Annotated in this window: 55 protein-coding genes and 2 tRNA genes (1 of these 57 running past the window's edge); 10 read left to right on the top strand and 47 right to left on the bottom strand. The window is 67.5% G+C overall.

Annotated elements, in window-relative coordinates:
- From LC039_RS01125 to LC039_RS01100, 6 genes are all read right to left on the bottom strand, one after another.
- A protein-coding gene (locus tag LC039_RS01125) for a glutamate-5-semialdehyde dehydrogenase (protein ID WP_226621223.1) crosses the window boundary here: on the bottom strand, positions 1-591 show its 5' end (the start). It extends 675 nt beyond the left edge of the window; 591 of the gene's 1266 nt are visible here — the first part of the coding sequence; its start codon is at positions 589-591; its stop codon lies beyond the left edge, outside the window.
- 220 nt (positions 592-811) lie between these two features.
- Positions 812-1918 (bottom strand): glutamate 5-kinase, encoded by a 1107-nt coding sequence (gene proB / locus LC039_RS01120; RefSeq protein WP_226621222.1) that lies wholly within the window; start codon positions 1916-1918, stop codon positions 812-814.
- Positions 1906-2937 (bottom strand): GTPase ObgE, encoded by a 1032-nt coding sequence (gene obgE, locus LC039_RS01115; protein WP_226621221.1) that lies wholly within the window; start codon positions 2935-2937, stop codon positions 1906-1908. Before obgE ends, proB begins: the two co-directional genes overlap by 13 nt.
- 256 nt (positions 2938-3193) lie before the next feature.
- Positions 3194-3270 (bottom strand) — tRNA-Asp (locus LC039_RS01110).
- 33 nt (positions 3271-3303) lie between these two features.
- A tRNA-Asp gene (locus LC039_RS01105) sits at positions 3304-3380 on the bottom strand.
- A gap of 227 nt (positions 3381-3607) precedes the next feature.
- The gene (locus tag LC039_RS01100) at positions 3608-3868 is read right to left on the bottom strand and encodes a hypothetical protein (protein ID WP_226621220.1); all 261 of its coding nucleotides are present in this window, start codon (positions 3866-3868) and stop codon (positions 3608-3610) included.
- A gap of 434 nt (positions 3869-4302) precedes the next feature.
- Between LC039_RS01100 and LC039_RS26955 the strand changes: the two genes are divergently transcribed.
- The 5 genes from LC039_RS26955 to tpiA all read left to right on the top strand — a co-directional run bounded on the left by LC039_RS26955 (position 4303) and on the right by tpiA (position 8897).
- On the top strand, positions 4303-5229 hold the full coding sequence (locus LC039_RS26955; RefSeq protein WP_226621219.1) for a LytTR family DNA-binding domain-containing protein: 927 nt from the start codon (positions 4303-4305) through the stop codon (positions 5227-5229).
- Positions 5230-5333: 104 nt separating this feature from the next.
- Positions 5334-5690, top strand: coding sequence for an SUF system Fe-S cluster assembly protein (locus tag LC039_RS01090; RefSeq protein ID WP_226621218.1), 357 nt, complete (start codon positions 5334-5336; stop codon positions 5688-5690).
- A gap of 156 nt (positions 5691-5846) precedes the next feature.
- The gene (locus LC039_RS01085) at positions 5847-7508 is read left to right on the top strand and encodes a mechanosensitive ion channel family protein (protein ID WP_226621217.1); all 1662 of its coding nucleotides are present in this window, start codon (positions 5847-5849) and stop codon (positions 7506-7508) included.
- A gap of 135 nt (positions 7509-7643) precedes the next feature.
- Positions 7644-8039: a HesB/IscA family protein gene (locus tag LC039_RS01080; RefSeq protein ID WP_226621216.1), complete on the top strand. Its 396-nt coding sequence runs from the start codon at positions 7644-7646 to the stop codon at positions 8037-8039.
- 117 nt (positions 8040-8156) lie between these two features.
- Complete coding sequence (gene tpiA / locus LC039_RS01075; protein WP_226621215.1) at positions 8157-8897, top strand: triose-phosphate isomerase; 741 nt, start codon at positions 8157-8159, stop codon at positions 8895-8897.
- Positions 8898-9067: 170 nt separating this feature from the next.
- On the opposite strand, the gene LC039_RS01070 is transcribed toward tpiA, so the two are convergent.
- The 5 genes from LC039_RS01070 to LC039_RS01050 all read right to left on the bottom strand — a co-directional run bounded on the left by LC039_RS01070 (position 9068) and on the right by LC039_RS01050 (position 15536).
- Positions 9068-10444 carry a TRAP transporter large permease gene (locus LC039_RS01070; protein WP_226621214.1) on the bottom strand — a complete coding sequence of 459 codons (1377 nt, stop codon included), beginning with the start codon at positions 10442-10444 and terminating at the stop codon, positions 9068-9070.
- A 5-nt stretch (positions 10445-10449) separates the two neighbouring features.
- Positions 10450-11139, bottom strand: coding sequence for a TRAP transporter small permease (locus LC039_RS01065; RefSeq protein ID WP_226621213.1), 690 nt, complete (start codon positions 11137-11139; stop codon positions 10450-10452).
- Between the two features lie 105 nt (positions 11140-11244).
- A complete protein-coding gene (locus LC039_RS01060; protein ID WP_226621212.1) occupies positions 11245-12249 on the bottom strand; it encodes a TRAP transporter substrate-binding protein in 1005 nt (334 codons plus the stop codon).
- A gap of 291 nt (positions 12250-12540) precedes the next feature.
- A complete protein-coding gene (locus LC039_RS01055) occupies positions 12541-13764 on the bottom strand; it encodes a sigma-54-dependent transcriptional regulator (protein WP_226621211.1) in 1224 nt (407 codons plus the stop codon).
- Positions 13761-15536, bottom strand: coding sequence for an ATP-binding protein (locus LC039_RS01050; protein ID WP_226621210.1), 1776 nt, complete (start codon positions 15534-15536; stop codon positions 13761-13763). Before LC039_RS01050 ends, LC039_RS01055 begins: the two co-directional genes overlap by 4 nt.
- A 78-nt stretch (positions 15537-15614) precedes the next feature.
- On the opposite strand from LC039_RS01050, the gene LC039_RS01045 reads away from it, so the two are divergent.
- Positions 15615-16790 carry a cytochrome P450 gene (locus tag LC039_RS01045; protein ID WP_226621209.1) on the top strand — a complete coding sequence of 392 codons (1176 nt, stop codon included), beginning with the start codon at positions 15615-15617 and terminating at the stop codon, positions 16788-16790.
- A 233-nt stretch (positions 16791-17023) separates the two neighbouring features.
- On the opposite strand, the gene LC039_RS01040 is transcribed toward LC039_RS01045, so the two are convergent.
- From LC039_RS01040 to LC039_RS00875, 34 genes are all read right to left on the bottom strand, one after another.
- Entirely contained in the window at positions 17024-18691 is a 1668-nt protein-coding gene (locus tag LC039_RS01040) for a ribonuclease J (protein WP_226621208.1), read from the bottom strand.
- Positions 18688-19470: a type III pantothenate kinase gene (locus LC039_RS01035; RefSeq protein WP_226621207.1), complete on the bottom strand. Its 783-nt coding sequence runs from the start codon at positions 19468-19470 to the stop codon at positions 18688-18690. The genes LC039_RS01040 and LC039_RS01035 overlap by 4 nt, the downstream gene beginning before the upstream one ends.
- Before the next feature lie 10 nt (positions 19471-19480).
- Positions 19481-20224, bottom strand: a complete 744-nt coding sequence (locus tag LC039_RS01030; RefSeq protein ID WP_226621206.1) for a biotin--[acetyl-CoA-carboxylase] ligase — start codon at positions 20222-20224, stop codon at positions 19481-19483.
- 116 nt (positions 20225-20340) lie between these two features.
- Entirely contained in the window at positions 20341-21783 is a 1443-nt protein-coding gene (gene nuoN, locus LC039_RS01025) for an NADH-quinone oxidoreductase subunit NuoN (protein ID WP_226621205.1), read from the bottom strand.
- Positions 21784-21794: 11 nt separating this feature from the next.
- A complete protein-coding gene (locus LC039_RS01020) occupies positions 21795-23345 on the bottom strand; it encodes an NADH-quinone oxidoreductase subunit M (protein ID WP_226621204.1) in 1551 nt (516 codons plus the stop codon).
- The gene (gene nuoL / locus LC039_RS01015) at positions 23345-25507 is read right to left on the bottom strand and encodes an NADH-quinone oxidoreductase subunit L (RefSeq protein WP_226621203.1); all 2163 of its coding nucleotides are present in this window, start codon (positions 25505-25507) and stop codon (positions 23345-23347) included. The genes LC039_RS01020 and nuoL overlap by 1 nt, the downstream gene beginning before the upstream one ends.
- Positions 25508-25513: 6 nt before the next feature.
- The gene (gene nuoK / locus LC039_RS01010) at positions 25514-25819 is read right to left on the bottom strand and encodes an NADH-quinone oxidoreductase subunit NuoK (protein WP_066100814.1); all 306 of its coding nucleotides are present in this window, start codon (positions 25817-25819) and stop codon (positions 25514-25516) included.
- A 122-nt stretch (positions 25820-25941) separates the two neighbouring features.
- Positions 25942-26550, bottom strand: a complete 609-nt coding sequence (locus LC039_RS01005; RefSeq protein ID WP_226621202.1) for an NADH-quinone oxidoreductase subunit J — start codon at positions 26548-26550, stop codon at positions 25942-25944.
- Complete coding sequence (locus LC039_RS01000; RefSeq protein ID WP_226621201.1) at positions 26547-26954, bottom strand: carboxymuconolactone decarboxylase family protein; 408 nt, start codon at positions 26952-26954, stop codon at positions 26547-26549. Before LC039_RS01000 ends, LC039_RS01005 begins: the two co-directional genes overlap by 4 nt.
- A 110-nt stretch (positions 26955-27064) precedes the next feature.
- Entirely contained in the window at positions 27065-27559 is a 495-nt protein-coding gene (nuoI, locus tag LC039_RS00995) for an NADH-quinone oxidoreductase subunit NuoI (RefSeq protein ID WP_226621200.1), read from the bottom strand.
- A 6-nt stretch (positions 27560-27565) separates the two neighbouring features.
- Positions 27566-28603, bottom strand: a complete 1038-nt coding sequence (gene nuoH, locus LC039_RS00990; protein WP_226621199.1) for an NADH-quinone oxidoreductase subunit NuoH — start codon at positions 28601-28603, stop codon at positions 27566-27568.
- A gap of 10 nt (positions 28604-28613) precedes the next feature.
- Positions 28614-29006, bottom strand: coding sequence for a hypothetical protein (locus LC039_RS00985; protein ID WP_226621198.1), 393 nt, complete (start codon positions 29004-29006; stop codon positions 28614-28616).
- A 3-nt stretch (positions 29007-29009) separates the two neighbouring features.
- The gene (gene nuoG, locus LC039_RS00980; RefSeq protein WP_226621197.1) at positions 29010-30998 is read right to left on the bottom strand and encodes an NADH-quinone oxidoreductase subunit NuoG; all 1989 of its coding nucleotides are present in this window, start codon (positions 30996-30998) and stop codon (positions 29010-29012) included.
- An 85-nt stretch (positions 30999-31083) separates the two neighbouring features.
- Positions 31084-31497, bottom strand: a complete 414-nt coding sequence (locus LC039_RS00975) for a DUF5333 domain-containing protein (protein WP_226621196.1) — start codon at positions 31495-31497, stop codon at positions 31084-31086.
- Positions 31498-31625: 128 nt separating this feature from the next.
- Positions 31626-31973, bottom strand: a complete 348-nt coding sequence (locus LC039_RS00970; RefSeq protein ID WP_226621195.1) for a hypothetical protein — start codon at positions 31971-31973, stop codon at positions 31626-31628.
- Positions 31974-31975: 2 nt separating this feature from the next.
- Entirely contained in the window at positions 31976-32380 is a 405-nt protein-coding gene (locus tag LC039_RS00965; RefSeq protein ID WP_226621194.1) for a DUF5333 family protein, read from the bottom strand.
- A 41-nt stretch (positions 32381-32421) separates the two neighbouring features.
- Entirely contained in the window at positions 32422-33717 is a 1296-nt protein-coding gene (gene nuoF / locus LC039_RS00960) for an NADH-quinone oxidoreductase subunit NuoF (protein ID WP_226621193.1), read from the bottom strand.
- Positions 33718-33720: 3 nt separating this feature from the next.
- The gene (locus LC039_RS00955; protein WP_226621192.1) at positions 33721-33939 is read right to left on the bottom strand and encodes a DUF5337 domain-containing protein; all 219 of its coding nucleotides are present in this window, start codon (positions 33937-33939) and stop codon (positions 33721-33723) included.
- 67 nt (positions 33940-34006) lie between these two features.
- Complete coding sequence (locus LC039_RS00950) at positions 34007-34702, bottom strand: endonuclease (protein WP_226621191.1); 696 nt, start codon at positions 34700-34702, stop codon at positions 34007-34009.
- A gap of 26 nt (positions 34703-34728) precedes the next feature.
- Entirely contained in the window at positions 34729-35889 is a 1161-nt protein-coding gene (locus tag LC039_RS00945; protein ID WP_226621190.1) for an NADH-quinone oxidoreductase subunit E, read from the bottom strand.
- A gap of 90 nt (positions 35890-35979) precedes the next feature.
- A complete protein-coding gene (locus LC039_RS00940; RefSeq protein WP_226621189.1) occupies positions 35980-36321 on the bottom strand; it encodes a hypothetical protein in 342 nt (113 codons plus the stop codon).
- A complete protein-coding gene (locus tag LC039_RS00935; protein ID WP_226621188.1) occupies positions 36318-37538 on the bottom strand; it encodes an NADH-quinone oxidoreductase subunit D in 1221 nt (406 codons plus the stop codon). The genes LC039_RS00940 and LC039_RS00935 overlap by 4 nt, the downstream gene beginning before the upstream one ends.
- Positions 37538-38149 carry an NADH-quinone oxidoreductase subunit C gene (locus tag LC039_RS00930; RefSeq protein ID WP_226621187.1) on the bottom strand — a complete coding sequence of 204 codons (612 nt, stop codon included), beginning with the start codon at positions 38147-38149 and terminating at the stop codon, positions 37538-37540. Before LC039_RS00930 ends, LC039_RS00935 begins: the two co-directional genes overlap by 1 nt.
- Positions 38150-38168: 19 nt before the next feature.
- Positions 38169-38702 carry a NuoB/complex I 20 kDa subunit family protein gene (locus LC039_RS00925; protein WP_176476694.1) on the bottom strand — a complete coding sequence of 178 codons (534 nt, stop codon included), beginning with the start codon at positions 38700-38702 and terminating at the stop codon, positions 38169-38171.
- Complete coding sequence (locus tag LC039_RS00920; RefSeq protein WP_092426464.1) at positions 38693-39058, bottom strand: NADH-quinone oxidoreductase subunit A; 366 nt, start codon at positions 39056-39058, stop codon at positions 38693-38695. Before LC039_RS00920 ends, LC039_RS00925 begins: the two co-directional genes overlap by 10 nt.
- Before the next feature lie 234 nt (positions 39059-39292).
- Positions 39293-39673, bottom strand: a complete 381-nt coding sequence (locus tag LC039_RS00915) for a hypothetical protein (protein WP_226621186.1) — start codon at positions 39671-39673, stop codon at positions 39293-39295.
- Between the two features lie 10 nt (positions 39674-39683).
- Positions 39684-40475: a crotonase/enoyl-CoA hydratase family protein gene (locus tag LC039_RS00910; protein WP_226621185.1), complete on the bottom strand. Its 792-nt coding sequence runs from the start codon at positions 40473-40475 to the stop codon at positions 39684-39686.
- A 28-nt stretch (positions 40476-40503) separates the two neighbouring features.
- Positions 40504-41358: a hydroxymethylglutaryl-CoA lyase gene (locus LC039_RS00905; protein ID WP_226621184.1), complete on the bottom strand. Its 855-nt coding sequence runs from the start codon at positions 41356-41358 to the stop codon at positions 40504-40506.
- A gap of 75 nt (positions 41359-41433) precedes the next feature.
- Entirely contained in the window at positions 41434-42096 is a 663-nt protein-coding gene (locus LC039_RS00900) for a glutathione S-transferase family protein (RefSeq protein ID WP_226621183.1), read from the bottom strand.
- Positions 42093-44033 carry an acetyl/propionyl/methylcrotonyl-CoA carboxylase subunit alpha gene (locus LC039_RS00895; RefSeq protein ID WP_226621182.1) on the bottom strand — a complete coding sequence of 647 codons (1941 nt, stop codon included), beginning with the start codon at positions 44031-44033 and terminating at the stop codon, positions 42093-42095. Before LC039_RS00895 ends, LC039_RS00900 begins: the two co-directional genes overlap by 4 nt.
- A gap of 201 nt (positions 44034-44234) precedes the next feature.
- On the bottom strand, positions 44235-45839 hold the full coding sequence (locus LC039_RS00890; RefSeq protein ID WP_226621181.1) for a carboxyl transferase domain-containing protein: 1605 nt from the start codon (positions 45837-45839) through the stop codon (positions 44235-44237).
- The gene (locus LC039_RS00885; protein WP_226621769.1) at positions 45836-47401 is read right to left on the bottom strand and encodes an AMP-binding protein; all 1566 of its coding nucleotides are present in this window, start codon (positions 47399-47401) and stop codon (positions 45836-45838) included. The genes LC039_RS00890 and LC039_RS00885 overlap by 4 nt, the downstream gene beginning before the upstream one ends.
- Positions 47402-47406: 5 nt before the next feature.
- Positions 47407-47712: a hypothetical protein gene (locus LC039_RS00880; RefSeq protein WP_226621180.1), complete on the bottom strand. Its 306-nt coding sequence runs from the start codon at positions 47710-47712 to the stop codon at positions 47407-47409.
- Positions 47713-47714: 2 nt separating this feature from the next.
- The gene (locus LC039_RS00875) at positions 47715-48878 is read right to left on the bottom strand and encodes an isovaleryl-CoA dehydrogenase (protein WP_226621179.1); all 1164 of its coding nucleotides are present in this window, start codon (positions 48876-48878) and stop codon (positions 47715-47717) included.
- 161 nt (positions 48879-49039) lie between these two features.
- Between LC039_RS00875 and LC039_RS00870 the strand changes: the two genes are divergently transcribed.
- Positions 49040-49522 (top strand): pyridoxamine 5'-phosphate oxidase family protein, encoded by a 483-nt coding sequence (locus tag LC039_RS00870; RefSeq protein ID WP_226621178.1) that lies wholly within the window; start codon positions 49040-49042, stop codon positions 49520-49522.
- A gap of 14 nt (positions 49523-49536) precedes the next feature.
- Positions 49537-50004, top strand: a complete 468-nt coding sequence (locus tag LC039_RS00865; RefSeq protein ID WP_226621177.1) for a CreA family protein — start codon at positions 49537-49539, stop codon at positions 50002-50004.
- Between the two features lie 21 nt (positions 50005-50025).
- Here LC039_RS00865 and LC039_RS00860 read toward each other — a convergent pair whose 3' ends face one another.
- Both LC039_RS00860 and dksA read right to left on the bottom strand, forming a co-directional pair.
- A complete protein-coding gene (locus LC039_RS00860) occupies positions 50026-51195 on the bottom strand; it encodes an FAD-dependent monooxygenase (RefSeq protein WP_226621176.1) in 1170 nt (389 codons plus the stop codon).
- Positions 51196-51303: 108 nt separating this feature from the next.
- Positions 51304-51726 carry an RNA polymerase-binding protein DksA gene (gene dksA, locus LC039_RS00855; protein WP_226621175.1) on the bottom strand — a complete coding sequence of 141 codons (423 nt, stop codon included), beginning with the start codon at positions 51724-51726 and terminating at the stop codon, positions 51304-51306.
- Between the two features lie 261 nt (positions 51727-51987).
- On the opposite strand from dksA, the gene LC039_RS00850 reads away from it, so the two are divergent.
- Both LC039_RS00850 and LC039_RS00845 read left to right on the top strand, forming a co-directional pair.
- Positions 51988-52827: an AAA family ATPase gene (locus LC039_RS00850; RefSeq protein ID WP_226621768.1), complete on the top strand. Its 840-nt coding sequence runs from the start codon at positions 51988-51990 to the stop codon at positions 52825-52827.
- Positions 52828-53098: 271 nt separating this feature from the next.
- Positions 53099-54562, top strand: a complete 1464-nt coding sequence (locus tag LC039_RS00845; RefSeq protein WP_226621174.1) for a DEAD/DEAH box helicase — start codon at positions 53099-53101, stop codon at positions 54560-54562.
- The last annotated feature ends 274 nt before the right edge of the window (positions 54563-54836 follow it).

The following is a 54836-nucleotide window of genomic DNA, read 5'->3' as shown; positions in this document are numbered from 1 at the left end:
CAGCAGCTCCTGCACCGCGGCGCGCTCGCGCGTCGGCACCAGCTGGATCGCATCTTCCGGCAGTCCGGCCTTGCGCAACCCGTCGACGAGGCAGGCGTGGATCGCCGAGGAGCTGTGGAAGCTCTCCGACCCGCCGCGCAGGATCACCGCATTGCCCGACTTGAGGCAGAGCGCCCCGGCATCGGCGGTGACGTTCGGGCGGGATTCGTAGATCACCCCGATGACGCCGAGCGGCGTGCGCACGCGCTTGATCTGCAGCCCGCTGGGACGGTCCCACTCGGTGATCACCTCGCCCACGGGATCGCGCTGCGCGGCAATCGCCCGCAGCCCGTCGACCACGCCCTGAAGACGTTCCTCGGTCAGCAGCAGGCGGTCCATCATCGCGTCCGACAACCCCTTGTCGCGGCCGAACTGCATGTCCTTTTCATTGGCGGCGAGGATCTCGGCGCGGCGGGCCCAGACGGCGTCCGCCGCGGCCTCCAGCGCCTCGGTCTTGCGCTCTGGCGGGGTAAAGGCGAGCTCCGCGGCGGCGGCCTTGGCACGTTTGCCGAGGTCGATCATGGTCGCGTGGATGTCTGTCAGGTCTTTCATCGCTCTTTACCCTAGGTTTGGGGTTTGGAGCCCCCTTATAGCGCCGCGGCATTGAGGGATACAGAGCCGATTGCGCGCCGCCCCGGCGGATCGCAGGGATGGCCGGTGGCAGGCCATGCGTATTTTCAAAGAGAAGGAGCGGCGGGCTGGTCTGCGCCCGTCTTCTCTTTCCAAATACACCTTCTTCGCCCGCCGCCAGCGCGGCGCCGGGCAGGCCCGTTCAGAGCGCCATGTCGTCGCGGTGGATCAGCACGGCACGACCGGGATAGCCCAGCACCTGCTCGATCTCCGAGCTGTGGTGGCCGATGATCGCCTGCGCCTCTTCGGCGGTGTAGCGGGTCAGCCCCTGCCCCAGAGCGCGCCCCTCGGCGTCGCGGATCATCACCGGATCCCCGCGGCCGAATGCGCCCTCGGCCCGCGTCACGCCGACCGGCAGCAGCGAGCGCCCCTGCGCCAGCGCGGCGGCGGCGCCGGCATCGACGGTGAGCACGCCGCAGGGTTTCATCGCAAGGATCCAGCCCTTGCGTGCCGCGTGCGGGTCCATCTGCGGGGTAAACCAGGTGGCGTTCGCCCCCTCTTCCAGCGCGGTGAGCGGGTTCAGCACCGAGCCCTCGGTGATCGCCATGGCACAGCCCGCGCCGGTGGCGGTCTTGGCGGCCATGAGCTTGGTCTTCATCCCGCCCTTCGACAGGCCCGAGCCGGCGTCGCCGGCCATGGCTTCGATCTCGGGGGTGATCTGGTGGATGACGTCGTAGCGCCGCGCCTTCGGATCCTGCGCCGGGTTGGCGGTGTAGAACCCGTCGACGTCCGACAGCAGGATCAACTGGTCGGCGCCGACGGTGACGGCGACCTGCGCCGCCAGCCGGTCGTTGTCGCCGTAGCGGATCTCGTCGGTGGCGACGGTGTCGTTCTCGTTGACGATGGGCACCGCGCCGAAGCCGAGCAGCGTCTCCATCGTGGCGCGGGAGTTGAGATAGCGGCGGCGCGAGGCGGAATCCTCGAGCGTCACCAGTACCTGCGCGGTGGTGATGCCGTGCGGGACGAGCGCCTCTTCCCAGGCGCGGGCGAGGCGGATCTGCCCGACCGCGGCGGCGGCCTGGCTCTGCTCGAGCGGCAGGGCGACGGGCGGCAGCTTGAGGATGCCGCGCCCCAGGGCGATCGAGCCCGAAGAGACCAGCACCACATCGGCGCCGCGCGCCTTCACCCGGGCCACGTCGGCGGCCATGGAGGTCAGCCAGTCCTGGCGCAGCGCACCGGTCTGCTTGTCGACCAGCAGGGCCGAGCCGATCTTTACAACGAGGCGGCGAGCCTCGCTCAGGGTTGCCATGGGGTGTCTTCCTCGGGCGCCTCGCGCAGGCGGTTCTCGTCGATATAGCCGCGCAGTTCGCGCAGCACCTCGGTCACGCCCTCGCCGGCCGCGCCGGACATGAGCATCACCTTGCCGCCGGTCTTCGCCTCGAGCTCTTCCTTCAGGAAGGCGCGCTCCTCGTCGTCCAGCGCGTCGATCTTGTTGAGCACGGTGACCCGGGGCTTGTCGGCGAGACCCTCGCCGTAGGCCTCGATCTCGGTGATGATCGTCTCCCAGTCCTCGAGCAGCGTGCCCGAGGTGCCGTCGACGAGGTGCAGCAGCACGGCGCAGCGCTCGACGTGGCCGAGGAAGAGATCGCCAAGGCCGCGGCCTTCATGCGCGCCCTCGATCAGGCCGGGGATGTCGGCGACGACGAATTCCTTGCCGTCCACGCCGACGACGCCGAGGTTCGGGTGCAGCGTGGTGAACGGGTAGTCGGCGATCTTCGGGCGGGCATTGGAGGTCGCGGCGAGGAAGGTCGACTTGCCGGCATTCGGCAGGCCCAGCAGGCCCACATCTGCAATGAGTTTCAGCCGCAGCCAGATGGTGCGCTCGATGCCCGGCTGGCCGGGGTTGGCACGGCGCGGCGCCTGGTTGGTCGAGGTCTTGAAGTGCAGGTTGCCCCAGCCGCCGTTGCCGCCCTTGGCGAGCAGCACGCGCTGGCCGAGCTCGGTGAGGTCGGCGATCACCGTTTCCTCATCCTCGTCGAGGATCTCGGTGCCCACCGGCACCCGCAGCACGATGTCGTCGCCGTCGGCGCCGGTGCGCTGGCGGCCCATGCCCGGCACGCCGTTGCCGGCGAAGAAATGCTGCTGGTAGCGGAAGTCGATGAGCGTGTTGAGCCCGTCGACCGCCTCGGCCCAGACATCGCCGCCCCGGCCGCCATCGCCGCCGTCGGGCCCACCGTATTCGATGAACTTCTCGCGGCGGAAGGAGGTGCAGCCTTTGCCGCCCTGGCCGGATCGGATGTAGACCTTGCAAAGATCGAGGAATTTCATGGTCGGGCTTTCCGGCTGGATGACGTCGCGGCGCGAGTTCAATGCGGTTGCGGCGCGGTTTAGCGCGACTCGACGCGCGGCTCAAGTTGCGGGCCGGGCGTCCTTGGGGCGCTGCCCCCGCCGCGCTCCGCGCGGCTCCCCCGGGATATTTCGATCCAGACGAAGGACCTGCAGCCCCTCCTCCGAAATGCGGCTCCCCAAAAGCAGAAACGCCGCGCGGCCCGGAGGCTGCGAGGCGTCTGCGTTCCGAAGAAAGTGGCGCGGTTGACGGGGCTCGAACCCGCGACCCCCGGCGTGACAGGCCGGTACTCTAACCAACTGAGCTACAACCGCGCTTTTCTGCCGGTCATCAATCCTAGGTAGCGGTGGCGCGGTTGACGGGGCTCGAACCCGCGACCCCCGGCGTGACAGGCCGGTACTCTAACCATCTGAGCTACAACCGCTCGCTACCGTCTGGACTGTGTCCCGAACGTGGGGCGCTTTTAGGCGGGGGGCCGGACCCCGTCAAGCGCTTTCCTAGGGGCAGTTGCGGATTTTTCTTCGGGCCCTCGAAAAACCTGTCCCGCGGCGCCTCCGCGCAGGCCGCGGCGCGACATATTCCAGGTTTTTCCCTTATGGATCAATAATCTGCGCGTATCCTCGGCGAAGACGCCCGATCCGCGACCGCAACCTATTTTGTCGCCGCGTCCCGTGCCATGCGCTCAAGCTCCGCAGAAATAAGGATCATCCGCGACACCTGTCCGCGACTTTCGCTGCGCGCCAGTTCATAGGCGCAATGCTCGAGCAGCGCCGCCGACAACCGCAGCAGTTCCGAGACCGAGTCAGCCCCGCGCAGTTCCTGCGCCCGCGCGATGACATCCTCGAACACCGGCACATCGACCAGCGCCCCGCCAGCCGGCGTCTGCTCATTTTCAGTGTAGAGTCGTCCCACGTCCCCGCACTCCTAGCTCCCAGTTTAATCCCGTGCCGCGCGCGGAAGAGCCCATCGGCCCGCGCCCGACACTGTCCCCTTTGACTTTCCGCCCGGCCCGGTCTTCGGACCCGGTGTTGCACGGCGCAGCGAAAGTTCCGCCTTCGGCCGCCATGGCGGCGCGCATCCCCATGCGCGGACATCCGGGCCGCGCCGCAAGGGCCCGACCTGACGCCAATCCGCATCAGGCTAACACAGGTGGCGCCCCAAAAAAGCCTTTATTTTCCCGATCGAGACCGCTGCGTCCCCTGCGCCACATGCAGCAACGAGGCGCCCTGCAACGCCGGTGCGCAAGACAATGACGAGGCCGAGATACGCCGCCGCGGGCTTGCGGAGACCTCGGAATTGGACGAGAAAGTGCAATTGATTGCAGATAGATACACAAGCGACACCACGTGAAGGCACTACTGGCTCAGGATCTCGGGCTGATCGACACCACGGGGAGGCAGCTGCCGCTCAGTATCGAGGACTACATTTCAATGCTCTGCCAGGCCCAGACCTGGCGATATCTATCGCTTGTGCTGGTGGTTCTGGTCGCGTCCGACCCGCTGGGGCTGTCCGACCGGCTCCCATTGGCGGCCTACCTGCTGGCCTGGGCCTTCGGCGTCGGCTGCTATTTCGGCAGCCAGATCCTGTTGATGCTAGGAGTGGCATCGCTGCGCCGCCTGTTGCCGCGCGGCCCGGTCTACTGGCCGCTCCTGTCGCTGCTGGCGCTAGGCCCGACCCTGCTGCTGCTGGAGCATGCGCTGAGCTTCGCGCTCGGCGCCCCGCTGGGCGCCCTGATCATGCGCCGAATGCTCTACCTGCTGGTCAGCATCGTCATGTTCGAGACGATCTTCATGCGGTTCGTCCGCGCCGCGCCGCCCGCCACCGGCGCCGAGGACCCCGCGCCGGGCGCCGGGCAAGGCGCCGCTGCGGACGCCGATAACGACGGCCCCGAGCACGTCGTTGCTGCGGCGGCCGAACCCGACGGCGACGAACCCGAGGTCGACATGCCCGCATCCCGCGTACTGTTGATCGGGGCGCAGCCGGTGCCGCTCGACGAGCTGAACTACCTCGAGGCGCGGCAGCATCACGTGCATGCCAGCCTGACCGCCGGCACGCTCACCCTGCGCACCCGGCTGGCGGATGTGCTGGCCCAGACCCGGCCCGAGGACGGCGTGCAGACGCATCGCTCCTGGTGGGTGGCGCGCCGCGCCGTGCGCGGGCTCGAGGAGGAAGGCGGCAAGCCGGTGCTGCGGCTGCTCGGCGGCGCCGGGGTGCCCGTGGCGCGGGCGCGCATTCCGGAGATCGAGCGCTGGATCGCCACCCATATCGCCTGACCCTTGCAGTGCCGGCTTTCCCCGCCTCCTGAGCGGCGCGCGCCCTTTACCCCGGCCCGCGCATTTCCTATATCTTCGCTCAGGAACCCTAGGAAGGACCCGCCATGACCGATGCACCGCTTGAAGGCGCCCCGCTGATCGCGCCCTCCAGCACCGATCACCCGCTGTACGATTCGGTCGTCGAAGCGTGCCGCACGGTGTTCGACCCCGAGATCCCGGTGAACATCTACGACCTCGGCCTGATCTACACGATCGAGATCGCTGCCGAAGGCGAGGTGAAGGTGATCATGACCCTGACCGCACCGGGCTGCCCGGTGGCGGGCGAGATGCCGGGCTGGGTGCAGGACGCCGTGGCCTCGGTGCCGGGCGTGAAGGACGTTGACGTCGACATGGTCTTCGATCCGCCCTGGGGCATGGACATGATGTCCGACGAGGCCCGGCTGGAGCTGGGCTTTATGTAAGCCACTCAGCGACACGCAGCCGACCCGAGCGCGCCCTTCTGGCGCGCTTTTTCTTTGTCTGCCGACCCGCCGCCGCCTCCAATTCCGCGCCCTTCTCTTCGACCCTCTCGTGGCCAGGCGCGGGAACCCGCGGGCGGGTTGCGCCGTTGGGCTGCGATGACCCTGCTCGCCCGCCTCCTGCCGCTCGCCCTACTCGCGTTGTTCGCCGCCCTGCCCGCCCCCCTGCGCGCGCAGGACCAGGGGCTCGACCGCTGGTACCAGGTCGAGATGGTCAACCCCGGCCTGGGATCGGCGCCGCAGAACATCGACCGGACCACCCCGCGCGCCGCGCTCGAGAGCTTTCTGTTCCGCGCCGACGCCGAGGACTGGGAAGGCGCGGCGCATCTTCTGGACCTGTCGAGCATCGAGCCCGGAGAGCAGGCCGAACTCGGCCCCGAACGCGCCCGGCAATTCGCCACGCTCATGGATCGCAAGATCATGATCGACTGGTACGACCTGCGCGACCGGCCCGATGGCGTCGATGCGCGCACCAAGGATTCGCCCATGGCCGGCGAGCCGCGCCGCTCGCTGCTGCTGTGGTACGTCAAGCTGGGCGACCGACCCGTGCCGATCCGCATCAACCGGGTGAAGCCCGCCACCGGCGAGCCGGTCTGGCTGGTCTCGCGGCAGACCGTGCAGGCGCTGCCCGCTCTCGCCGATGCTTTCGGTCCCACCAAGCTCGAAGAGGCACTGCCCGCGCCGCTGCGCGAACGCGCCTTCTGGGGGCTGCGCTGGTGGGAGGTCATCGCATTGCCGCTGGTGCTGATCGTCACCGGCGTCATCGGCTTTTTCGTGAACGGGCTGATGTCGCGCGGGCTCAACCGCTCGCTGCGTGACGCGCCCTATTCCATGCTCGTGGCGCTGCGCGGACCGGTCACCCTTTCGGTGATCAGCGCGTCGATGTCGCTGCTCACCCGCCATGTCTTCGTGTTCTCGGGCCGGATCGACACGATTCTCTCGCCGCTGATCATTCTCGGCTTCGTTTCGGCCGTGCTCTGGCTGGTGATCAACGTCGCCGACGTGATTCTCAACCGGCTGGTGAAATTCGACGGCGACGAACTGGCCGAGATGGGCGACGGCCAGGAGCAGCGCCGCAATATCGCCACCCGCGTTTCGGCGGCACGGCGCGCGGTGATCGTGCTGGTGGTGCTGGTCGGCGCTGGCATCGTCATCTCCGAGGCCAGCGTGATGCGCTCGCTCGGCATCTCGCTCTTGGCCTCGGCGGGCACCGCGACGATCATCCTCGCCTATGCCGGGCGCAACGTGCTGACCAATATCATGGCCTCGATGCAGATCGCGCTGAACCAGTCGGCGCGAATCGGCGACAAGGTGCTGTTCAAGGGCCACCTCTGCTCGGTCGAGCGCATCCATTTCACCTACGTCCAGCTCCGGGTCTGGACCGGGCAGCGCCTGGTGGTGCCGGTGGTGGATTTTGTCGCCGAACCCTTCGAGAACTGGACCATGCAGGAACATTTCCTGATCCGCGAAGTGGTGCTGCGGCTGTCGCACAACGCCAAGGTCGAAAAACTGCGCCAGCGCTACGACGAGATTCTCGACGACATGGAGGGGATCGCCGACCGCCCCGAATCGCGTGGGGTCTATGTCTCGCAGCACGACGTCTTCGGGCAGGAAGTCCTGTTCCTCATCCCCTGCCCGGATCCGAATATCGCCTGGTCGCTGGAATGCGAGGCGCGCGAGCGGCTGCTGGCAGCGGCGCAGGAGCTCGACAGCGAGGCGCAGCCGATCTTCCCGGAGGCGAGCCCCGCCGAGGCGGCCTGAGCGCAGCGCGCCCGGCCCGCCGCCCCGGCAGACCCCCGACCATAAGCGCGCCCCGGCGCCGCTCTCCCTATGGGCGCCCCTTGTTTCCCGCGCGGCAGGGCCTTAAATTCCTGACAAAGCTCATAGGAGACGCGAATGTTCGGCATTCCCGGAAAACAGGCAGTCACCATCACCCCCGCCGCGGTGACGCAGGTGCGCAAGCTGATGGATCGCGACGGCCGCGCGGGCCTGCGCATCGGCGTCAAGAAGGGCGGCTGCGCCGGCATGGAATACACCATGGATTTCGTCGATGCGCCCGAGGCCAACGACGAGGTCGTGGAACAGGACGGCGCGCGCGTGCTGATCGCACCGATGGCGCAGATGTTCCTTTTCGGCACTGAGATCGACTACCAGACCTCGCTGCTGGAATCGGGATTCAAGTTCAACAATCCCAACGTGACCGACGCCTGCGGCTGCGGCGAGTCGATCAAGTTCAAGGACATCGAGGAACTCGAGGCCGAGCGCCAAGTCTCGGACCAGGGCCCGGAATAAGCGCGGCCCCACCTCCCCCTCGGCGCATCCCGCCCTATCTCCTTGATTGCGCAACCAAGCTTGACGCTGCGGGCTGCGCCGCGATGATACGCGCGACACTCAACGAGAGGAGCAACGATGCGCAGGAAACTTGCCGCCGGCAACTGGAAGATGAACGGGCTGGCCGCCGCGCTGGATGAGCTGAAGGCCATGTCCGAGGCGAATGGCGGCGAGACCGAGGTGCTGATCTGCCCGCCTGCCACACTGGTCGCCCAAGCTGCCTCTGTAGCCGGAAAGATCGCCATTGGCGGGCAGGATTGCCACGCGAAGACCTCGGGCGCCCACACCGGCGATGTCTCGGCAGATATGCTCAAGGACGCCGGCGCCAGCTACGTGATTCTCGGCCACTCCGAGCGCCGCACCGACCATGGCGAGACCGACGAGGACGTGCGCGCCAAGACCCGCGCCGCCTGGGACGCCGGGCTGAGCGCCGTGGTCTGCGTCGGCGAGAGCCTTTCGCAGCGCGAGGCCTCGAACACGCTCGACATCATCGCAGGACAGCTCGCGGGCTCGCTCCCCGATGGCGCCACCGGGCACAATCTCGTGGTCGCCTACGAGCCGATCTGGGCCATCGGCACCGGCAAGGTGCCGACCACCGACCAGATCGGCGAGGTGCATGACTTCATGCGCGCCAAGCTCGAGAAACGCTTCGGCGAGGGCGTCGGCCGCTCGGTCCGCCTGCTCTACGGCGGCTCGGTGAAGCCCGGCAACGCCGACGAGATCTTCGCGGTGTCGAACGTCGACGGAGCGCTCGTGGGCGGCGCCAGCCTCAAGGCAGCGGATTTCGTGCCGATCATCGAGGCGCTTGGCGCCAGCTGAACCGGCGCAACAATGCGTATTTGAAAAGAGAAGAAGCAGGGGATAGCCCACCGTCCCCTGCTTCTTCTCTTTGATAAATACGCCCGCCGGAGGCGGTCCTGCCCTAAAAGCAAACGCGGCGCCCCAGATGAGAGCGCCGCGCTTTCGATTATCCCACTGCCGCAGGCGGCTCAGTTGGTGATGATCTCCGGCCCCATGAAGGTGGTCGGCAGCCAGGTCGACAGCCACGGGATGTAGGTCACCATGATCAGGAAGACGAAGAGCACCGCGAGGAACGGCAGCGCTGCCTTCACCACCCGCATCATCGGCATGCCCGCGACGCCCGAGGTGACGAAGAGGTTCAGGCCGACCGGCGGGGTGATCATGCCGATCTCCATGTTGACCACCATGATGATGCCCAGGTGGATCGGGTCGATGCCCAGCTCGATGGCGATCGGGAAGACCAGCGGCGCGACGATCACCAGCAGGCCCGAGGGCTCCATGAACTGGCCACCGATCAGCAGGATCACGTTGACGATCACCAGGAAGACAACCGGGCCGAAGCCCGCGTCCAGCATGGCGGCGGCGATCTGCTGCGGGATCTGCTCGTCGGTCAGCACGTGCTTGAGGATCAGCGCGTTGGCGATGATGAACATCAGGGTGATGGTCAGCTTGCCCGCCTCGAAGAGCGTGTCGCGGGTGTCGCGGTGGAAGAAGGCGGTGATAAGCGCGATCGGCTTCTTGATCAGCGGCAGGTTCGGCGCGCCGTCCTTGCCGGCGAGCGGCCCCATGTCGCGATAGACGAAGTTGGCGATGAAGAAGGCGTAGACCGCCGCCACCGCGGCCGCTTCGGTCGGGGTGAAGATGCCGCCGTAGATGCCGCCGAGGATGATCACGATGAGGAACAGGCCCCACATTGCCTCGCGGCCCGAGCGAATCGCCTCGCCCCAGCCCATCCACTCGCCTTTCGGCAGGCCGCGGATGCGGGCAATGGCGTAGATGGTGATCATCAGCATGGTGCCCGCGAGCAGGCCCGGGATCACACCGGCGAGGAACATCCGGCCCACCGACACATCGGTCGCCGAGGCGTAGACCACCATCACGATCGACGGCGGGATGAGAATGCCCAGGGTGCCCGCGTTGGCGATGACGCCGGCCGCGAAATCCTTCGAATAGCCCACCTGCCGCATGCCGGCGATGACGATCGAGCCGATGGCCACCACGGTCGCGGGCGACGAGCCCGAGAGCGCCGCGAAGAGCATGCAGGCGAAAACGCCGGCGATGGCGAGACCACCGTGGAAATGGCCCACGAGCGAGATCGAGAAGCGGATGATCCGCCGCGCGACGCCGCCCGTCGACATGAACGACGAGGCGAGGATGAAGAAGGGAATGGCAAGCAGCGTGTAGTGCCCCGCCATGGCCTGGAACATCGACTGCGCCACCGAGGCCAGCGAAGTGTCCGACAGGGCCAGCAGGAAGATGATCGACGACAGGCCGAGCGAGACCGCGATGGGCAGGCCGATGAGCATCAGACCGATGATGCAGACGAAAAGGAGAAAGACTTCCATCGGACTCAGTCCTCGCGGTTCATGTGGGCGACGTCATCGACGGCGTCTTCGGCTTCGTGGCTGACGATCAGGCTGTCCTGCTTGCCGGTCCAGATGCGCACGCCGGCCTGGATGAAGCGGAAGAGCAGCAGAGCCATGCCGAAGGGCAGGATCGCGTAGGGGATGAAGCGCGGCAGTTTCTCGTAGGCCTCGCCCTCGTTGATCATCGGTTCGATGAAGCGCAGCCAGTCCGGCATCGGGATGTCCACAACCTCGTACCAGGAGCGGTAGGAGGTGCGCTTCATCTCCTCGAAGCCGGTGGGGAACCAGCGCCCGGTGGTCTGCGGCAGGTTGGCGAAGTTGGCCCAGTAGTCCCAGGCGCCCTTGAACAGCAGGAAGGCGTAGAAGATGCAGAGCGCCGCGGCGATCAGCGCCAGCACGCGGCGCACGGTGGTCGGCAGCAGGCTGGTGACCGCATCGACCCCGAGGTGCGCGGTGACCTTCACCGCGTAGCTCACCCCGAAGAGCACCAGCCAGGCGAAGAGGAAGGTCACCGCCTCGAGGCCCCAGATCACCCCGGTGTTGAATCCGTAGCGCAGGACGACGTTGACGAAGGTAAGGAGCGTCATCAGCCCGAGGATCACGGCGATCGCCGTCTCCTCCAGCTCGTTGACGAAGCGGCCCAAAGCGGAACCGCCGTGCATGGTATTGGACATCTTGTCCCCCGCTATGCCGGATGGGTTGCCCCAAGATGAGTATTCGGGTGTGAAAAGGCCCGGCCCCGCGCTGCGCAGGACCGGGCCGAAGGCAACGGCGCCGGATCAGAACTGCGCGTTGAACTCCTGCGCGGCGGCGATGTTGTCGGCGCCGACTTCATCCTCGAAGCGCTCCCAGACCGGCTTCATCGCGTCGACCCAGGCCTGGCGCTGCTCGGGGGTCAGTTCGCGGATCACGCCACCTGCGTCGAGGATCGCCTGACGGTTGTCGGCATCGACCTCGGCGATCGCGGCGTTGCGGGTCGCGGTGACCTCGTCGAGGATCTGGCCCATCTGCATGCGCACGTCCTCCGGCAGGCTCTCCCACCAGTCGACCGAGGTGACGACCATGTAGTCGAGCACGCCGTGGTTGGTCTCGGTGGTGCCGTCCTGAACCTCGAAGAACTTCTGGCCGTAGATGTTGGACCAGGTGTTTTCCTGCCCGTCGACAACGCCGGTCTGCAGCGCGCCGTAGACTTCCGAGAAGGCCATCGGCTGCGGCGAGGCGCCGAGCTGCTCCATGTTCGCCTTCAGCACCTCGGAGGGCTGCACGCGGAACTTGAGGCCCTTGGCATCTTCCGGCGAGATCAGCGGCTTGTTGGCCGAGAACTGGGTCAGGCCGTTGTGCCAGAAGCCGAGACCGAGAAGGCCGCGACGGACCATGGATTCCTTCATGTCCTGGCCGATGTCGGAGTTCTGGAAGGCGTCCACGGCTTCCATGTTCACGAACATGAACGGCAGATCGAAGATGCGGAACACCTTGGTGAACTGCTCGAATTTCGACAGCGAGGGCGCGGCCATCTGCACGTCGCCGTTCAGCATCGCCTCGAGCACCTGGTCATCGTTATAGAGGGTCGAGTTCGGGAAGATCTCGACGCAGGCCTTGCCGTCCATCTCCTCGTTGACGCGGTCGGCGAACAGCTGCGCCGCGATGCCCTTGGGGTGCTTGTCGGTGTTGGTGACGTGGCTGAACTTGACGACGATCTCGCCGTCGTCGCAGGCAGCGGTTGCGGCCTGGGTGCCGGACACGAGTGCGGTCACCGCGGCTGCGGTCATCAGAAACTTCTTCATGGTATCCTCCCGGAACTTCCGTTTTCCGTCCTCGGCGGCCCGGTGCTCCCTCGTGGCCGCCCTGAAGATGAAGAAATATTCCGGCGGAGTTTCGCGCAACATTTTTGAGATATCCGCGTTACATTTATATTTTATATTTATTTTCAATTACTTATTAAATAACTCTGTACGAAGTCCAAAATCACCCCGCGCCCCATGTGCGAAATACCGCACGCGATCCCACCGAGCCTGTGCGGAAATCCACACAGTTTTCGCGCCGCCCGAAAAACCGGCAGAGCGCGGAATCGCCGCTCAGCGATAGTCCTCTGCGCGAATGCCGTATTTCGCCAGCTTGTCGTAGAAGGTCTTGCGCGGCAGCTTCAGCGCCTGCGCCGCGGCGCTTGCCTGCCCGCCGGTCCGCTTCAGCGCCTCGACCAGCAGCGAGCGTTCGACCTGCGCCAGCCGCTCGGTCAGCCCCAGCCCCGCGCCCGCATCCTCGCTTTCACCCAGCCCCAGCGCGAAGCGCATGGCCGCCGACATCAGCGCCCGCGTGTTGCCCGGCCAGTCACGCGCAATGAGCCCCGAGATCACCTCCTCGGTGATCTCGGGCGCCTCCAGCCCGGCCTGCTCGGCGGCCTGCGCCACGTAATGCCGGAACAGCACCGGGATGTCCTCGGGCCGCTCGGCCAGCGCCGGGATGTGGATCTGCATGACCTCGAGCCGGTAGAAGAGCTCCGCGGAGAAGGCCCCGCTCGCCACCTCCTTCGCCAGATCGTGCACCGTCCCGGCGATCAGCCGGGTGCCGCCCTCGTCCAGAAGGTCGATGAGCGCGAGCTGGCTGTCCCTGGGCAGCTGGCAGATCTCGTCGAGAAAGACCGTCCCCGCCGCGCAGCCGTGCCAGACTTCGCCGAGCGCGGCCCGGTCCAGCCCCGCCGCCGAGCGCTTCTCGAACGGCCCCTTGGAGCGGCTCGAACAGAGATGCACCACCTCGGCGACCTTCGAGATGCCCGAGCCCGGTGCGCCGGTGACCAGCACGTCGGTGCCCGCGCGCGCCGCCACCCGGCATCGCGCGCGCAGCCCGTCGGCCTTGCGCGAGATGCCGAAGAGCATGCGCGCGGCGGCATCGCCGGTCTCCAGCTCGGCCTTCAGCCGGCGGTTCTCCAGCACCAGCCTGCGGGTGCGTAGCGCGCGCTCGACCACCGCCGTCAGATCGCCCGGCGCGCAGGGTTTTTCGAGGAAGTCGAAGGCCCCCGCCGCCATCGCCCGCACCGCCATCGGGATATCGCCCTCGCCGGTCAGCAGGATCACCGGCAGCTCGGGATCCTGACGGTGCGCGTAGTCCAGCAAGTGGAAGCCGTCGCGCCCCGGCATGCGGATGTCCGAGACGATCACCCCCTCAAAGCCCGGCACGATCATCTCCTTGCATTCGACGAAGCTGCCGGCCGTCACCGCGTCGAGATCGGCCAGCTCGAGCGTCTGGCCAAGCGCCTCGCGCACCGCCGCGTCGTCGTCCACCAGTAGCACCCGCCGGGTCATGCGCTCTTCTCCACCTGTGTGACCTCCTGCTCCGCCTGCCGCAGGTCGAGCGTGAACTGCGCGCCGCCGCCGGGCAGGTTCTCGCCGCGCAGCTTGCCACCGAACCCTTCGACGATGCCGTAGGAGATCGACAGGCCGAGCCCCATGCCCTCTTCGGGGCCGACCTCCTTGGTCGAGTAGAAGGGATCGAAGATGCGGTCGGGCTCGCGGATGCCGGGGCCGGTGTCGCGGATCGTCAGCCGCACCATGCCCGCCGCGTCGTCATGGATCATGCGCAGGGTCAGGCGGCGAACCTCCTGCCCCTCCATCGCGTCGAGCGCATTGGAAATGAGGTTCACCACCACCTGGCTCAGCCGCACCTCGCCGCCCATGACGATGGCGGGCCGGTCCGGGCGCTGCCAGTCGACGGTTGCGCCGGCCTTTTCGATCCGGCCCTGCATCAGCTCCAGGGCCTGCTCCACGACCGCCGCCAGCCCGATGCGATGCGCCGGTCCCGGCTCGGCCTTGGCGAAGGCCCGCAGGTTCTTGATGATCCGCCCCATGCGCCCTGCCATGTCGCTGATCCGTCCGAGGTTCTCCGCCGCCCGCTCGGGCTTGCCGCGATCAAGAAAGGCGGCACCGTTCTCGGCAAAGGAGCGGATCGCCATCAGCGGCTGGTTCAGCTCGTGGCTGATCCCGGCGCTCATCTTGCCGAGCGCGGTGAGTTTCGAGGCCTGCACCAGCTCGGCCTGCGCGCGCTTCAGCGCCGCCTCGGCCTCCTGCCGCTCGACCACCTCGCGGCGAAGCGCGCGGTTGGCCTCTTCGAGATCGCGGGTGCGTGCGGTGACGCGCGCTTCCAGCTCGAGGTTGATCGCCGCCAGCGCCCGCCGCCGCTCGAGCGCGAACCACAGCAGCGCCACGAAGAACAGCACCCCCGCCGCCACCGCCGCCGCCTGCAGCAGCGCGTAACGCCGCGCCGGGCGCACGTCGATCAGCAGCACGCCGGTCATGCCGATCACCGGCAGGTCGACCGTGCGCCGCAGCGCGCGGGCGGGGATGTAGGGCGACCAGTTCTGCGACAGGATCGTGTAGGTGTCGAGGTAGGTCGCCTCGGTGTCGTAGCGACGCCCAGAGGGCGAGACCATCCCGTCCCCCTCGCGCCGCCAGCCCAGCAGCTCGGTGCGGTTGGTGACGAAGACCGTGCCCTCCTCGTCGAGGAAGAACACCGCCGGCAGCGAGCCGCGCCAGTCGCGCTCCAGCACCGCCGCATCGACGATCACCACCAGCACGCCGCGCACCTCGCCAGAGGCGGCAAAGCTGGGCGCGGCGTAGAAGAAGACCCGCTCCGCCTCGCCCGGCCCCTCGCCATGGGCAACGCCGAGCGCGCCGGTGAGGGCGCGGCGGAAGTAGCTGCTGCGCGGCACGTCCGGCGGCATCGGCCCGCCCGACGAAGCAAGCAGCTCCCCGGAGGCATCCATGTAGAAGGCGCTCACCGCACCGGTGCGATCCGCGGCGCCGAGCAGCATCGCCTCGGCCTCGGCTTTCGATCCGCCCTCGTGCAGCGCCTCCAGCGCCGGGTGCCGGGCGGTGAGCACGGCGAACTCGCGGTAGCGCTGCAGCTGGGTGACCAGACGGTCGGAGGCGAGGTCGAGGTCGCTCTGCCCGCGCGCGGCCAGCGGCCCCAGCGCCTGCAGGTAGCCGTAATGCCACACGCTGCCCGCCAGAGCGGCCACGAAGGCGAGCGTCAGCGCCAGCCAGGCGGCGCGGCTCCGGGTCAGCAGGTCCCAGCTCATGGTCCCTCATAGCAAGACCGCCCTTGCCAAGAAAGCGGGCGCGTGGCCTAGGGTTGCGCCATGACCCAGAGGAGACCCATGCAGCGCTTTTCCCGATCCCCGACCGACCCCGCCTTCGTGCAGGACCCCTACCCGTTCTACGACGAGATGCGCGCCGCGGGCGATCTTGCCTTTTGGGAGGACTACGCACTGCCCTGCGCCGTGTCGCAGCGCGCCGTCGCGGCGCTGCTGAAGGACCGGCGCTTCGGGCGCGAGGTGCCGCCCGAGATCGCCCCCGAGATTCCCGCGCACCAGGCGCCCTTCTACGCGGTCGAGGCGCATTCCATGCTGGAGCTTGAGCCGCCGCGCCACACCCGCCTGCGCGGGCTGGTGCTGCGCGCCTTCACCTCGCGCCGCATCGCCGCGCTGGGGCCGGAGATCGCCGCGCTGGCGCATCGGCTGGTCGACGAGATGCCCGAAAGCGGCGAGATCGACCTGCTCCCGGCATTCTGCCAGCCGATTCCGGTGATCGTCATCGCGCGGCTGCTCGGCGTGCCCGAGGAAATGGCGCCGCAGCTCCTGCGCTGGTCGGCGGACATGGTGGGCATGTACCAGGCGCGCCGCGACATGGCGATGGAGCTGGCGGCGGCAACGGCGGCCACCGAGTTCTCGGACTTCCTCCGCGGCTATGTGGACGAGCGCCGCAAGAGCCCCGGGGACGATCTTCTGTCGCATCTGATCGCCGCCGAGGAAGGCGGCGAGAAGCTCTCGACCGACGAGCTGATCACCACCTGCATCCTGCTGCTCAACGCCGGGCACGAGGCGACGGTGCACACCATGGGCAACGGCATCAAGACGCTGCTGGACCAGGGCGTGACGATCACCGAGGAAAACGCCGCGCCGGTCGTGGAGGAAGTGCTCCGCTTCGACCCGCCGCTGCATATGTTCACCCGCTACGCCTACGAGGAGGTCGAGGCCTATGGCCATACCTTCCGGCGCGGCGACCAGGTGGCGCTGCTGCTGGGCGCGGCGAACCGCGATCCGGCGGTCTGGGCCGAGCCCGCGCGTTTCGATCCCTCGCGCCCGGTGGTGACCAACACCAGCTTCGGCGGCGGCATGCATTTCTGCGTCGGCGCGCCACTGGCCCGACTCGAACTGGTGACGGCGCTGCCGATCCTCTTTGAACGGCTTTCGGGAATGAAGCTGGTAGGAGTGCCGAAATACGCCGACCTCTACCACTTCCACGGGCTCGAGGCGCTACGGGTCACGCGCTGACCCGCCCGGAATCAAGGCGAAGCCGCCGGGCGAGCGCCTGCCCGTCCCGGCGGGCTGGCGCTTTGTCATCCTCGTGAGGCGTTCGCAAGTCGCGCGGGCTTGGCTTGGATAAAGTATAGACCTCGCAGGTTGCAGCGCCACCCCACGGGCAGGCGCTCGCCCGGCTCATGTCCCACAAACAAAAAAGGCGCGCCGCTTCCGCGACGCGCCTTTTGTCCGTCCGGCCGAAAGCCTTACGACAGGCGGCTGATCACCACCGTCACCTCGGGCTTCTTGCCGATCTCGTTGACCGCCGAGTTGCGCACGATGCGGCGCATGCCTTCCTCAAGCTTGTCATCGTCGGTCAGGGTCTTCTCACCGGCGCGACCGAGGAACTGCGCCAGATCCTCCTCGAGGATGTCGACCAGCGGCGCGTTCGAGCGGCCCAGCTCCGGCAGACCCTTCAGCTCGCACCAGGGCTCGCCGAGTGGCTCGTCTTCCTCGTCGAGGATCACAGTCACCACCACGTGGCCGTTCAGCGCCATGCGGATACGGTCGCGGACGATCCCGTCGAGCGCGCCGATCTGCACCGAGCCGTCGAGGTAGGTGCGACCGCTCTCGACATAGCCGGCAACCGTGGGCTGGTTGCCCGACAGGTCCACCATGGTGCCGTTGATCGCCAGCACCCCGGCGCGGCCGCGGCCCTCGGCGAGCTTCATGTGCTCGCGCAGGTGGCGGTGCTCGCCGTGCATCGGCACGACGATCTGCGGGTTCACGATGTCCTGCATGCGCTCGAGGTCGGGGCGGTTGGCGTGGCCCGAGACGTGGTACTTGCCGCCATCGTCGTCAACGATGTCGACGCCCTTCTCCGACAGCGAGTTCATGATGTGGATCACGCCCTTCTCGTTGCCCGGGATGGTCTTCGAGGAGAAGAGGAAGAGATCCCCCTCCTTCAGCTCGATGCCGTTGTACTTGCCGCGCGCCAGCTGCGCCGAGGCCGCCCGCCGCTCGCCCTGAGAGCCGGTGACGATCAGCATGACGTTCTCGCGCGGGATCTGCGTGGCGTCCTCGGGCGAGATGACCTTCGGGAAGGAGGTCACCACGCCGGTCTCGATCGCCGCCTCGATCATCCGGCGCATGGCGCGGCCGAGCAGGCAGATCGAGCGCCCGGCCCGCTCGCCTGCCTCGGCCAGCGTCTTCACCCGCGCCACGTTCGAGGCGAAGGTGGTGGCGACGACCATCTGCGGCGCGCTGGCGATCAGCGTCTCGATCTCGGGGCCGACGGTGATCTCGCTGCGGCCCGGGTTGGGCGAGAAGACGTTGGTCGAGTCGCAGATCAGCGCCTTCACCCCGTCCTTCGACACCTCGGCCCAGAGATCGGGATCGAAGGCCTCGCCGACGATCGGGTTCGGGTCGAGCTTGAAGTCGCCGGTGTGCACCAGCCGCCCGCCGGGGGTGTCGATGACCAGGCCCGAGCTTTCCGGAATCGAGTGCGAGATCGGCAGGAAGCCGACGGTGAAGGGCCCGGCCTTGATGGTCTCGGGCCAGGGCGAGACGGTGGTGACCGTCTCGGGGGAATGGCCGTATTCCGCCAGCTTGCCGCGGGCGATATTGGCGGTGAAGGCGCGCGCGTAGACCGGCACGCCGAGATCCTCGAAGCAATGGCCGATGGCGCCGACGTGGTCCTCGTGGGCGTGGGTGATGAACACCGCCTCGAGCCGCTCGCGGTTTTCCTTCAGCCAGCTGATGTCGGCGAAGATGATGTCGACGCCGGGCGTCGTGTCCATGTCGGGGAAGGCAACGCCGATGTCGACGAGGATCAGACGTTCCTCGCCCGGTTTGCCGTAGCCGTAGACATAGGCGTTCATGCCGATCTCGCCGGCACCCCCGAGGGGAAGATAGATGATGCGTTCACTGCTCATGTGCTTTGGCTCCTGCCAAGATTGTATGCGTGGATGACGGTGAGACCATGCATGGTCAAATCCTCCCGCCAGTCGTCGAAGAGGTCTTCGGATTGCTGGAAAAGCGGTGCCAGCCCACCGGTTGAGATGACGCGCATCGGCCGGTCACGTTCGGCCTTGATGCGCGCGCAGATTTCACGGACGAGGCCGACATAGCCCCAGAAAACGCCTGACTGCATGCAGGCGACGGTGTTTGTTCCGACCACGCGCTGTGGCTTGGTGATGTCCACATGCGGCAGCGCGGCGGCAGCCTGGTGCAACGCTTCGAGGCTGAGGTTGACGCCCGGTGCGATCACCCCGCCCTCGTAGGCGCCGTCCTGCGCCACCACGTCGAAGGTTGTCGCGGTGCCGAAGTCGACCACGATGATATCGCCGCCGTAGAGATCATAGCCCGCCACCGTGTTTACAAGCCGGTCCGGCCCCACGTTGGTGCCGAGATCCACCCGCACGTCCACGGGAAGCGCGCATTCGGGCTTGCCTACCACCATGGCGCGGGTGTTGAAATAGCGATCCGCCAGCACACGCAGGTTGAATACCACGCGCGGCACGGTCGAGGAGACGATCACATCGGTGATCTCGGCCTCGATGCGCTGGAATTCCATCAGCGTCGAGAGCCAGACGTAATACTGGTCGGCGGTGCGCTGGTGCTCGGTCGAGGTGCGCCAGGTCGCGAGGAAGCGTTCCCCGTCCCAGATCGAGAACACGGTGTTGGTGTTGCCGCAGTCGATGGCCAGAAGCATGCGCGCCCCCTCAGAAAAACACGTCCGCGGCGGCAATCGCCTGCCGCGCGCTGGCTGTCCTTAGGACAAGATTGCCGGCATCGTCCACCGTTTCGAACGTGCCGGTAAATTCATGGCGCCCGGTGCGCGCGGTGATCACCGACCCGAGCCGGGCGGCACGCGAGAGCCAGGCCTCGCGGATGCCGGCAAAGCCGAGCGCCCGGAACCGTGCCTCTTCCTGCGCGTAGGCGGCGGCGAGGACGGCCAGGAACTCTTCGGGTGTCACCCGCACCCCGGCCTCGGACAGGAGCGAGACCGGGCGCAGCGCGCCGGGCTCGACCTCGCCCACGTCGGGTGCGCCGGCAAGGTTCACCCCCATGCCGATCGCCAGCCAGTCGCGCCCGGCATGACGGCCGAGGCTTTCGAGCAGGATGCCCGCCACCTTGCCACCATTGACCAGCACGTCGTTGGGCCATTTCAGCGCCAGCATGTCGGCCCTGCCCGTCACTGCGACAAACGCCTCGTGCAGCGCCAGCGAGGCGACGAAGCTGCGCAGCGCGACGACCTGCGGCGGCTCGGAGACCGGCAGCACCAGCGTCCCGGCGAAATTGCCCGCGGGCATGGTCCAGGGCCGCCCGCGGCGCCCGCGGCCCGCCACCTGGTTCAGCCCGAGGATCCACTCGGGGCCGGTCAGGCCGGAGACGATCCGCGCCGCCTCGGCATTGGTGCTGTCCACTTCCGCCAGCACGCGCCGGCCATAGCCGTCAGGCCACATGCGCCTGCCCTTTCGTCCATTTCTCGTCGCGCCCACAGCGGGCCGCTGCGGCATAGGCGAAAACAAAGTGACGCGCCAGAGGCGCGCCACTCGATGTTTTTGTGCTGGCTCGGCGCTCAGTTGACAAGCGTCGCCGCCGCGGCGGCTGCCGGGCCTTCCAGACCGAAGAGGTTCACCACCCCCGCGACCATGATGAAGGCCGAGACCACCAGGAAGCCCCAGAGGATCGGCGAGCCGCCCGCGTCCAGCGCATCCTCGCGGTCTTCGCCGAAGTACATGTAGAAGACGATGCGCAGGTAGTAGAAGGCACCGATGGCCGAGGCGATGGCCGAGGCCACGACGAGCCAGACCATGTCTTCGGCGATGGCCGCCTGCCAGACGCCCAGCTTGGCAAAGAAGCCGAGCAGCGGCGGCACGCCGGCGAGGCTGAACAGCAGCACCAGCATGGCCAGGGCCCGGCCCGGCTCGCGCTTGGAGTACATGCCGAGCGCACGGATGTCGGTGACCGGCTGGCCATCCTTGCTCATCGACATGATGAAGGCAAAGGTGCCGACGTTCATCGTCACGTAGATGACCATGTAGATCAGCATCGCCTGCACGCCCGCCTCGGTGCCTGCGGCAAGGCCGATCAGCGCGTAGCCCATGTGGGCGATCGAGGAATAGGCCATCAGGCGCTTGATGTTGGTCTGACCGATGGCGGCGATGGACCCGAGGAACATCGACAGCACCGCGATCAGCGCGACCACTTGGCTCCAGTCCGCCACGGCCCCGCCGAAGGCGTCATGCATCACCCGGGCGAAGAGCCCCATGGCGGCGACCTTCGGCGCGGTGGCGAAGAAGGCGGTGACCGGCGTCGGGGCGCCCTGGTAGACGTCAGGCGTCCACATGTGGAACGGCACCGCCGAGACCTTGAACGAGAAGCCCGAGATCATCAGCACCAGGCCGATCAGCAGGCCGATGGACAGGTGCCCTTCGGTGGCGGCGTTGATGATGCCCGAGAACAGCGTCGTGCCGGCAAAGCCGTAGGTCAGCGAGGCGCCGTAGAGCAGCATGCCCGACGACAGCGCGCCCAGCACGAAGTACTTCAGGCCCGCCTCGGTCGACATCTCGCTGTCGCGGCGCAGCGAGGCGACCACGTAGAGCGCGAGCGACATCAGCTCGAGGCCCATGTAGAGCGTCATCAGGTCGCCCGCCGAGACCATGACCATCATGCCGACCGTCGAGAGCGCCACCAGCACCGGGTACTCGAAGCGCAGCATCTTGGTTTTCTGCATGAAGCCGAGGCCCATCACCAGCACGCAGGCCGCGGCGATCAGGATGACCACCTTGGCGAAGCGCGAGAAGGCGTCGTCGATGAACATGCCGTGGAAGGCCGGGTTGGTGCCGGAGCCGGCGGTGCCGATCCACAGCGCCAGGATCGCCATCACCGCGGCGGTGAGCCAGACCAGCGCCGGGGCGAGCTTGTCCTTGCCGGTGTAGACCGCGCCGAGCAGCGCCAGCATGGCGTAGACCGCCAGCAGCAGCTCCGGAAGGATGGTGTTCAGATCAGCCGAGATCATGCCTCGCCCCCTCAGTGGTTCGCTTCGGCCACGGAGGTGCCGCCGAGATCGGCGGCCGCCACGGCCGTATCATAGTGGTTGACCAGCGCCTCGACCGACGGGCCGATGATGTCCAGCGCGGCGGCGGGGTAGACCCCGAGCCACAGGGTCATCACGACCAGCGGCGCGAAGGTCCAGCGCTCGCGGGTGTTCATGTCCTGGATGGTCTTCAGGCTCTCCTTGATGAGATCCCCGAAGACCACGCGGCGGTAGAGCCAGAGCGCATAGGCCGCCGAGAGGATCACCCCGGTCGCGGCCACGGCGGCGACCCAGGTGTTGACCTGGAAGATGCCCATCATGGTCAGGAACTCGCCGATGAAGCCCGAGGTGCCCGGCAGGCCAACGTTGGCCATGGTGAAGAACATGAAGATCAGCGCATAGGCCGGCATGCGGTTCACGAGGCCGCCGTAGGCGTCGATCTCGCGGGTGTGCATGCGGTCATAGATGACGCCGACGCAGAGGAAGAGCGCGCCCGATACGAAGCCGTGGCTGATCATCTGGAAGATCGCGCCGTCGACGCCCTGCTGGTTGGCCGAGAAGATGCCCAGCGTCACGTAGCCCATGTGGGCGACCGACGAATAGGCGATGAGCTTCTTCATGTCCTCCTGCACCAGCGCGACGAGCGAGGTGTAGACGATGGCGATGGCCGACATCCAGAAGACCAGCGGCGCCAGCACCTCCGAGCCCACGGGGAACATCGGCAGCGAGAAGCGCAGGAAGCCGTAGCCGCCCATCTTCAGCAGGATCGCCGCCAGCACCACCGAGCCCGCGGTGGGCGCCTGCACGTGCGCGTCGGGCAGCCAGGTGTGCACCGGCCACATCGGCATCTTCACCGCGAAGGAGGCGAAGAAGGCCAGCCAGAGCATCGTCTGCAGACCGCCGACGATGTGGATGCCGAGCACCGAGAAGCCCGCGGTCGAGAACTCGTGGGTGAGCAGCGTCGGGATGTCGAGCGTGCCGGCATCGGCATACATGGCGACGATCGCCACCAGCATCAGCACCGAGCCGAGGAAGGTGTAGAGGAAGAACTTAAACGAGGCGTAGATGCGTTCCTTGCCGCCCCAGATGCCGATGATCAGGAACATCGGGATCAGCCCCGCCTCGAAGAAGAGGTAGAAGAGCACCAGGTCCAGCGCCATGAACACGCCGAGCATCAGCGTCTCCAGCAGCAGGAAGGCGATCATGTATTCCTTCACGCGGGTCTTCACGCCCCAGGACGAAAGGATGGTCAGCGGCATCATGAAGGTGGTGAGCATCACGAAGAGCACCGAGATGCCGTCGACGCCCATCTTGTACTTGAGCCCCATGATCCAGGTGCCCTCTTCGACCATCTGGAAGCCAGTGTTGGCCGGGTCGAACTGGAACAGGATGAACAGCGAGATCACGAAGGTCGCCGTGGTCGCGATCATCGCGAGCCACTTGGCGTTCCGGTCCGCGGCCTGGTCGCCGCCGCGCAGGAACAGCGCGAGGATCAGCGCCGCCAGCGCGGGCAGGAAGGTGACGATGGAAAGAAGGTTGGCCATTAGTGAGCCCCTCCGAGGATCGACATCCAGGTGACAAGAACGGCGATGCCGATCACCATGGCGAAGGCGTAGGTGAAGATGTAGCCGGACTGGGCACGGCCCGCGAGCTTGGTGAAGAAGGGGATGATCCCCATCGCCACGCCGTTGATCGAACCGTCGATGACGTTGCCGTCACCGCGCTTCCAGAAGAAGCGCCCGATCTTCTTGGCCGGCTGCACGAAGATGAAGTCGTAAATCTCGTCGAAATACCACTTGTTCAGCAGGAAGAGGTACAGCGGGCGCTGGTTCTCGGCCAGACGCTTCGGCAGCGCCGGGTTCACGATGTAGAACAGATACGCGACGCCGAAGCCGATCAGCATGGCGAAGAACGGCGAGACCTTGACCCAGACCGGCGCGTGGTGCGCCTCGTCCATGACATGGTTGTCGGGGCCCATGAAGATCGCGCCCTCGGGAGCCATGCCGGTCGCGACATGCGTCGCTGCCTCGGCGTGGCCTTCCTCGGCCGCGGCTTCGGTCGCTTCGGCACCATGTTCCTCGGTGGCGACGGCGGTCTCTTCGCCGTGCTCCTCGGTGGCAGCCGCGTGCTCTTCGCCCGCCGCCTCACCGTGACCCTCTTCCGAAGCCTCCGCGTGATGCGCGGGGATGCCGAAGAAGCGGTTCACCTTGTCATGGTCGCCGAAGAACGGGCCGTAGAAGACCATCCCGGCAAAGACCGCGCCCACGGCGAGCACCGCCAGAGGAATGGTCATCACCTTGGGGCTTTCGTGCGCGTGCTCATGCGTGTGCTTGTCGCCGCGCGGACGGCCGTAGAAGGTCAGGAAGATCAGGCGCCAGGAGTAGAAGGAGGTGAACAGCGCCGCGATGACCAGCATCCAGAAGGCGTAGCCACCCGCGGTGCCCGCCCATGCGCTCTCGATGATCGCGTCCTTCGACAGGAAACCGGCGAACCCGATGTGCGTGAGCGGGATGCCGACGCCGGTGATCGCCAGCGTGCCGATCATCATCGCCCAGAAGGTGTAGGGGATCTTGCCGCGCAGGCCACCGTAGTTCCGCATGTCCTGCTCGTGGTGCATCGCGTGGATGACCGAGCCGGCACCGAGGAAAAGCATCGCCTTGAAGAAGGCGTGGGTCAGCAGGTGGAACATGGCCGCCGAGTAGACGCCGACGCCCGCCGCCACGAACATGTAGCCGAGCTGCGAACAGGTCGAATAGGCGATGACGCGCTTGATGTCGTTCTGCACCAGGCCGACCGTCGCCGCGAAGAAGGCGGTGGTGGCCCCGAGGAAGGTGACGAAGGCCATCGCCTCGGGCGCGTATTCCATCAGCGGCGACATGCGGCAGACGAGGAAGACGCCGGCGGTCACCATGGTCGCGGCGTGGATAAGCGCCGACACCGGGGTCGGGCCTTCCATCGCGTCGGGCAGCCAGGTGTGCAGCAGCAGCTGTGCCGATTTGCCCATGGCGCCGACGAACAGCAGGAAGGCCAGCAGGTTCGCAGCGTTCCAGTCGGTCCAGAGGAAGGTCAGCTGCGTTTCCGCCAGTTGCGGCGCCGCCGCGAAGATGTCGTCGAAGCGGATGGAGTCGGTGAGGAAGAACAGGCCCAGGATGCCGAGCAGGAAGCCGAAGTCGCCAACGCGGTTGACGATGAAGGCTTTCATTGCTGCCGCGCCCGCCGAGGGTTTCTTGTAGTAGAAGCCGATCAGCAGGTAGGACGCGACGCCCACGCCTTCCCAGCCGAAGAACATCTGCACCAAGTTGTCCGAGGTCACCAGCGCGAGCATCGCGAAGGTGAAGAACGACAGGTAGGCGAAGAAGCGCGGCTTGTAGCTCTCGCCTTCCTTGAACTGCGGGTCATGCGCCATGTAGCCGAAGCTGTAGAGGTGCACGAGCGCCGAGACCGTGGTGACCACGATCAGCATGATCGCCGTCAGCCGGTCCGAGCGGATCGCCCATTCGGTGCTCAGCGAGCCGGACTCGATGAAGCGGAACAGCGGGATGGTTTCCGCCTCGCCGAGGAACAGGAACACGATCCACGACAGCAGGCAGGCCAGGAACAGCAGGCCGGTGGTCACCCACATGGCCCCCTTCTCGCCGATGAAGCGCCAGCCGAACCCGGCCAGCACCGCGCCCAACAGCGGGGCGAAGAGAATAATCGTCTCCATGGGCGATCAGCCTTTCATCACGTTGACGTCTTCCACGGCAATCGAGCCGCGGTTGCGGAAGAAGCAGACCAGGATCGCGAGGCCGATCGCCGCCTCGGCGGCGGCCACGGTCAGCACGAAGAGCGTGAAGACCTGCCCCGCCAGGTCGCCCAGGAAGGACGAGAAGGCGACGAAGTTGATGTTCACCGAAAGCAGGATGAGCTCGATCGACATCAACAGGATGATCACGTTCTTCCGGTTCAGGAAAATCCCGAAAATCCCGATGACGAACAGCACGGCCGCCACCGTCAGGTAATGTTCAAGTCCGATCATGCATCCCTCCGGGTCTCTGCCCCGATTCTTCTAGTCCCTCGCGGCCCTTTGACGGGTGGGTCCGCGTCATATCCCGTTGCCCGCCGCGCCCGCCCCTCCCGGGCGGCGCGGCAGGACGTAACTCAGAGCCCCTGCCCGGGCTTCACGTCCTTCAGCTCCATCGCCTTGGCCGGGTCGCGCCACATCTGCGCCAGCACGTTCTGACGCTTGACGTTGGTGCGGTGGCGCAGCGTCAGCACGATCGCCCCGATCATCGCGACCAGAAGGATCAGCCCCGCCAGCTGGAACAGCAGGAAATAGCGGTCATAGAGCAGCACGCCGAGCGCCACGGTGTTCTGCATCTCCTCGGGCGCGGGCGTCGGGGCCGAGAGCTGGCTCGAGGCCAGTTCCGAAGCCTGCCAGCCGCCGAAGGCCATGCCGAGCTGCATCAGGATGACGATGCCGATCAGCAGCGCCAGAGGCATGTATTTCGCCATGCCCGCACGCAGCTCAGCGAAGTCGACGTCGAGCATCATCACCACGAAGAGGAAAAGCACCGCCACCGCGCCGACGTAGACGATGACCAGCAGCATCGCGACGAATTCCGCGCCGAGCAGGACGAAGAGCCCCGCCGCGCTGAGGAAGGCGAGGATCAGCCAGAGCACCGAGTGCACCGGGTTCCGGGCGATCACCGTGAACAGCCCGCCCACGATGGCGCAGAGCGAAAAGAGGTAGAAGGCGAACACGGTCATTTTGCGTCATCCTTGTTGTCTTCCATCACCTCGCGCGCAAGTTCCATGGCGCGGGTCATGGCGGGTATGCCGGCGAACATCGACATATGGGCGATGGTCTCGGCGATCTCGTCTTTGGTGGCGCCGGCCTCGATCAGGTGGCGCACGGTCATGCGCACCGGCGTGTCGGCCTGGGCGCCCTGCATGGTCAGCCCGGCCAGCGTCAGCAGCAGCCGGGTCTTGGCGTCGAGCCCGTCCTTCGACATGCCCTTGCCGAACCAGAACTCCATGATGTCCTTGGGCATCGTCGGCCAGAGTTTCTCGAACTCCTTGGGCGCGAAGCTCTCCAGCGCGGGGTTGAAGGCCTTCGCCATCTCCTGCGCCTGGGTCATCATCAGCTCGAAGGGGGTTTTCTGATCGCTCATGCCCGGCCTCCTGCATGGCCAATCCCTGCCCTGCCCCGCGCGCGGGTGCGGCGGGCCTCGGCTCGGGCTTGGTCAAAGGTGGCGGTCATGTGCTCTCCTCCCCAGGTGTGTCAGCGATACGGAGCGTCGAGCTCGAGGTTGCGGGCGATCTCGGCCTCCCAGCGCTCGCCGTTCGCCAGCAGCTTCTCCTTGTCGTAGAAAAGCTCCTCGCGGGTCTCGGTCGAGAACTCGAAGTTCGGCCCCTCGACGATCGCATCCACCGGGCAGGCTTCCTGGCAGAAGCCGCAGTAGATGCATTTCGTCATGTCGATGTCGTAGCGCGTGGTGCGGCGGCTGCCGTCGTCGCGCGGCTCGGCGTCGATGGTGATGGCCTGCGCCGGGCAGATCGCCTCGCAGAGCTTGCAGGCGATGCAGCGCTCTTCGCCGTTGGGATAGCGGCGCAGCGCGTGCTCGCCACGGAAGCGCGGCGACAGGTAGCCCTTCTCGTGCGGGTAGTTCAGCGTGGGCTTGGGCGCGAAGAAGTACTTCAGGCCAAGCTGGAAGCCCTTGATGAAGTCTGCCAGCAGGAAATACTTGACTGCCCGGCCGTAGTCGATCGATGCCATGGTTGCTTAACCTCCCGTGGTCCAGCGGGCGAAGATGCCCCAGAACCATCCGAATTTCGCCGCGAAGGACACGAAGACCACCCAGAACAGGCTGAACGGCAGGAACACCTTCCAGCCCAGGCGCATCAGCTGGTCGTAGCGGTAGCGCGGGGTGATCGCCTTCACCATCGCGAAGATGAAGAAGAAGAACGCCATCTTCGCGACCATCCACAGCACGCCGTCGGGCAGGCCGGGGATCGGCGACAGCCAGCCGCCGAAAAACAGCAGCGAGGTCAGCGCGCACATCAGGAAGATCGCGATGTATTCACCTGCCATGAACAGCAGGAAGGGCGTCGAGGAATATTCCACCTGGTAGCCGGCCACCAGTTCGGATTCCGCTTCCGGAAGGTCGAACGGCGGGCGGTTGGTCTCGGCCAGGGCCGAGATGAAGAACAGGAAGACCATCGGGAAGTGCGGCAGCCAGTACCAGTTGAAGAAGCCGAAGCTGCCGTCCTGGGCGCGCACGATGTCGCCGAAGTTCATCGAGCCCGTGGAGATGATCACGCCGATGATGATCAGGCCGATCGACACCTCGTAGGAGATCATCTGCGCGGCGGAACGGAGCGAACCGAGGAACGGGTACTTCGAGTTCGACGCCCAGCCCCCCATGATCACGCCGTAGACCTCGAGCGAGCTGATCGCCATCACGTAGAGGATCGCCACGTTGATATCCGCCAGCACCCAGCCGTCGGCAAAGGGAATGGCCGCCCAGGCGATCATCGCGCAGACGAAGGAAATCAGCGGCGCCATCAGGAACACGCTCTTGTCAGAGCCCGCCGGGATCACCACTTCCTTGAGGACGTATTTGATTGCGTCGGCCACCGACTGGAGAATGCCGAACACCCCCACCACGTTGGGGCCGCGCCGCATCTGGACGGCGGCCCAGATCTTGCGGTCGCCATAGACCAGGAACAACAGCGAGATCATCACGAAGGCCACGACCGCAAGGGTTTGCGCGAGCACAAGGATGAAGATGCCGAAGGGGGTCGCGAAGAAGTCTGCCATCAAGTGTCCCTCACACCATCGGTATTCCGTTCTCGGCGCAGGCTGACGCGACGACTTCCGCGTCGATCGTCTTGAGCCCGCGGGGCAGCGCCGCCGAGATGGTGTAAACCGCATCTCCGCGCCAGAGGCCACCCTCTTCCGATACATTCGTCCGCAGATGACGCGCGAATCCGTAGCCCCGGATCAGCGCATATTGCGCCGCGGCGCAATCTGCGTAGGTCTCCACATCCTCCGAGCCGCGCGCACCGCGCATGGCCACGAGGAAGTTCACCAGATCGCCGTCCAGCAGCCGCGTCTCGATCCCCTCGTAGGACGGCACGAACGGCGCCTTGTCCTGCGAGGTCTGCTCGCAGGCACAGAGCGCGGCCAGTGCCGCCAGTGAGAGGGATATCCGCGCGCGCATGGATCACTCGGCGGCCAGCGGCGCGTCGCGGCGCGCCTTTGCGTTTGCCGACAGCTCGGCCATCAGCACCGAGGCGCGGGCGATCGGGTTGGTCAGCCAGAAGTCCTTGACCGCGTTGCGGAACGACGCATCGCCCAGCTTGTCGGTCTCGAGCGGCGACCACTCGTTTTCCGGCACCATGTCGACCTGCGCCAGATGCGGCACCGCGGCGACCAGCGCCTGACGGAGCTGCGCGAGGCTGTCCCAGGGCAGCGTGTTGCCGACCTCGGCCGAAAGCGCCCGCAGGATCGCCCAGTTCTCCTTCGCCTCGCCCGGTGCGAAACCGGCGCGGAAGGCAAGCTGCGGCCGGCCCTCGGTGTTGACGAAGAGGCCGTTTTCCTCGGTGTAGGCCGCGCCCGGCAGGATCACGTCGGCGCGGTGTGCGCCGCGATCGCCGTGCGAGCCCTGGTAGATCACGAAGGCACCTGCCTCGATCTCGATCTCATCGGCGCCGAGGTTGAAGATCACGTCCGCGTCCTTGGTGGCCGCTTCCAGACCGCCCTCGGTCACCGCACCCACGTCGAGCGCGCCGACACGGGCAGCGGCGGTGTGCAGCACCAGCAGCTTGCCGGTGAGCGCCTGGGCCGCGGCCAGAACCGCGAGACCATCGGCCTCGCGCAGCGCGCCCTGTCCCACGATCACGATGGCATCCTCGGAGACCTCGGCACCCGACAGCGCCGCGCGGTCAGACCCCAGGTGCGTCACGTCATAGGTCAGGTCGGCGGCTTCGCCGATCAGCTTGACCTCGGCGCCGGCGATCCAGGCCTTGCGGATGCGCGCGTTCAGCACCGGCGCCTCGTCGCGCGGGTTGGTGCCGATCAGCACGATCTCTTTCGCGGTGTCGATGTCCTCGAGCGCCACATTGCCCACGTAGGCCGAGCGGTTGCCGACCGGCAGCCGCGCCGCGTCGGTGCGGCATTCGACCGCCCCGCCGAGCCCTTCGACCAGTTGCTTGAGCGAGAAGGCTGCCTCGACCGGGGCGAGATCGCCGACCAGACCGGCCACCTTCTTGGCGCTCTTCAGCGCCGAGGCCGCGGCGGCGAGAGCCTCGGGCCAGGTGGCGGGCTTCAGCTTGCCGTCCTTGCGGATGTAGGGCCGGTCGAGACGCTGGCGGCGCAGGCCGTCCCAGACGAAGCGGCTCTTGTCCGACAGCCATTCCTCGTTCACGCCGTCATGGTTGCGCGGCAGGAAGCGCATGACTTCGCGACCCTTGGTATCCACACGGATGTTCGAGCCAAGCGCATCCATCACGTCGATGGACTCGGTCTTGGTCAGCTCCCACGGGCGGGCGGTGAACGCATAGGGTTTCGACACCAGCGCGCCGACCGGGCAAAGGTCGATGATATTGCCCTGCAGGTTCGAGTCGAGCGTCTGGTTCAGATACGAGGTGATCTCGGCATCCTCGCCGCGCCCGGTCTGGCCCATCTGGGTGATGCCCGCCACCTCGGTGGTGAAGCGCACGCAGCGGGTGCAGGAGATGCAGCGGGTCATATGGGTCTCGACCAGCGGGCCGAGATCGAGGTCCTCGACGGCGCGCTTGGCCTCGCGGAAGCGCGAGAAGTCGACGCCGTAGGCCATGGCCTGGTCCTGCAGGTCGCATTCGCCGCCCTGGTCGCAGATCGGGCAGTCGAGCGGGTGGTTGATGAGCAGGAACTCCATCACCCCCTCGCGGGCCTTCTTGACCATCGGCGAATTGGTCTTCACGACCGGCGGCTGGCCTTCGGGGCCGGGCCGCAGGTCGCGCACCTGCATGGCGCAGGAGGCCGCGGGCTTGGGCGGGCCGCCGACCACCTCGACAAGGCACATGCGGCAGTTGCCGGCGATGGACAGGCGCTCGTGGTAGCAGAAGCGCGGCACCTCGATGCCGGCTTCCTCACAGGCCTGAATCAGGGTCATCGACCCGTCCACCTCGATCTCGTTGCCGTCGATGACGATCTTACGAAGGTTGGTCATTGGCATCTTCCCATGACTGGTGACACACGCGACGCTCCCGCCGCCTGCGGCAGGGCGCTGGGGGATATGCACGTCGCGTGTCGCATCATTTCTCCCTCAGGAGCGCGCCGATGGCGCTGCCCCTTGCAATTTCCTCGCGCCCGACCCGGCAGAGCCCCGCCGTGTCGTCCGCGGCGACGCCGCGCGACGCCAGGTAGGCCTCGCCGTCGGCGCGCATCTTCTTCTTCTCGGCCTTCGAGGTCACGTAATCCTCGATTTCCTCGTTGCTGTAGCCGAGCGCCCGCGCCCGGTTCTTCAGCGTGTTGAGGTAGCCCATGGCGGTGATCATCCGCGCGCCGATATTGTCGCAGCGGTTGCGGATCTCGTCGGCGATGCCGACGGCCATGAGCCCGTCGTGGATCTCGCGCACCTCGCCGAGCGGCGGCTTGGCCATCACGGTGCCGGGCAGCGCGACCAGACCCAGCGTTGCGGCGAGGACGGTGGTTCTGAGCTTGCTCATATCTTTACTCCATTGGCGCAGTGCGGAGGCCGCGATTGCGCGGACTCCCTCGCCAAGGGATGTGGGGGCGACACCGGAGGCTATGCAATAACCACCCGGAAAACCCCGCGTTATGAGCGCGCTGCCACTCATTCGACGCAGCGCCCCCGCAGCACGAGGTCGCGGCCCGAGAGGCGCGGCTGAGCCCGCAGCGCCTCGGGCGTGACCGCCCAGGCGATGTCCGAGGTGCCGAGGTAGTGGATGCAGTACTTGGTGCCCTCGTAGAGCCCGGCATCCACCGCCGCGTAGGGCGCGCGCGCGGCATCGCTGACCGTGGCAACGAAGTTCGCCCGATCCTCGCCCACCGGCTTCGCCGTGCCGCGGAAGCGCAGCCCGCCGAACTCGGGATCGTCCTTGCTCGCGCCGCAGGCCGCAAGCAGCCCAGCGAGCGCCAGCAGTGCGCCCATGCGGAAATGCGGCCGGAGTTTCTGTCCCATGATCATCCCTTCTTCAGCGTCAGGCCCAGGTCGGACCCCGCCGCGATTTCTTCGGCGCCGACGCGGCACAGGCTCTGCGGCCGGCCGGGTTCGACGCCCTTGCGGGCCAGCGTCCTGTCGATCTCGATCGACAGCGCGCCGAAATCCTGCGCCGCGAAGGCCGCCTCGAGCGCGTCGCGATCGACGCCCTCCGCCGCCATCTCTTCGGTCGCGCGGTGCGCCGCCCCGCCCCAGCGCGACGGGGCAAGGTAGATGCCCTCACCGTGGCAGGCGTCGGCGATGCGCTCGGCCATCGAGATGGTCACCACCCGCTGCTCCCAGCGGTTGGCCACCGAGCCGCCGCCGAGGCCCATCGACGGCCCGCCCGAGGGCGTCGCCGCACAGCCCGCGACGACAAGCGCCGCCATCACACAAAATCCACCGCGTACCATTTTCACACCCACCCGGATCACTCGGCCGCCATGGCGCCCATGCGCCCGGTGCGCTTGGCCTTGATGCGGTCCTCGATCTCTTCGCGGAAGTGCCGGATCAGGCCCTGGATCGGCCAGGCCGCGGCATCGCCGAGCGCGCAGATGGTGTGGCCCTCGACCTGCTTGGTGACGTTGAGCAGCATGTCGATCTCCTCGACCTCCGCGTCGCCGGTCACCAGGCGGTCCATCACCCGCATCATCCAGCCGGTGCCTTCGCGGCACGGCGTGCACTGGCCGCAGCTCTCGTGCTTGAAAAACTTCGACAGGCGCCAGACGGCTTTGATCACGTCGGTGTTCTGATCCATGACGATCATGCAGCCGGTGCCGAAGGACGACTGGTTCTGACGCATCCAGTCGAAGTCCATGATGGCGTCTTCGAGCTTGTCCTTGGGCAGGATCGGGCAGGAGGCGCCGCCGGGGATGATCGCCTTGAGATTGTCCCAGCCGCCGCGAATGCCGCCGCCGTGCTTCTCGATCAGCTCGCGCACCGGCAGAGACATCTGCTCTTCGAAGACGCAGGGCGTATTGACGTGGCCGGTGAGCGCAAAGAGCTTGGTGCCCGCGTTGTTCTGCCGCCCGAAGGAGGAGAACCAGGTCGCGCCGCGGCGCAGGATGGTCGGGCAGACGGCGATGGATTCAACGTTGTTCACCGTGGTCGGGCAGCCGTAGAGGCCCGCGCCCGCCGGGAACGGCGGTTTCATCCGCGGCATGCCCTTCTTGCCCTCGAGGCTTTCGAGCAGCGCGGTTTCCTCGCCGCAGATATAGGCGCCGGCACCGTGGTGCAGGTAGAGGTCGAAGTCCCAGCCCGAGCCGGCGGCGTTCTTGCCCAGCAGGCCCGCGTCGTAGCATTCGTCGATCGCCGCCTGCAGCGCCTCGCGCTCGCGGATGTATTCGCCGCGGATGTAGATGTAGCTCGCATGCGCGTTCATCGCGAAGGAGGCGATCAGCGCGCCCTCGATCAGCGTGTGCGGATCGTGGCGCATGATCTCGCGGTCCTTGCAGGTCGCGGGCTCGGATTCATCGGCGTTGATCACCAGGTAGGCCGGGCGACCATCGCTCTCCTTGGGCATGAAGGACCACTTCAGGCCGGTCGGGAACCCAGCACCGCCGCGGCCGCGCAGGCCCGAGGCCTTCATCTCGTCGATGATCCAGTCGCGGCCCTTGGCGATGATGCCGGCCGTGCCGTCCCAGTGGCCACGCTTCTTCGCCCCGGCGAGGGAGCGGTCTTGCATGCCGTAGAGATTGGTAAAGATCCGATCTTCGTCCTTCAGCATCGCTCAGTCCTTGTCTTTCCGGCGTGACCGCCAGAGCCCGTAAATCATCCAGATCGCCGTCCCGAACCCGGCCAGAGCGGCAAGGTCGAAGAAGGCCCTCGTGCGCTGGGACCAGCCCAGCAGTTCCCCGGCCACCGTCGCGGCGATCCAGGCCAGCCCGGTTCCGGCGATGACGAGCGCGGTGATGCGCCCCTGCCGGCTGTGCTGGTCCTGTCCGCTCATCTCGGTCCCGTTTCCTTGTTCCCGCACCGCCGGTCCACCCCGGCAGCGCTCTCATTCCCTCGGCGGGTCAGTAGACCTCGCCATCCTCGACGCGCTTGGAGAACTCCGTCTCCCCGCCAGCCGCCAGCAGCTTGGCCTGCCCGATCCAGTCATCGCGCGAGACCCGGCCGCGGAACCCTTTCAGGTTCTCATCCATCCACGCGACCTCGGCGGCGCTCCAGCCGGCGATCTGGTCGAAATGGTAGATGCCCAGCTCGTGCAGCAGCTGTTCGAGCTTGGGGCCCACGCCCTTGATTTCCTTCAGGTTGTCCGCCTCGCCCGCGCGCGGCTGTGCCAGCGCTTCGGGCTGCGAGCCCCCCTCCTCTTCCACGTCTACCGCCGCAGCCGGAGCTTCGGCGGGTGTCTCTGCGGGCACCGCCACCGGGGCGGACGCGGGCGTCTCTGCGGGCGCCGCCTCGGGCGCCGGTTCCGACATCAGCGGCGCCGGGGCAGCCGGAGCGTGCTCCGGAACCGGCGGCACCTCGCCCTCGACCGAGGGCGTGAGCTGCGAAATCGGCGAGCGCGCGGCGAGCTGCGGAACCGGCGCGCAGGTCATCCAGACAAAGAGCGACCCGAGCAGGCCGGTGGCGAGCAGCCCGAGCAGCAGTGCCGCCACGAAGCCCTTGCCCCCACCCAGCGCGAACAGCGCGACGACGAGGCCGATCACGGCCGCTGCTATCCAGCACTTGCGTGTGCCCCCGTCCTGCATCGTCAGCTCTGTCATCTCTCACTCCCTGGTCATGTCATCACTCAGTCGTCGTCGTAGACCTCGCCCTTTTCCACGCGGGCCGAGAACTCCGTCTCACCACCTTCGGCCAGGGTCCTGGCCTGGGCAACCCAGGCATCGCGCGAGGCGCGGCCCTTGAAGCCCTCGAGGTTGGCATCCACCCAGGCCAGCTCTTCCTCGGTCCAGGCAGCGATCTGCCCGAAGTGGAAGAAGCCGAGGCGGTGCAGCAGCTCTTCGAGCTTGGGGCCGACACCCTTGATCTTCTTGAGGTCGTCCGCCCCGCCCTCGCGCGGCGCGCTCAGGGTTTCGGGCTTGCGGCCCTCGCCGAGCGGCTGCGGCTCTGCGGGCTCCGGGTCGGATTTCACCTCGGCCGCCGGGGTCACCGGGGCTTCGCGCTTATCGATGCCGGTCTCGTCGGCGGGCTCGCCCTCGGACAGCTTCGGCGCATGGGTGTCGGGCGTCGCATCGCCCTTCTCGTCCGAGCGGTCGCGCCACGGCGCGCGCAGCGGCACCTCGGTGCCGTCGATGCGCTTGACGGTGTCGCCGATCGCGGTCGCCAGCGCCACAGAGGCGTTCAGCTCCTCGTCCTTGCCCTCGGTCAGCACCACCGGGCCGCCCAGCGGCTCGGAGCCGAAACGGCCGTTCTGCGGACCCGGCGCGGGCACCTTGCCCGCCGCCATGGCGTCGAGGATCTCGGCCAGCTTCTCGCCGGTCAGATCCTCGTAGTAGTCCTTGCCGATCTGCGCCATGGGCGCGTTCGAGCAGGCCCCGAGGCACTCGACCTCTTCCCAGGAGAACTTGCCGTCGGCCGAGACCTCATGCGGCTTGGCAGCGATCTTGGCCTTGCAGACCTCCATCAGCTCGCCAGCGCCGCAGATCATGCACGAGGTGGTGCCGCAGATCTGCACGTGCGCCACCGAGCCCACCGGCTGCAGCTGGAACATGAAATAGAAGGTGGCCACCTCGAGCGCGCGGATGTGGGCCATCCCCAGCATGTCGGCGACATATTCGATCGCCGGGCGGCTCAGCCAGCCCTCCTGCTCCTGCGCCCGCCACAGCAGCGGGATGATGGCGCTGGCCTGACGGCCCTCGGGATACTTGCTGATCTGCGCCTCGGCCCAATCCATGTTGGCGGGCGTGAAAGCGAAGCTCTCGGGTTGGTCGTGATGAAGACGGCGCAGCATGGGCAAACGGACCTTCGGTTCATGTCATTGGCCGGGGGCAAGGCGCCGCCGCGGCGTTGCGACGGGGCCGGTGCCCCGCTCTCTATTCTGTCAGCCCGCCGCTGTCTCGGCGGTCTCTGCGTCAGCCATCGGCTCCGAGACGGGCTCGGCCGCAGGCGCGCAGCTGCCGGTCACCAGGCGCACGCCGCCGGTCTCGGTGGGCACGGCCTCTTCGGTGCGCACCTTGTACGAGGCGATCTCCTGCACTTGGGCGCGGCTCAGCCCGCTCTGCAGTTCGACCGGCTGGTAGTCGCTCTCTGCGACCAGCTCGCAGCCGATCGAAGCGACGGCGTCATCCCAGGCCATCAGGTCCTGCTCGTCGGTGCCCTTCGGCGGCATGGCGCAGGCGGACAGCAGGCCAAGGGCCACAAGTGCGGTGGAAAAACGGATCATCGGTCGACCTCCCCAAACACGATGTCGAGCGAGCCGAGGATCGCCGCAACGTCGGCCAGCTGGTGGCCCTTACAAATATAATCCATCGCCTGCAGGTGCAGGAAACCCGGCGCGCGCAGCTTGGCGCGGTAGGGTTTGTTGCTGCCGTCGGCGACCAGGTAGACGCCGAACTCGCCCTTCGGCGCCTCGACGCAGGCGTAGACTTCGCCCGCGGGCACGTGGAAGCCCTCGGTGTAGAGCTTGAAGTGGTGGATGAGCGCCTCCATCGAGGTCTTCATCTCCGAGCGCTTCGGCGGGGTGATCTTGCCGCGCGACAGCACGTCGCCCTGGTTCTCGGGGAGCTTCAGCTTCTCGCAGGCCTGGACCATGATCTTCACGCTCTCGCGCATCTCGGCCATGCGGACGAGGTAGCGGTCGTAGCAATCGCCGTTCTTGCCGACGGGGATCTTGAAGTCGAACTCGTCGTAGCACTCGTAGGGCTGCGCCCGGCGCAGGTCCCAGGCAAGGCCGGAGCCGCGCACCATGACGCCCGAGAAGCCGTGCTCCTGGATATCCTGCTCGGTCACCACGCCGATGTCGGCATTGCGCTGCTTGAAGATGCGGTTCTCGGTCAGCAGGTCGTCGATGTCCTGCAGGCGGGCCGGGAACTGCTCGCACCATTCGGCGATGTCGTCGATCAGCTCGGGCGGCAGATCCTGGTGGACGCCGCCGGGCCGGAAGTAGGCCGCGTGCAGGCGCGCGCCGCAGGCCCGCTCGTAGAAGATCATCAGCTTCTCGCGTTCCTCGAAGCCCCAGAGCGGCGGCGTCAGGGCGCCCACGTCCATGGCCTGCGTGGTCACGTTCAGCAGGTGGTTCAGGATGCGCCCGATCTCGCAGTAGAGCACGCGGATCAGCTGGGCGCGGCGCGGCACTTCGACGTTGCAGAGCCTTTCGATCGCCAGCACCCAGGCGTGTTCCTGGTTCATCGTGCCGACGTAGTCGAGCCGGTCGAAATACGGCAGGTTCTGCAGGTAGGTGCGGCTTTCCATCAGCTTCTCGGTGCCGCGGTGCAGCAGGCCGATGTGCGGATCGCAGCGCTCGACGATCTCGCCGTCAAGCTCGAGCACGAGGCGCAGCACGCCGTGAGCCGCCGGATGCTGCGGGCCGAAGTTGATGTTGAAGTTGCGGATTTTCTGCTCGCCCGACAGGGCGTCTTCGAAACCTTTGGAGCCGTCCATCACTTCGCCTCCTCCTCGGCCTTTTCATCGCCGGGCAGCACGTATTGCGCACCTTCCCACGGCGACATGAAATCGAACTGGCGGTATTCCTGCACCAGCTTCACCGGCTCGTAGACGACGCGCTTGAGCTCTTCGTCGTAGCGCACCTCGACATAGCCCGTGGTCGGGAAGTCCTTGCGCAGCGGGTGGCCGCGGAAGCCGTAGTCGGTGAGAATGCGGCGCAGGTCCGGGTGGCCCGAGAACAGGATGCCGAACATGTCGAACACCTCGCGCTCCAGCCAGTTGGCCGAGGGGTGCAGCGCGGTGATCGACGGCACGATCTCCTCCTCGCGCACCGAGACCCGCAGGCGGATGCGGTGGTTCTGGTACATCGACAGGAAGTGGTAGACCACGTCGAAGCGCTTGGGGCGGTTCGGGTAGTCGACCGCGGTGATGTCCACCAGCGACGAGAAGCGGCAGGTCGGGTCGCTGCGCAGGAACTCCACCAGCCCCGAAATGTTCGCCGGGGCCACGTCGACGTTCAGCTCGCCGTGGGTGACGTCCCAGGCGATCACGCAATCGGGGCGTTTCACCTCGATGTGGGCGCCAAGTTCGTTGAGTGCTTTTGTCATGATCCCCTCCCGCGAAGGCTCAGCGCACGATCGTGCCGGTGCGGCGGATTTTCTTCTGCAGCGCCATGAGCCCGTAGAGCAGCGCCTCGGCGGTCGGCGGGCAGCCCGGGACGTAGACGTCCACCGGCACCACGCGATCGCAGCCGCGCACCACGGAATAGCTGTAGTGATAGTAGCCGCCGCCGTTGGCGCAGGATCCCATCGAGATCACGTAGCGCGGCTCGGGCATCTGGTCGTAGACCTTGCGCAGCGCCGGGGCCATCTTGTTGGTCAGCGTGCCGGCGACGATCATCAGGTCCGACTGGCGCGGGCTGGCCCGCGGCGCGGTGCCAAAGCGCTCGAGATCGTAGCGCGGCATCGAGGTCTGCATCATCTCGACGGCGCAGCAGGCGAGGCCGAAGGTCATCCAGTGCAGGGAGCCGGTGCGCGCCCAGTTGATCACGTCGTCGACGGAGGTCAGCAGGAAGCCCTTGTCCTGCAGCTCGCGGTTCAGCGCCTGCGTCGCGACCTCGCGGTCGCCACCGGCGGTATTGAGCCCGGTCATCACTCCCATTCGAGAGCCCCTTTCTTCCATTCGTAGGCAAAGCCCGCGGTCAGCACCGCGAGGAAGGCCATCATCGACCAGAAGCCCACCATGCTCACGTCCTTGAACGCGGTGGCCCAGGGGAAGAGGAAGGCGATCTCGAGATCGAAGATGATGAAGAGGATCGAGACCAGGTAGAACCGGACGTCGAACTTCATCCGCGCGTCGTCGAAGGCGTTGAACCCGCATTCATAGGCCGAGACTTTTTCCGGGTCGGGGCTGCGCACTGCCAGCACGACGGCCGCCAGGATGAGCACGAGACCGAGGCCGACGGCGACGGCGAGGAACACGAGGATGGGAAGATATTCCCGCAGCATCTCGTCCACGATGTGGCTCCTTTGCGAGGCGCACCGCTAAGCGGCGCGGAGACCATGGCTTTGTTGCCTTGCTGTGAGTGACTTATCGCCGAGTGCGTGCCGGGTCAACAACCGCCCAAGATATTCACAAATGATGAAAATGCTTTCACAGCAATGAGATAAGGCACCTGCCGCTGGGTAAGCACTGATGTTTCGACATTTTTTCTGTCGACCGTTGCATACATTCTGCGCGGACCCGCAGACTCAGGCACTTAGGACTGCCAAAGAAAGCGCCAGCATCACGAGATCGAGAACTCGCCAGAGCCTCCGGTCGGCTTCCGCGGCGGAAATCAGCCCGAGCGCGAGTCCGGCCGCGGGCAGCCCCACTGCGATCCAGCGCGCCACAGCGGCGGAGGCGGCCCGCTCGGTGCCCGGGACCCCGGCCACCACCAGCATCGCCGCCGCCTGCCCCAGCAGCACGAGAGCGGCAAGCGCCGACAGCGCCCTGGCACCGCGGGTCGCCCGGCCCTCCGGTCCGCCTCCGGGCGCCCATTGCGCCAGGGGCGCACCAAGGATCAGCGCGAGATGAAAGAAGATGCGTGCAAGGCAGAGCGTGACGTAGAGATGCGCCAGCTGCACCGCCATCGGGCGCGCCTCACCCCTCCCGCGGCGGCGCCCAGGGCGCCGGGCGCTTGTCGAAGAAGGCGGCGATCCCCGCCTGCGCCTCGGCGGTCTCCCAGCGCGCCGCCAGCGCGTCGATCGCCATGTCCACCTGCTCCGGCGTGACCTGCCCCGCCAGCGCGTTCAACAGCATCTTGCTCGCGCGCACCGCGCCCGGCGCGCAGCCGAGATAGGGCGCCACTTCTGCCGCCACCGCCGCGTCCAGCTCCGCGGGCGCCACGACCCGGTTCAGCAGGTCGAGCCGCCGCGCCTCTTCCGAGCCGAAGATGCGGGCGCTCATGAACACCGCGCGCGCCTTGGTGCCGCCCATGCGGGCGATCACGTAGGGGCCGATATTGGCGGGCAAGAGGCCAAGCCGGGTTTCGGTGAAGCCGAATTTCGCGCCCTCGACGCCCACCACCACGTCGCAGACCGAGATCAGCCCCATGCCGCCGCCGAAGGCATTGCCCTGCACCTTGCCGATCAGCGGCTGCGGCAGCGCCGCCAGCGCCGCCAGCGCCTCGGCGATGCGCCGCGACTCGCGGCGGCGCGTCTCGCCGTCCATCTCGAACTGTTCGCGCATCCAGGCCAGGTCGCCGCCGGCGCAGAAGCTCGCGCCCTCGGCCGCGAGCACGACGACGCGCACGCCCTCGTCCGCCGCCAGCGCCGCGGCTGCCGCGACCAGCTCGGCCATCATCTGCGCCGAGAGTGCGTTGTGCTTCTCCGGCCGGTTCAGCACCAGCTCCGCCACGCCGCGCGCGTCGATGCGCGTATCGATCAATGCCATCTGCCTGTCTCCCTAACCGCGCCGCGGGTCATCCCCTGCGCATCCGCCGCGCCAGCGCCGCCGCCTCGTCCAGCACCGCGCGGTCGAGCTCGGTGTCATACCCAAGCTCCGCCAGCCGATCCGCCACGGCCTCCGTCGCCACGTTGCCCGCGGCCCCCGGCGCATAAGGGCAGCCCCCGAGCCCGCCGACCGCCGCATCGAAGACCCGCAGGCCGAGGGCCAGCGCTGCCTCGACATTCTCGAGCGCCCGCCCGCCGGTGTCGTGGAAATGCCCGGCGAGCTGCGCCGGCGGCACCACCTCCGTGACCGCCTCCAGCATCGCCGTCACCGCCCCGGGCGAGGCGCGCCCGATCGTGTCGCCCAGTGAGATCTCGTAGCAGCCCATGTGGTGCAGCGCGCGCACGACCTGCGCCACCTGCTCCGGCGCCACCGCCCCATCGTAGGGGCATTCGACGACGCAGGAGACATAGCCCCGCACCGGCAGGCCCGCCGCCCGCGCCGCCTCGGCCACCGGGCGGAAGCGGTCGAGGCTCTCGGCGATCGTGGCATTGATATTGGCGCGGCTGAACCCCTCCGAGGCCGAGCCGAAGATCGCCACCTCGTCGACCCTGGCGGCCAGCGCCGCCTCGAGCCCCTTCATGTTCGGCGTCAGCGCCGCGTAGGACACGCCCGGGGCGCGGCGAATGCCTGCCATGACCTCCGCCGAGGTCGCCATCTGCGGCACCCACTTGGGGCTGACGAAGCTGGCGCATTCGATGCGCCGGAACCCGGCCCGGCTCAGGCAGTCGACCAGCGCGATCTTCTCCGCCGCCGGAATGAGCCGCGGCTCGTTCTGCAGGCCATCCCGCGGCCCCACCTCGAAGATCTCGACAAACTCGCCCATCGTCCCGCCTCTCCCCGGCCCTTCTTCTCTTTCCAAATACGCACGGCCCGGCAGCTGCCACCGGCGCGGCGCCGCTCAGACGCCCGGCATCTCCCACGCCGGGTAGAAGTCCTGCGTATAGAGCCGCGCGCCCTCCTCCGGCAGCGCCCGCCGGAAGGCGTCGCGCGCGGTGATCCGCCCGTACCACGCCTCGAGCCGCGCCAGCCCCTCGGTGCTGCGGAAGTGGCGCCCGATATAGACCGCCTGCCCGACCGCGATGTCCACCGCCGAGAAGCCGTCGAGCAGGTGCTCGCCGCTCAGCGCCAGCCGCGCCTCGATCGCCGCGAAGCACTTGCCGAGCCGCGCCGCCTCGAGCTGCATGATGATCGGCGAGCGCATGTGCTCCTCGCGCAGCATCAGGTGCTGCTGGGTGAGCGCGGCGCCGTGGTGGCTCATGGTCTCGGCGAAATGCAGCCAGACCAGGTAATCGCGCCGCTCCGCATCGCCGCGCATCCGCCCCAGCCCCCTGTCGGGATAGAGCTCGCAGAGGTATTCTAGGATGGCGCCGGACTCGAACATGGTCTCGCCGCCGATCTCTAGCGCCGGCACGCGCCCGGCGGGCGAGCGCGCGAGATACTCCTCGCGACGCAGCGACTTGTCGAAGCGCTCGGTGACCAGCTCGAAGGGCAGGCCCAGCTCCTCGAGCAGCCATAGCACCCGCATGGAGCGCGACTGCGGCACGTGGTGAATCCGGATCATGCCTCTTCTTCCTCGAGCCGGATCAGCGCCGCCCCGGCCTCGACCTGCGCCCCCGCAGCGACCAGCACCTCGGCGACGATGCCGTCGCGCGCCGCGCGCAGCGTGTGCTCCATCTTCATCGCCTCGAGCAGCGCCAGCCGATCGCCGGCGCTGACCTGCGCCCCCGCCTCGGCAAAGACCGCGACCACCTTGCCCGGCATCGGCGCCTCGACGAGGTTGCCGCCCGCGCCTGCCTCGGCGGCCCGGTCCAGCGGTGCGACGAGATCGAAGCGCAGCCCGTAGTGGGCAAAGACCGTGACGTGGCCATCCTCGCGGAAATGCCCGGCGGCGGGGCGGCCATCGAAGCTCCAGCGCCCCTGCGAGCGGGCAGCCAGCACCGTCGCGCCGGGCACGTCGATCTCCACGAGGTCCGGGCCGCGCACCCGCAGCACGCAGGGCAGATCTTGCTCACCCCGGCGCAGCAGCAGCGAGCGCGCCAGCGGTGCCCAGAGGGTGAATCCCACCTCCCAGCCCGCGGCCTCGTCGAGCCCGGCCAGCACCAGCGCCGCCTCGGCCACCACCTGCGGCGCCAGTTCTGGCACGGCAACCAGCGCATCGAGGTCGCGCGCGATGAGCCCGGTGTCGACCTCGCCCGCGGCAAACCCCGCGTGCTCCGCCAGCGCGCCGAGGAAGGCGAGGTTGGTCACCGTTCCCGCCACCCGCGTGTGCCGTAGCCCCTGCGCCAGCCGGCGCAGCGCAACGGCACGCGTCGGCCCGTGCACGATCAGCTTCGAGATCATCGGATCGTAATGCGGCGAGATCACGTCGCCCGAACGCACACCGCTGTCGGCGCGCACATCCGCCGGGAAGTCCAGATGCGCCAACCGCCCGGTCGCCGGCAGGAAGCCCGCCGGCACGTCCTCGGCGTAGAGCCGTGCCTCGAAGGCATGTCCGGTGATCGACAGCTCCTCCTGCGCCAGCGGCAGCGGCTCGCCCCCCGCCACGCGCAGCTGCCATTCAACCAGATCGACGCCGGTGATCGCCTCGGTCACCGGGTGCTCGACCTGCAGGCGGGTGTTCATCTCCATGAACCAGAAACCGTCGGGCCGCAGCCCCTGCGAGCCGTCGACGATGAACTCCACCGTGCCCGCGCCCTTGTAGCCGATGGCCTCGGCGGCGCGCACGGCGGCGGCCCCCATGGCGGCGCGCATCTCCGCGCCCATGCCCGGCGCGGGCGCCTCCTCGATCACCTTCTGGTGCCGCCGCTGCAGCGAGCAGTCGCGCTCGAAGAGATGCACCGCCGTCTCGCCATCGCCGAAGACCTGCACCTCGATGTGCCGCGGCGCGGTGATGAACTTCTCGATCAGCACCGCCTCGTTGCCGAAGGCGCCGCGCGCCTCGGCCTTGGCGCCCTCGAGCGCCGCCGGGAAATCCGCCGCCGCCTCGACCAGCCGCATGCCCTTGCCGCCGCCGCCGGCCACGGCCTTGATCAAAACCGGATAGCCGATGGCCTCGGCCTCGCGCGCCAGCCGCGCCGGATCCTGGTCCTCGCCGAGATAGCCCGGCACCACCGGCACCCCGGCCTCGTCCATCAGCAGCTTGGCCGCGTCCTTGAGGCCCATGGCCCGGATCGCCGGAGCCGAGGGCCCGACGAAGATCAGCCCCGCCGCCTCCACCGCCTCGACGAACTCCGGGTTCTCCGACAGGAAGCCGTAGCCCGGATGGATCGCCCCCGCGCCGGTCGCCAGCGCCGCCTCGATGATCCGCTCGCCCCTCAGGTAGCTCTCCGAGGGCGCCGCGCCGCCGATGCAGACCGCGAGGTCGGCCTCGGCCACGTGCCGCGCGCCGGCGTCCGCCTCGGAGTAGACCGCCACGGTCCGCAGCCCCAGCGCCCGGGCGCTGCGCATCACCCGGCAGGCGATCTCGCCCCGATTGGCAATCAGCAAAGTGTCAAACATTGCCGCCTCCGTATCCGCATCGAGTCATCGTCATTCTTCCAGGCCAAAGTATCCCGGGGGAGACGCCGCAGGCGTCGGGGGCGGAGCCCCCTGCATCCGAACTCGCGCGCCTGTGGCGCGCGGGGGCGGAGCCCCCTGCATCCAAACATCCGCGCCTAAGTTGCGCGGGGGCGGAGCGCCCTCTCATCTCAGCCCCCCGCATCACATCCGGAACACGCCGAAGCGTGTCTCCTCGATCGGCGCGTTCAGCGCGGCGCTCAGCGACAGTGCCAGCACGGCGCGCGACTTGCGCGGGTCGACGCAGCCGTCGTCCCAGAGCCGGGCCGCGGCGTAGAGCGGGTGCGACTGATGCTCGAACATGTCGATGGTGGGCTGCTTGAAGGCCGCCTCCTCCTCCTCCGACCAGCTGCCGCCGCCGCGCTCGATGGCGTCGCGCTTGACCGTCGCCAGCACCCCCGCCGCCTGCGCCCCGCCCATCACCGAGATGCGGCTGTTGGGCCAGCTCCAGAGAAAGCGCGGCTGATAGGCGCGACCCGCCATGCCGTAGTTGCCCGCGCCGAAGGAGCCGCCGACCAGCATGGTGATCTTCGGCACGTTGGTGGTCGCCACCGCGGTCACCATCTTGGCGCCGTGACGGGCAATGCCCTCGTTCTCGTATTTCCGCCCGACCATGAAGCCGGTGATATTCTGCAAGAACACCAGCGGAATGCCGCGCTGCGAGCAAAGCTCGACGAAATGCGCGCCCTTCTGCGCCGCCTCGGAAAACAGTACGCCGTTGTTGGCGATGATCCCGACCGGGCAGCCTTCCACATGGGCAAAGCCGGTCACCAGCGTCTCGCCGTAGCGCGGCTTGAACTCGTCGAAGCGCGAGCCGTCGACCATCCGGGCTATGACCTCGCGGATGTCGTAGGGCGTGCGCAGGTCGGCGGGCACCACGCCGAGGATCTCCTCGGGGTCGTAGGCCGGCGCCTCGGGCGACTGCCACTCCACCCCAGCCGGCTTCACCCGGTTGAGCCCGCCCACCGCGCGCCGTGCCAGCGCCAGCGCATGGGCATCGTCCTCGGCAAGATAGTCCGCCACGCCCGAGAGCCGGGTGTGCACGTCGCCGCCGCCGAGATCCTCGGCGCTGACCACCTCGCCCGTCGCCGCCTTCACCAGCGGCGGGCCGGCAAGGAAGATCGTGCCCTGCTCCTTAACGATGATCGTCACGTCCGACATGGCGGGCACATAGGCGCCGCCCGCGGTGCAGGAGCCCATGACCACGGCGATCTGCGGGATGTTCTTGGCGCTCATCCGCGCCTGGTTGTAGAAGATGCGCCCGAAGTGGTCGCGGTCGGGGAAGACCTCGTCCTGGTTCGGCAGGTTCGCCCCGCCGCTGTCGACGAGGTAGACGCAGGGCAGATGGTTCTCCTCGGCGATCTCCTGGGCGCGCAGGTGCTTCTTGACCGTCATCGGGTAGTAGGTACCGCCCTTCACCGTGGCGTCGTTGCAGACCACCATGACCTCGCGGCCCATGACCCGGCCGATCCCGGCGATGACCCCGGCGCAGGGCGCGGCACCTTCGTACATGTCGTGCGCCGCGGTGGCGCCGATCTCGAGGAAGGGCGTGCCCGGGTCGAGCAGGTTGGCGACGCGCTCGCGGGGCAGCATCTTTCCGCGCGACACGTGGCGCTCACGGGCCCTCTGGCCGCCGCCCGCCGCCGCCTGCGCTGCAGCCTGCTCGATCACCCGCAGCGCCTCGAGATGGCCGGCGCGGTTGGCCTTGAACGTCTCGGAGGACGGGATGGCCTGGGATTGCAGTTTCATATGTCCTCCTGAACCTTTAGACGGTCCGCCTCCTGTTCGGCTTCAGCCGTGGCACGGGCCTTCAGCTCCTTGCGGATCACCTTGCCGGTGACCGTCATGGGCAGCGCCTCAAGAAATGAAATTTCCCTTGGGCATGAGTAGGTTGCCAACCTCTCCTTCACCCATGACTTCAAGGTTTCCGCATCCGCCTCGACGCCGTCTTTCAGCACGACGTAGGCCTTGACGATCTCGGTGCGCAGCGGGTCGGGCTTGCCCACCACGCCGACGGTCAGCACCGCCGGATGGGTGATCAGGCAATCCTCGATCTCCGCCGGGCCGATGCGGTAGCCCGCCGAGGAGATCACGTCGTCCTCGCGCCCAAGGAATCGCAGGTAATCGCCGTCCCAGGTGCCGCGGTCGCCGGTCAGCAGCCAATCGCCGCGGAACTTGTCGGCGGTGGCCTGCGGATTTCGCCAGTATTCCAGCATCATCGAGCCCGAGCCCCGCCGGATCGCCACATCACCCTCACCCTCGGTGGGCAGGCCTTCGAGGTCGATCACCGCGATCTCGTGGCCCGGCACCGGCTTGCCGATGCAGCCCGGGCGCGGCTCGAAGAGCGTGCCCGCCGAGCTGGCCGCCATGTTGCATTCGGTCTGGCCGTAGAACTCGTTGATGGTCAGCCCGAAGGCCTCGCGCCCCCAGGCCAGCATCTCGGCCCCGAGCGGCTCGCCGCCGCTGGCGACCGAGCGCAGGTTCGGGATACGGGCATCCGCCGCCTTCAGCATGCGCAGCGCCGTTGGCGGGAAAAATACATTCTTGACAGAGTGTTCCGCGCAGATACTCACGCACTCCGTGACCTCGAACTTGGCCATGCGCGCGGCCACCACGGGCACGCCGAGCGCCAGCGCGGGCATGGCCACGTCGAAGAGACCCCCGATCCACGCCCAGTCCGCCGGGGTCCAGAGCACGTCGCCCGACTGTCCGAGCCGGTCATGGCTCATCTCGACGCCCGGCAGATGGCCCATCAGAACGCGGTGCCCATGCAGCGCGCCCTTGGGTTTGCCGGTGGTGCCGCTGGTGTAGATAATGATCGCCGGGTCCTCGGGGCCGGTGTCGGCGATGGGGCTTGCGGAAGGCTCTGCGGGTAGCTCGGTGATGACGCTGAGGTCGAAGGGCGCGAGCATCCCGCCCCCCTCTTCGTCGGTCACCACCACCCGCGCCCCGCTGTCGCCGAGCCGCGAGCGCAAAGCGTCCTCGCGGAAGAGCTTGAACAGCGGCACAGAGATCGCCCCCATCCGCCAGGCGGCGATATGGGCGGCAGCGCAGAGCGGCGATTGCGAGAGCAGCACGCCCACCCGGTCGCCGCGCGCCACGCCGCGCGCCTCGAGCGCCGCCTGCACCCGGCGCGACAGCGTCGCCAGCGCGCCGTAGGCCACCGGCCCGCGGCCATGCTCGAGGATCGCCACGCGGTTCGGCTCCAGCGCCGCCCAGTCGTCGCAGACCTGCGCGGCCATGTTCAGCCGTGGCGGGACGCGCCAGTCGAAGCGCGCGCGCATCTGGTCATATGTGCCATCCGGCAGCATCGGATTCATGTCTGCGGCCCCCTCCTGACCCGCGCGTGAAGGATGCGCCCCAGCCGGTCCATCTCGTAGACATGCGCCAGGTCGTCCCGCGCGCAGGTTACCACGATCCAGACCGGCGCCTCCGCGGGGCGCCCCGTGCAATCGCTTTTCGCGGCCCCTTCCGGGCCGGTCTCGACGTAGAGCGTGGCGGCAGCGGCAATCGCCTCGGTCTCCGTGAGCTCCGCCGCCTGCATCCCGGCGCGGTAGGCCACCAACGCCACCAGCGCGAGAAGCGCCAGCGCGGGGGCATACCAGAGCGACCGGGAGATCACGCTCAGCTCATCGCGTTCATCAGTTCGCGGCCCACCAGCATCCGGCGGATTTCCGAGGTGCCCGCGCCGATCTCCATCAGCTTGGCATCGCGGAAGAGCCGCGCCACCGGCGCATCGGCCAGAAAGCCCGCCCCGCCCATCGCCTGCACCGCCTGATGCGCCTGCACCATCGCCTGCTCCGAGGCGTAGAGACAGCAGGCCGCCGCATCCTGGCGGGTGACATCGCCGCGGTCGCAGGCCTTGGCGACCTCGTAGACATAGGCCCGGGCCGAGTTCATCGCGGTGTACATGTCGGCGATCTTGCCCTGCATGAGCTGGAAGTTCCCGATGGATTGGCCGAACTGCTTTCGTTCTGCCATGTAGGGCATGATCTCATCGAGGCAGGCGGCCATGATGCCGGTGCCGATGCCCGCGAGCACGACGCGCTCGTAGTCGAGCCCCGACATCAGCACCCGCACGCCCTTGCCCTCTTCGCCGAGGATATTCTCGAAGGGCACTTCCACGTCGTCGAAGATCAGCTCGGCGGTGTTCGAGCCGCGCATGCCGAGCTTGTCGAAATGCGGGCTGGTCGAGAAGCCGGTCATGCTCTTCTCGATGAGGAAGGCGGTGATGCCCTTCGACCCGGCATCGGGGTCGGTCTTGGCGTAGACCACCAGCGTGTCGGCGTCCGGCCCGTTGGTGATCCAGTACTTGTTGCCGTTGAGGATGAAGCGGTCGTTCTTCTTCTCGGCGCGCAGCTTCATGCTGACCACGTCAGAGCCGGCGTTCGGCTCGGACATGGCAAGCGCGCCGACGTACTCGCCCGAGACCAGCCCGGGCAGGTATTTCGCCTTTTGTTCAGGCGAGCCGTTGAGCTTGATCTGGTTGACGCAGAGGTTGGAATGCGCGCCGTAGGAGAGCGAGACCGAGGCCGAGGCGCGGGCGATCTCCTCGACCGCGACCACATGGGCCAGGTAGCCCATGCCGGCGCCGCCGAACTCCTCGGGCACGGTGATGCCCAGGAGACCGAGCTCGCCCATCTCGCGCCACAGCTCGTTCGGGAACACGTTGTCCCTGTCGACCTGCGCCGCCATCGGCCTGACGCGCTCCTGCGCCCAGCGATGCACCATCTCGCGCAGCGCACCCACGTCGTCGCCGAGATCAAAGGTCATGACCGCATTGAACATCCAAACCGCCCCTCCCCTGGCAGTTATTGAACACTTGTTCATATCTAAGCCCGCAGCCCGCCAGCCGTCAACAGCAAAGGCGCCTCACCCTGCCGTGACCACGAGGAACGGCCCGGCGGCGGCTGCGTTGTCGGGGAGAGAAACAGGAAAGGAGCGAAGAGATGCCCAAGGACAACATCAAGGACCTCAAGGCCGATTTCTGGAAAGCCCTGAAGGACGTGCGCGCCGGCATGCTGGCGGCGGACGGCGAGCGCCCGGTGCCCATGGCGCCGCATGCCGACGAAGACGAGAATGCCATCTGGTTCATCACCGCCAAGGGCTCGGCCGCCGACCGCGCCGCCAAGAGCGGCGGCGAGGTGAGCTTCCACGTCGCCGACCCCAAGGCGCACCTTTATGCCAACGTCTTCGGCAAGGCCGAGATCTCGAACGACGAGAAGAAGCTCGACGACATCTGGAGCGTCGTCGCCGGTGCCTGGTTCAAGAACGGTCGCGACGACAATGCGGTTCAGCTGATCAAGATGACGCCGAAGGACGGCGAGGTCTGGATCAGCAACGGCGGCGCAAGCTTCCTCTACGAGATCGCCAAGGCGCAGATGACGGATGACACGCCCGACGTGGGCGAGCATGGTCGGGTGGTATTCTGATCCGGAGACTCGCCATGAAACCCGCCCTCCTTGCGCTGCTGTGCCTGCTGCCCTCGATGACGCTTGCGGAGCAGGTCGGCGAGGTGGGCGTGGACTGGGTCGGCAACGACATCGAGATCGATGCCATTGCCGACCCCAAGGTGCAGGGCGTCACCTGCCACATCGCCTATTTCGACCGAGGAATCTTCGACCGGCTGTCCAAGGGCAACTGGTTCGAGGATCCGTCCAATGCCTCGATCTCCTGCCGCCAGACCGGGCCGATCGTGATCGGCGACATCGACCGCGACAAGGACGGCGAGGACGTCTTCCGCACCTCGCGCTCGATCATCCTCAAATCGCTGCGGGTGAAGCGCATCTATGACGAGAGCAACCAGACGCTGATCTACCTTGCCCATGCCGCCGAGCTGACCGACGGGTCGGCCAAGCTGGCGATCTCGACCGTGCCGCTCTACGGCACCGAGGTCACATGGGAGGAGGAATGAGCAGCCGAGGAGCGTGAGCTCCTAGACGACCCGCGTCGCGTCGTAGCCGTAAATCCAGTCGAACTGACCGAGCATGCGGTCCGGCGCCATGCGCCCAAGCATGCCCATCCCCAGATGCGCAACGCCGCGCACCAGCGGGTTCTTCAGGTGATATTTCCAGGCGTTGCCGTTGGCCGCCTCCACCACCTTGTCGCAGCGCTCCCGGCGCAGCGCCTGATAGCGCGCCAGCGCGGCGTCGCGGTCCTCCATCGACGAGAGGCACGCGGCGAGCACGAAGGCGTCCTCGAGCGCCATGTTCGCGCCCTGCGCCATGAACGGCAGCGTCGGATGCGCCGCATCGCCAAGCAGAGCCACGCCCTCCCCGTACCAGCGCCGCGCCACGGGGTGCCGGAACAGCCCCCAGAGCCCCGGCCGATCGACCGCGGACAGCAGCTGCGGCACGTCACCGCCAAAACCGGCAAAGGCGGCGCGCAGGTTGGCCGGATCGTCGAACTGCGACCAGCCTTCCTCGGTCCAGCCGCGGCGTTCCTCGGCGGCCACGAGGTTGACGACCTTGCCCCCGCGCAAGGGATAGCTGACGAGGTGCCGCCCCGGCCCCATGTGCACCCGCGCCTCCGGCGGGTGACCGGTCAGGTTCGGCACCACCGCGCGCCAGGCGACCTGGCCGGTGAAAAAGGGCGCCGTCGCGCCGTTGAGCGCGCCGCGCAGCACCGAGTGCAGACCGTCGGCGCCGATCACCAAATCGGCAGAACAGGAATCGCCGTTGGCCATCTCCAGCCGCACCGGGGCGCCCGGGTGAACCGCGGCGACCTTCTGCAGCAGGCGGACCTGCACCCCCGCCTCGCGCGCCGCCTGCGACAGCAGGCCGATCAGATCGGCGCGGTGGACGAAGAGATACTCGGAGGAGTCGGGCAAACGCCCGAGATCGAGCCGCAGCACCTCTGTGCCGTGGCGGTGGTCGCGCAGCGACACCGCCTGCGCCCGGCAGGCCCCGGCACGCAGCGCCTCGGCCAGACCGAGCGCCTCGATCACCCGCAAGCCGTTGGGGCTGATCTGCAACCCCGCCCCGACCTCGGCGATCGCCTCGGCCTGCTCGAGCACCCGCACCTCGAAGCCGCGCTGACGCAGAGCCAGGGCCGCGGCAAACCCGCCGATGCCCCCGCCGATAATCGTGACTGACCTACCCGGCACCGCGCCGCTCCCGCTAAAGGCGAAAAAAGAAAACGCCGGAGCCAATGGCCCCGGCGTCCTGTCTTGTCAAGCCGTTAAGCCCCGACGCTGCGCCGGGGCCCTGCGGGCTCAGTCGTCGCGATGCACCTTCTCGCGGCGCTCGTGACGCTCCTGAGCCTCGAGGCTCATGGTGGCGATCGGACGCGCGTCCAGCCGCTTGAGGCTGATCGGCTCGCCGGTCACGTCGCAATATCCGTACTCACCCTCTTCGATGCGGCGCAGGGCCGCGTCGATCTTGGCGACCAGCTTGCGCTGGCGGTCACGGGTGCGCAGCTCGAGCGCGCGGTCGGTCTCTTCGCTGGCACGGTCGGTCACGTCGGGAATGTTCCGGGTGGCTTCCTGCAGCGCCTCGATCGTATCGCGGCTCTCGGCGAGGATGTCGTTTTTCCATGCGAGCAGCTTGCGGCGGAAGTACTCCGTCTGACGCTCGTTCATGAAAGGTTCGTCTTCGGCCGGACGGTAATCGTCGGGCAGAAAAGTCTCGGGCTTCATTTCTGCTCCCTCTTCAAAACCGGTGTCCGGCGAGGAATTCCTGACCGGCCCCGGTACCCCTTGCGAGGCTGCTGTTATCCCACCCACCCCCCGATGTCACTACACAATGGGATAGGTCCCGAACGAATCTTCGGCAGGTGCCTCTTTTGTAACCACGGTATGACAGCCCCCGTTCAAAGCGCCTCGAAACCCCGCTTGAAGCGAGGTTTGCGGCCCAGTATCCCTCTGCACAGAGCAGTGGAGGAATGCCGAATGACCGACCTGAGCTTCCGGGGCACCGACGCCTATGTGGCGACCGAGGATCTGACCATGGCGGTCAACGCGGCGATCACCCTCGAGCGGCCGCTGCTGGTGAAGGGCGAGCCCGGCACCGGCAAGACCGAGCTGGCGCGGCAGGTGTCGCAGGCGCTCGGCCTGCCGATGATCGAATGGTCGATCAAATCCACCACCCGCGCCCAGCAGGGCCTTTACGAGTACGACGCGGTCAGCCGGCTGCGCGACAGCCAGCTTGGCGAGGAACGCGTGCATGACGTCGGCAACTACATCCGCCGCGGCAAGCTCTGGCAGGCCTTCGACGCCGAGGGCAAGGTGGTGCTGCTGATCGACGAGATCGACAAGGCCGACATCGAGTTTCCCAACGATCTGCTGCAGGAACTCGACCGGATGGAGTTCCACGTCTACGAGACCGGCGAGACGGTGCGCGCGCGCCAGCGGCCGATCGTCATCATCACCTCGAACAACGAAAAGGAGCTGCCCGACGCCTTCCTGCGCCGCTGCTTCTTCCACTACATCCGCTTTCCCGACGAAGAGACCCTGCGCCGCATCGTCGAGGTGCATCACCCCGGCATCAAGCCTGCCTTGCTGACCGAGGCGCTGACTCAGTTCTACGAGCTGCGCGAACAGCCGGGACTGAAGAAGAAGCCCTCGACCTCCGAGGTGCTGGACTGGCTGAAGCTGCTGCTGGCCGAGGATCTCGACGCCGCCGACCTGCGCCGCGATGGCACCGACGCGCTGCCGAAGCTGCACGGCGCGCTGCTGAAGAACGAGCAGGACGTGCACCTGTTCGAACGGCTGGCCTTCATGGCCCGCCGCCAGCGCTGAGTCCCGCCCCGCACCCTTTGCTTTCCCCGGCCGCCGCGACAGAATCCTGCGGCGATGCAACCTAAAGCATCACGATTCCGTTGCCATCCGGCCTCAAAACCGGGTGAAGCCGTCGATTTAAGGGGCAAAACCGCGTCGAGATTGACCTTTCCCGCCTGATTCCGGTACAAGCCCGCATCATGGCTGCCCTCGGGCGGCTTTTTGCGGGCCATCCGGGCCCTTCCTCAGACGCGCGGGCCACGTTTCAGAGTCCGCATTGCATCGGACCTACATGACCAAGTTTACCGACCTGAACCTGAACCCCAAGGTGCTGAAAGCCATCGAAGAGGCGGGCTACGAGACGCCCACTCCCATCCAGGCCGGCGCCATCCCCCCCGCGCTCGAGGGCCGCGACGTTCTGGGCATCGCCCAGACCGGCACCGGCAAGACCGCCTCCTTCACGCTGCCGATGATCACGCTTCTGGCGCGCGGCCGGGCCCGCGCCCGCATGCCGCGCAGCCTCGTGCTCTGCCCGACGCGCGAGCTCGCGGCGCAGGTCGCCGAGAATTTCGACGTCTACACCAAGCACCTGAAGCTGACCAAGGCGCTGCTGATCGGCGGCGTCTCATTCAAGGAGCAGGAGCAGCTGATCGACAAGGGCGTGGACGTGCTGATCGCCACCCCGGGCCGCCTGCTCGACCATTTCGAGCGCGGCAAGCTGCTGCTGACCGGTGTGCAGATCATGGTCGTCGACGAGGCCGACCGGATGCTCGACATGGGCTTTATCCCCGACATCGAGCGCATCTTCTCGCTGACCCCCTTCACCCGCCAGACGCTGTTCTTCTCGGCCACCATGGCGCCGGAGATCGAGCGCATTACCAACACCTTCCTGTCGGGCCCCGAGCGCGTCGAAGTGGCCCGCCAGGCCACTGCCTCGGAGACGATCGAGCAAGGCGCGGTGTTCTTCAAGGCCTCGCGCAAGGATCGCGAAGCCTCCGAGAAGCGGGCCGTGCTGCGCGCGCTGATCGACAAGGAAGGCGACGCCTGCACCAATGCGATCATCTTCTGCAACCGCAAGGTCGACGTCGACATCGTCGCCAAGTCGCTGAAGAAATACGGCTACAACGCCGCGCCGATCCACGGCGACCTCGACCAGTCGCAGCGCATGCGCACGCTCGACGGCTTCCGTGACGGCTCGGTCCGCCTGCTGATCGCCTCCGACGTGGCGGCGCGCGGGCTCGACGTGCCCTCGGTCAGCCACGTCTTCAACTTCGACGTGCCGAGCCATGCCGAGGACTACGTGCACCGCATCGGCCGCACCGGCCGCGCCGGGCGCCAGGGCAAGGCCTTCACCATCATCGTGCCGAAGGACGAGAAGAACTTCGAGGATGTCGAGGCGCTGATCCAGAAGGAAATCCCGCGCATCGACGCGCCGGTGCGTGGCACCCCCGCCTCCGACACGCCGATCGCCAAGGACGAGGAAAAGCCCGCCAAGCGCAGCCGCTCGCGCTCGCGTCGCTCCGAGCGCAGCGAGACCGCGCCGAAGCCCGAGGCGGCCCCCAAGACCGAGGCAGTCTCCGAGGTCGCCGCCGCGCCCGCCCCGGAGGCGAACGACAAGCCCGAGCGCGCACCGCGCAACACCGACAAGCCGCGCGGCCGTGGCCGCAAGGGCGAGCGCGAGAACACCGTGGTCGGCATGGGCGATCACATGCCCGAGTTCATCGCCCTGAGCTTCGAACAGCGCCGCGCCGGCTGAGCCCGCCCCATCCCGATACGAAAGAGCCGCCCCTCGGGGCGGCTCTTTTCGTCTGGACCCTCGTCCGAACCGGTACTTCTGCCGAAGGACCTCGATGCGGCACGGTCGGGCCTGCCTCCGGCGGGGATATTTGGACCTAGAAGAAACGGCGCGCGTCCCGCCCTTTTCTTCTAGGCTCAAATATCCCGGGGAGCGCGAGGGGCGATGAACTCGGGCATGTGATCGCCCATGCCGACCACGGTGTTCTCGCGCTCGCCCTTGCGGCCACGGTCGC

It is taken from the genome of Alloyangia pacifica (assembly GCF_020524285.1).
Lineage (GTDB): Bacteria > Pseudomonadota > Alphaproteobacteria > Rhodobacterales > Rhodobacteraceae > Salipiger > Salipiger pacificus_B.
This window is presented reverse-complemented; position numbering and strand designations above follow the sequence as displayed.

What these genes read in the sequence shown, in the direction of transcription:
- nuoH (WP_226621199.1), bottom strand. Translation starts at nt 28,603, where the DNA reads ATGGCAGACTTCTTCGCGACCCCCTTCGGCATCTTCATCCTTGTGCTC.
- LC039_RS00875 (WP_226621179.1), bottom strand. Translation starts at nt 48,878, where the DNA reads ATGTTCAATGCGGTCATGACCTTTGATCTCGGCGACGACGTGGGTGCG.
- LC039_RS00965 (WP_226621194.1), bottom strand. Translation starts at nt 32,380, where the DNA reads ATGGCGGCGCTTGTCGTCGCGGGCTGTGCGGCGACGCCCTCGGGCGGG.
- LC039_RS00950 (WP_226621191.1), bottom strand. Translation starts at nt 34,702, where the DNA reads ATGACAGAGCTGACGATGCAGGACGGGGGCACACGCAAGTGCTGGATA.
- LC039_RS01030 (WP_226621206.1), bottom strand. Translation starts at nt 20,224, where the DNA reads ATGTGGCCTGACGGCTATGGCCGGCGCGTGCTGGCGGAAGTGGACAGC.
- LC039_RS00935 (WP_226621188.1), bottom strand. Translation starts at nt 37,538, where the DNA reads ATGGACGGCTCCAAAGGTTTCGAAGACGCCCTGTCGGGCGAGCAGAAA.
- LC039_RS00955 (WP_226621192.1), bottom strand. Translation starts at nt 33,939, where the DNA reads ATGAGCGGACAGGACCAGCACAGCCGGCAGGGGCGCATCACCGCGCTC.
- LC039_RS00985 (WP_226621198.1), bottom strand. Translation starts at nt 29,006, where the DNA reads ATGCGCGCGCGGATATCCCTCTCACTGGCGGCACTGGCCGCGCTCTGT.
- LC039_RS00900 (WP_226621183.1), bottom strand. Translation starts at nt 42,096, where the DNA reads ATGATCCGGATTCACCACGTGCCGCAGTCGCGCTCCATGCGGGTGCTA.
- LC039_RS01090 (WP_226621218.1), top strand. Translation starts at nt 5,334, where the DNA reads ATGACCGATGCACCGCTTGAAGGCGCCCCGCTGATCGCGCCCTCCAGC.
- LC039_RS00930 (WP_226621187.1), bottom strand. Translation starts at nt 38,149, where the DNA reads ATGACAAAAGCACTCAACGAACTTGGCGCCCACATCGAGGTGAAACGC.
- LC039_RS01070 (WP_226621214.1), bottom strand. Translation starts at nt 10,444, where the DNA reads ATGGAAGTCTTTCTCCTTTTCGTCTGCATCATCGGTCTGATGCTCATC.
- obgE (WP_226621221.1), bottom strand. Translation starts at nt 2,937, where the DNA reads ATGAAATTCCTCGATCTTTGCAAGGTCTACATCCGATCCGGCCAGGGC.
- LC039_RS00940 (WP_226621189.1), bottom strand. Translation starts at nt 36,321, where the DNA reads ATGATCCGTTTTTCCACCGCACTTGTGGCCCTTGGCCTGCTGTCCGCC.
- LC039_RS00910 (WP_226621185.1), bottom strand. Translation starts at nt 40,475, where the DNA reads ATGGCATTGATCGATACGCGCATCGACGCGCGCGGCGTGGCGGAGCTG.
- LC039_RS00915 (WP_226621186.1), bottom strand. Translation starts at nt 39,673, where the DNA reads ATGGCGGTGCAGCTGGCGCATCTCTACGTCACGCTCTGCCTTGCACGC.
- LC039_RS01020 (WP_226621204.1), bottom strand. Translation starts at nt 23,345, where the DNA reads ATGGCCAACCTTCTTTCCATCGTCACCTTCCTGCCCGCGCTGGCGGCG.
- LC039_RS01035 (WP_226621207.1), bottom strand. Translation starts at nt 19,470, where the DNA reads ATGCTTCTGGCCATCGACTGCGGCAACACCAACACCGTGTTCTCGATC.
- LC039_RS00865 (WP_226621177.1), top strand. Translation starts at nt 49,537, where the DNA reads ATGAAACCCGCCCTCCTTGCGCTGCTGTGCCTGCTGCCCTCGATGACG.
- LC039_RS00945 (WP_226621190.1), bottom strand. Translation starts at nt 35,889, where the DNA reads ATGCTGCGCCGTCTTCATCACGACCAACCCGAGAGCTTCGCTTTCACG.
- LC039_RS01065 (WP_226621213.1), bottom strand. Translation starts at nt 11,139, where the DNA reads ATGTCCAATACCATGCACGGCGGTTCCGCTTTGGGCCGCTTCGTCAAC.
- LC039_RS00895 (WP_226621182.1), bottom strand. Translation starts at nt 44,033, where the DNA reads ATGTTTGACACTTTGCTGATTGCCAATCGGGGCGAGATCGCCTGCCGG.
- LC039_RS00975 (WP_226621196.1), bottom strand. Translation starts at nt 31,497, where the DNA reads ATGAGCAAGCTCAGAACCACCGTCCTCGCCGCAACGCTGGGTCTGGTC.
- nuoF (WP_226621193.1), bottom strand. Translation starts at nt 33,717, where the DNA reads ATGCTGAAGGACGAAGATCGGATCTTTACCAATCTCTACGGCATGCAA.
- LC039_RS00970 (WP_226621195.1), bottom strand. Translation starts at nt 31,973, where the DNA reads ATGGGACAGAAACTCCGGCCGCATTTCCGCATGGGCGCACTGCTGGCG.
- nuoG (WP_226621197.1), bottom strand. Translation starts at nt 30,998, where the DNA reads ATGACCAACCTTCGTAAGATCGTCATCGACGGCAACGAGATCGAGGTG.
- LC039_RS01045 (WP_226621209.1), top strand. Translation starts at nt 15,615, where the DNA reads ATGCAGCGCTTTTCCCGATCCCCGACCGACCCCGCCTTCGTGCAGGAC.
- LC039_RS01000 (WP_226621201.1), bottom strand. Translation starts at nt 26,954, where the DNA reads ATGAGCGATCAGAAAACCCCCTTCGAGCTGATGATGACCCAGGCGCAG.
- LC039_RS01005 (WP_226621202.1), bottom strand. Translation starts at nt 26,550, where the DNA reads ATGACCGTGTTCGCCTTCTACCTCTTTTCGCTCTGCGCCATCGTGGGC.
- dksA (WP_226621175.1), bottom strand. Translation starts at nt 51,726, where the DNA reads ATGAAGCCCGAGACTTTTCTGCCCGACGATTACCGTCCGGCCGAAGAC.
- LC039_RS00905 (WP_226621184.1), bottom strand. Translation starts at nt 41,358, where the DNA reads ATGGGCGAGTTTGTCGAGATCTTCGAGGTGGGGCCGCGGGATGGCCTG.
- LC039_RS01055 (WP_226621211.1), bottom strand. Translation starts at nt 13,764, where the DNA reads ATGACCCGGCGGGTGCTACTGGTGGACGACGACGCGGCGGTGCGCGAG.
- LC039_RS01040 (WP_226621208.1), bottom strand. Translation starts at nt 18,691, where the DNA reads ATGAGCAGTGAACGCATCATCTATCTTCCCCTCGGGGGTGCCGGCGAG.
- LC039_RS01060 (WP_226621212.1), bottom strand. Translation starts at nt 12,249, where the DNA reads ATGAAGAAGTTTCTGATGACCGCAGCCGCGGTGACCGCACTCGTGTCC.
- LC039_RS01085 (WP_226621217.1), top strand. Translation starts at nt 5,847, where the DNA reads ATGACCCTGCTCGCCCGCCTCCTGCCGCTCGCCCTACTCGCGTTGTTC.
- nuoL (WP_226621203.1), bottom strand. Translation starts at nt 25,507, where the DNA reads ATGGAGACGATTATTCTCTTCGCCCCGCTGTTGGGCGCGGTGCTGGCC.
- LC039_RS00925 (WP_176476694.1), bottom strand. Translation starts at nt 38,702, where the DNA reads ATGGGAGTGATGACCGGGCTCAATACCGCCGGTGGCGACCGCGAGGTC.
- LC039_RS00885 (WP_226621769.1), bottom strand. Translation starts at nt 47,401, where the DNA reads ATGCTGCCGGATGGCACATATGACCAGATGCGCGCGCGCTTCGACTGG.
- LC039_RS00845 (WP_226621174.1), top strand. Translation starts at nt 53,099, where the DNA reads ATGACCAAGTTTACCGACCTGAACCTGAACCCCAAGGTGCTGAAAGCC.
- LC039_RS00870 (WP_226621178.1), top strand. Translation starts at nt 49,040, where the DNA reads ATGCCCAAGGACAACATCAAGGACCTCAAGGCCGATTTCTGGAAAGCC.
- LC039_RS01050 (WP_226621210.1), bottom strand. Translation starts at nt 15,536, where the DNA reads ATGAGCTGGGACCTGCTGACCCGGAGCCGCGCCGCCTGGCTGGCGCTG.
- nuoK (WP_066100814.1), bottom strand. Translation starts at nt 25,819, where the DNA reads ATGATCGGACTTGAACATTACCTGACGGTGGCGGCCGTGCTGTTCGTC.
- nuoN (WP_226621205.1), bottom strand. Translation starts at nt 21,783, where the DNA reads ATGATCTCGGCTGATCTGAACACCATCCTTCCGGAGCTGCTGCTGGCG.
- tpiA (WP_226621215.1), top strand. Translation starts at nt 8,157, where the DNA reads ATGCGCAGGAAACTTGCCGCCGGCAACTGGAAGATGAACGGGCTGGCC.
- LC039_RS01080 (WP_226621216.1), top strand. Translation starts at nt 7,644, where the DNA reads ATGTTCGGCATTCCCGGAAAACAGGCAGTCACCATCACCCCCGCCGCG.
- LC039_RS00890 (WP_226621181.1), bottom strand. Translation starts at nt 45,839, where the DNA reads ATGAAACTGCAATCCCAGGCCATCCCGTCCTCCGAGACGTTCAAGGCC.
- proB (WP_226621222.1), bottom strand. Translation starts at nt 1,918, where the DNA reads ATGGCAACCCTGAGCGAGGCTCGCCGCCTCGTTGTAAAGATCGGCTCG.
- nuoI (WP_226621200.1), bottom strand. Translation starts at nt 27,559, where the DNA reads ATGGCATCGATCGACTACGGCCGGGCAGTCAAGTATTTCCTGCTGGCA.